The sequence below is a fragment of the Clostridium sp. ATCC BAA-442 genome, assembly GCF_964239415.1.
GTDB classification, from domain to species: Bacteria; Bacillota; Clostridia; order Oscillospirales; family Oscillospiraceae; genus Flavonifractor; species Flavonifractor plautii.
In genome coordinates this window covers 16,704-64,524 of the sequence record NZ_CAXSQB010000014.1, presented here as the reverse complement: position 1 = coordinate 64,524, position 47,821 = coordinate 16,704, and the positions used below count along the sequence as shown (strand labels likewise).

Here is a 47,821-nt window from a genome sequence, read left to right as displayed (position 1 = left end):
GGCTCCGGGTGATCTCCTCCTCCGGCGGGGCGGACGGGGCGCGCCGGGAGCTGGAGGGGCTGGCCCAGCGGTTCCGGCGGCTGGGCTATGCCCGCCGCAGCCACTTCCACCTGCCAGATGGGCAACGGCGGTTTTATTACCTGTTTGCACTGCTGTTTCAGCGCCTGAGCTACCTCCTGGCGGACGAGGATTGGGGGCGGCTCCAGGCTGGCCCCGCCTGCGGGAAGGTGCTGGTTACGCTGGCGGGGCTGGTGCGGCAGCTCCAGAACGCCGCTTCGCCGGAGGCACGGGGAGCGCTGACAGAACGGCTCCAGATCCTGCTGGCAGAGGACGCCCTGCCTCAGGGGCGGCTGCGTATCTTCTACCGTAGCTTTCTCCACCGCCTGCTCCTGCTGCTGGCGGAGGGAGAGCCCCGGACCCGGTGGCCCCGGGTACCCTGGCGGGAGGTATTTGCCAGCGGCCGCCGGCGGCTGAATCTCAACAATTTTGAGGTGCGCTTTGCCTTGCGCCTGGCCGTGGTCATGACCATCAGCACAACCGTCAGCCTTTTGTGGGAATTTGAGCACACCTACTGGTTCCCGCTCCACGCCTTTCTTTTGCTCCAGCCCAGCTATGAGGAGAGCGCCCACCGGATGATCACCCGGCCGGTGGGCACCGCCATCGGATGCCTGGTGGTACATCTGGTCTATCCATGGCTGCCCGGCCTGACCGGCGTCTTCGCCTTTGCCCTGGCCATGATCTCCCTGATGTATTGCTGTACTCCGGGCTCCTGGGTACACCCCATCTTTTCCACCTCCTTCGCCCTTGCCCTGGCCACCCTCACGGTAAAGGAGGGCCAGGCCATCCAATTGCGCCTATTCTACTTGCTGCTTGCAGTGGCGTTGGTGTTGGTGGTAAACCGTTTCCTGGTGCCCACCCGGAAGGCTACCCAGTTCCGGCACAACCTGCGTACCTTGTGCCGCCTCCAGGCCTCCTACTGGGAGATGGTGCAGCGCAGCCTCCACGCGCCCGGCTGGCCGGAGCGCTCCGGCGAGATTCTGGCCTGCTTTCATCTGGTGTACCACGAGGCGGCCCAGTATGCGGCGGCCCTGCCGGCGGGAGAGGCGGAGCGGTACCGGACGGTGCTGCTCACCCTGTGGAACCTGTTTGCCCATGTGGAGCAGGTGGAGTGCCTGGTACTGACCGGGGAGCTGGGGGAGGAGGAGTACCCTGTTCTGAGCCGCCTGGCCGGAGAAATTCAGGAGCTGCTGGACCCGCCCCGGCCCGCACTGGCGGAGTTGGGGCTGGAAGGTCTGCCGGCCTCCGGGGCGCTCTGCCGGGCCATGGAGCGCTACCGGCATAACGCCCGGCTACTGCTGGAGGCATGGGAGAAACAGCCGGTTTCGTGCTGAATCTTGCGGGAATCGGTGAAAAAAGCCAGTATTTGGGCAGGAAAGATTTTCCTCGACAGATTTCGACACGGAAACCGCAAGGATAACTCAAACTTTAGCATACAATGTCTGTATACCAAAGCCGATTCCCGATACACTAAGAAACGGGTGATCGGATGAACGTGGATTATGGTGCAATTGGACAGCGCATCAAGCAGGTGCGCAGGAGCCGCGACATGACGCAGGAGCGTCTGGCAGAGGCCCTCTCCGTGTCAGTGGGCTATATCAGCCAGATAGAGCGCGGCGTGACCAAAATCAATCTGGACACGCTGGCTGCGGTGGCGGCGCACCTCAACTGTGAACTTTCCGAGCTGGTAACCGGGGTGTCGGTGCTCCAGGGGCGCTACCTGGAGGGAGAGCTGGCACAACTGGTGGATCAGATGGACGGACGACAGAGGAAGATGCTTCTGGAAGTGGCCAAGCTGATCTTGGCCGAGTGAGAAAGCAAACAAAATACCGGGCCGCACGCCGTGCGGCCCGGTATTTATTGTTTTGCAGTGGGCAGACCGGTCAGCCCTTCTGCTCCAGAAGGGACTGCTTGATGTCCCAGAGCTTCTGAGACAGGTCCACGTAGTAGTTATGGGGGTTCTCAAAGCGCTTAACCTCGTCCCACAACAGGTCGATCTGTCCGGCGCAGTAGGCCCGCATCTCGGCGATGGGGGGGGAGTCGTATACCCGCCTGCCCCCCAGGAAGATGGGAGCGAGCAGCTCCTTGGCGGTGAAGTTGGTGACACGGCTGCGCTTCCAGGTGGCGTCGGGGTCAAAGAGCTCCAGGGGCTGGCTCTCGTCCACCGCCTCGTCGTGGAGGGTGATGAGGTCGGCGAAAGCCTTGCCGCTCTCCTTGTCGAACAGGCGGTACACCTTCTTGAAGTGGGGGTTGGTGATCTTGTCCGGGTTGGCGCTGATCTTGATCTTGGGAATGATATTGCCCTGCTTGTCCTCCACGGCGGCCAGCTTGTAAACGCCGCCGAACACCGGCTCACTCTTGGAGGTGATGAGCCGCTCACCCACGCCGAAGGAGTCGATCTTGGCCCCCTGAAGCAGCAGATCCCGGATGATGTACTCGTCCAGGGAGTTGGAAGCCACAATCTTGCACTCGGTAAGCCCCGCCGCATCCAGCATCTTGCGGGCCTTGCGGGACAGATAGGTGAGGTCGCCGCTGTCCAGCCGGATGGCGCAGTTGGTAATGCCCTGAGGGAGTAAAATATCCTTGAACGCTTTGATGGCGTTGGGCACGCCGGACTTGAGCACGTTGTAGGTGTCCACCAGCAGGGTGGCCGAGTGGGGATAGAGCTGGCAATAGGTCTTGAAGGCGGTGTACTCGTCGGGGAACATCTGCACCCAGGAGTGGGCCATGGTGCCCCCGGCGGGGGAGCCATACATCTCGTCGGCCAGGGTGCAGGCGGTGCCGGCGCAGCCGGCGATATAGGACGCCCTGGCACCCAGCACAGCGGCGTCGGGGCCCTGGGCCCGGCGGGACCCGAACTCGCTCACCGGGCGGCCGTCGGCGGCCCGGACGATGCGGTTGGTCTTGGTGGCGATGAGGGACTGGTGGTTGAGGGTGAGCAGCAGGAAGGTCTCGATGAACTGGGCCTCAATGGCGGGGGCGCGGACGGTGAGGAAGGGCTCCCGGGGGAAGATGGGAGTGCCCTCCGGCACAGCCCACAGGTCGCCCGTGAAGCGGAAGGTGCGCAGATAGTCCAGAAAGCCCTCGCAGAAGCAGCCCTTTCCCCGCAGGTAGGCGATGTCCTCCTCGGTGAAGCGGAGGTTTTCGATATAGTCGATGACCTGCTCCAGACCGGCCGCGATGGCGAAGCCGCCTCCGTCGGGCACATTGCGGAAGAACACGTCGAAGTAGCAGATCTGGTCGGCATACCCCTCCGTCTGAAAGTAGCCGTTGCCCATGGTCAATTCGTAAAAATCACACAGGAGTGTGTAGTTCATGTGTTCCTTCATCTGTTTCACAACCTTTATCGGTTCAGTACCGTGATCTGGAGGGCCTCCATCACGTCGAGGCCCTTGGCGTGGAGCGCCGGATCGGGTCCGGCGGTACAGGAGGCGTCCACCACGATCTCCGCCTCGGGCAGGGCGGCCTTGACCATGATGGCGTTGGAGAGTACGCAAAGGTAGGATACCAGTCCAGCCAGCTCCACCCGGTCATAGCCCTGCTCCTTCAGCCAGTTGGCCAGCCACAGGGAGGGGAAGGCGCCCTTGCCGATGACCATATCCCGGCTGCGCTCCATGGCCTGTCCCGTCTGGCCGTAGAGCTGCCAGCCCTCCGAGTTCAGCAGGCAGTGGGGCACCGGCAGCTTCCGCCCCTCCTGGGTGTCCAGGTAGTCCGGGCCATGGGTGTCCAGGGTGAAGGCCACGTCATCTCCGGCGGCGCGGCAGGCGGCGATTTTGGCCGCGATGGGCCCGTCCAGTGCCTCCGCACCGGGAAAGCCCAGTGCTCCGTCTACAAAGTCCTTTTGATAGTCCACTACGAGAAGCAACCGCTTCACCGCGTCCACCACCTTTCTGTCAAGACACCTGTATTATAAGCAGTTTTTTACCAAAATGCAAGAGCAGTCTTGCCGCGCCGGGATATCAGGCCGCCCGCCGGGGAACCGGCGGGCGGTGTGATTTACTCGGCCAGAGGGGTGGGCCCCATGGCCTCGTGAAGCTCCTTGGTGATGGCGCCCTGGAACAGGCAGACGGCGAACCGGTGCATCCGCTCCAGCTTTTCGGGCACCGCGTCGGGGTTATGCTTGCCCGCGGTGGAGAAGTCGCCGTCCAGAATGAACTTGACCTCCTTGTCGGTCTTGCCGCCGCCGATGAGGCCGGGACCGGCGTGGAGCTTCATCCGGTAGTCCCCCACCAGGGGAGTCTCCACGTCCAGGGAGCACTTGGCGATCTCGCTCTCCTCCACGTCAGGCTCGCCGAGTATGCCGATATACTGGCTGCGGATCAGATCGTCCCAGAGTTCCCCCTCCAGGCCCAAACGCTGGCGGGAGACGGCGTTGACATACCGCAGGCCGATGCGCTCGAAGAAGGCGGGCTGGTAGAGCTGGATAAACTGGGCCAGGGGGCGGTCCAGCCGGGTGGCGAAGTCCTCCCACCGGGTGTAGCTCAGGGTGGACAGGGCGATGAAGCCCTGGGTCAGGTTGAGCTTCCAGCGGCCGTCCTCCGAGATGAAGTTGTAGTTGGTAATGGGCTTCTGAGGCTCCAGCGCGGTGGCGTTCCCCTTCTTGACCACCTTGGGGGGGAGCTGCTCCTGACGGGCCGCATACTGGGGGAAGTCCTTGCGGATGGCCTCCTGAAACTCGGCGGGCTCCTTGGCGCCGATGGACAGGATGGTGGGGAAGCGGAGCTGGCAGATCACCTCCACCAGCGGGGCGCGGGCGTACTGATAGCGTTCGTATGGTGCAAACAGCATAGTGGGCTGCTCCTTCCTGTTTTTCGATCGGTTCTATTGTAGCCCGGAATGGGCGATCTGTCAAACCATTCCACCTTGCAAATGGAGAATTGGGGCGGTATAATGCAGACAATACACAAAGGAGGCGGAGACCATGGAACTGGAGCTGAAGCGGGGCGGCCGCACCGCCCGGGTGGAGACCCTGGGCGGCGAGCTGGTATCCTACCGGGACGAGAGGGGGCTGGAGTACATCTGGGGGGGCGATCCGGCCTACTGGCCGGGGCGCAATCCCCTGCTGTTTCCCATTGTGGGGACGCTGAAGGAGGGAAAGATCCGCTTTGACGGCAGGGAATACGCCATGGAGCGCCACGGCTTTGCCCGGCGGCGGGAGTTCACCCCGGCGGCGCGGGGGGAGGACTGGGTGCGCCTGGAGCTGCGGGAGAGCGCCGAGACCCTGGCGCTGTATCCCTATCCCTTCCGGCTGGCGGTGGAGCAGCGGCTGACCGACACGGGTTTTTCCACGGCGGTGACGGTGGCCAACCCGGGGGAGGGGCCGTTGCCCTTCTGCCTGGGGGCCCACACCGGCTTCCGCTGTCCCCTGGAGGCGGGGGAGCGGTTCGAGGACTACGAGCTGGTGTTCCCCGAGCGGGAGAGCTGTCCCACCCTGCTGCTGCGGGACGGACTGCTGGACCGGCCGGCGGCCCGGCCCTGCCTGGAGGACACCGACACCCTGCCCCTGGACTACCGCTGGTTTGACGCGCTGGACACCCTGATCTTCGAGGGCCTGCGCTCCCGCTCCGTCGCCCTGCGCAGCCGCAAAAGCGGCAGAGGGGTGCGGGTGTCCTTCGACGGCTTCCCCATGCTGGCCTTCTGGACCATGCCGGGGAAGAAGGCCCCCTACCTGTGCATTGAGCCGTGGCACGGCTGCTCCGCCGGGACGGGGGAGGGGGAGGAGTTCACCGATAAAGCCCACTGCATCGTCCTGGCCCCCGGCGAGAGCCGCACCCTGGCCTACCGGGCGGACACCCTGTGAGCTAGTATTCCCGCAAAAAAGCGCGGACCGTACAACGGTCCGCGCTTTTTTTGTCAGGAGAGGCCCTCGCCCATGCCGAGGGTGAAGTACAGGATGACCACGATGACCAGAGGGGCGAGAAAGCGCACCGCGAAGGCCCAGGGCTTCTGCATCCGCCGGAGGCCGTGCTCGCCGGCGATCTCCTGCCCGGCGGCTTTGGTGCCCCACACCCAGCCCACAAAGAGGCAGAAGCACAGCGCCCCCAGAGGGATCATCAGATTGTCGGTGAACTTCTCCATCACCGCGTTCATGGGGAGCATCTGCAGCCCGTTTTTGAAGTCGAACCAGGGCAGGTTGATGCCCCGCCCGGCGGACTGGGAGAGGGAGTAGCCCGCGCTGAGCAGCGCCATGGGCACCGACAGGCCGATGGCCGCCCTGGCCCGGGAGAGGTGGAATTCCTCGGTGAGAAAGGCCACCAGGCTCTCCAGGATGCTGATGGCGCTAGTGAGGGCGGCCAGGAAGAGCAGGGCGAAGAAGGCCGTGCCGAAAAAGCGGCCGCCGGGCAGCTCGGCAAACATGGCGGGCAGGCTGATGAAGGCGAAGCCGCCGCCCATGCCCAGTCCCTCCTCTCCCTGGGTGATCATCACCACCGGGACGATGGCCAGGGCGGCCATGACGGCTACCAGGGTGTCCAGCGCGCAGATCCAACCGGCGCTTTTGGCCAGGTTCTCCGACTTGGGCACGTAGGAGCCGTAGGTCACCATGATGCCCATGCCCACGGACAGGGAAAAAAAGGCCTGTCCCAATGCGCCCACCAGGGTGTCGCCGCTGAGCCTGGCGGGGTCGATTCCGAACAGGAAGCGCAGGCCCTCCCCCGCGCCGGGGCGGGTGACTGAGTAGACCACCAGGCCCGCCAGCAGCAGGAAAAGCAGGGGCATGAGCACCTTGCTCACCTTCTCAATGCCCTGGGACACGCCCCGCACCACCACCACGATGCACAGCACCAGAAAGCCCAGGCCCCACAGCAGGGGCTCCACCGGACGGGCACTGAAGGCGGAGAAGTAGTCGGCATAGGCGCCCGGCCCGGCGCCGAAGTGGGCGCCGGCGGCGTAGATCTGGACATACTTGAGCACCCAGCCCCCCACCACACAGTAGTAGGACAGGATGACAAACAGGGTGACGATGCCGATGTATCCCGCGAACCGCCACCGGGGGTTCAGAGTGCGGAAGGCCCCCACCACATTCTTCTGGGTGGCCCGGCCGATGGATAGCTCCGCCAGCATGACCGGAAAGCCCACCAGGAACACGATCAGCAGATAACACAGCAGGAAGGCGCCGCCGCCGTAGGCGCCCACCTTGCCGGGGAATTTCCAGATGTTGCCCAGGCCCACCGCAGAGCCGGCTGCGGCCAGGATGAAGCCCAGGTTGGAGGCCCACTGGTGCCTCTTTTCCGTCATAAATCCATTCCTCCTCATTCCAACAGAATCCGATCTACTATACCGCAGAATTCGTCTTTTTTCAAGGGAAATGTCCGCCCGGGGCGGACGCACCCTTTTCCGGCGCGGGAATACGATGGGAGTAGTCACGTTGAAGGGAGGCGCATTCCATGCGGAATGAACTGAATTTGTGGGTGGCGGGGGGCGATATGAGGCAGGCCAAGCTGGCCGAGCTGCTGGCCGCAGACGGGCACACGGTGCACGCCTATGCGCTGGAGCGGCTGGGCGCGCTGGACGGGGTGGAGATGGAGGAGAGCCTGGAGGGGGCCGCCCTGGCGGACTGTGTGGTGCTCCCCCTGCCGGCGGCGGGGGAGGGCAGCCTGCTCAACGCGCCCCTGTCCGGGCGGAAGCACCCCCTGGCCCTGGTGCTGGACGCTTTGCGGCCGGGGCAGGTGATCTGCGCCGGTATGGTGGGCCCCCAGACGGCGGCGCTGGCGGCGGACCGGGGACTCACACTCCACGACTACTTTGCCCGGGAGGAGCTGGCGGTGGCCAATGCGGTGCCCACCGCCTTGCCGGTAGGACACTATTCCGCCCGCCGGGAACACACAGCCCCGCCCCTGGCCATGCCGGGGGCGGGGCTGAACTGTTAGCCGGCGGAAGGCTCCTGGGCATCAGCGTAGCGGGTGTCGATGGAGGTGAAGTAGCTCTGGACAAAGGCGCGGAAGCACTGGCCCAGCTCCGTCAGGGGACGGCGCTTGTTATAGGCGATGCCCCAGTAGGCGGTGGGCGCGCCGTCGGCATACTCCCGGAACACCAGGTCGGGGTGTTTGCCCTGAAGAGAGAGCTCCTTGTACTTGACGGCGGGGACAATGGAGACACAGTTGTTGGACTCCACCAGGGAGGTGAGAAGGTCCAGGTGCCGTACGTCGTAGTCGATGATGGGAGTCAGGCCGAACTTGCTGTTCTCCGCGGCGCAGAAGGTCTCCTTGTTGACCCGGGAGCCGTCGATGGCCAGGTGTACCCCTGCCAGCTCCCGGTGGGCTACCGCAGGCAGGGCGGCCAGTGGATGCTCCCGGCGCATGAGCATGCCGAAGTTGCACGCATAGATGCGCTCATAGACCACCTCTTCCGACGGGGGCGGGAGCACCGTCATGGCCAGATCCACCTCGCACCGGTCCAGCAGACTGGTGACGTTGGGCAGGTCGGCCCGCTGGTGGATCAGGTTGACCTCGGGGTGCTCCAGCAGAAAATGCTCCAGGAGGGTGGTGTCGTCCGTCATGCAGACGATGGAGAGGGGCTCGGGCCGTCCGCTGTGTTGGTTCCGCACAGCCTGGACGCCGGCGTCCAGGAGTGAAACGGCCTGCTCCACGCTTTTCAGCAGCAGCTCGCCGTTCTGATTGAGGGCGATCTTGCCCCGCCGCCGCTCAAAGAGGGGGACGCCCACCTCCTCCTCCAACCGGGAGATGCTGGTGCTCAGATTGGGCTGGGAGACAAACAGGGTCTCGGCGGCCTTGGACATATTGCCCAGTTTGGCTACGGCGATGAAGTATCTCAACTGTGAAAGTTCCATGCCAACTTCCCTCCCGGTAAGTATATAAATTGCTTATACCGTTCTAAAGATTATATATTTTTCAAACGCGGCTGTAAAGGATATACTGGGCCTGCGTTAAAAAAATCACAAAAAGGAGAGAACGCGGAAAGGGGCGGTTCAGGACTATACGGCGCGGCGCACTCAATTCATGAAATGACGGGCGGGCATCCGCTCCCCACTCAGGAGGATTGCGTATTATGAGAGAAAAAAGAGGATTTGGACCCTGGGGCTGGTTATTGCTGATCTTTGGACTGCTGGTGTTTTTCAGCAATGGCGGCTTCTTTGCAGACGGAACCAACATCATTTCTCCCGCTGTGGCGGAACGGCTGAACGTGGATCAAAGCATCATCCTGACCATGAACTCCGTGGCCGGCATCGTCGGCGTGCTGATCGCCGTCGCAGCAGGGCAGGTGAACCAGCGCATCGGCCCCAGCAAAGTGGCCGCCGGCTGCCTCATTCTGGCGGGCTTGGGCCATATCGCGGCCTGCAACGCCGTCAATGTCCCCATGTACTTAATCGCCATGTGCTTTGTGGGCGGCGGCCTCAGCTCCGGCTCCTTTGTGGGCGTGGGTACTCTGGTGGCCATGTGGTTCCCCAAGAGACAGGGACAGGCCATGAGCATCGTGGCAATGGGCTCCAACTTTGGAACCATGCTCTTTGTCCCGCTGCTCAACGTCCTGGCGGGCTCGATCGGCATGCCCATGGGCTCTGTGATCTGCGGCGGCGTGGCCGCCGTGGTGGGTGTGATCGGCATGGCGCTTCTGCGCGATACCCCCAAGGAGCGGGGCCTCTATCCCGATAACGTCACCGAGGCCGAGTTCAAGGCCAACTACTCCTCCGCGCCCCCCGAGCTGGACAACTCCGGCTGGACCACCGGCAAGCTGCTGCGCACCAAGGAGACCTGGCTGTGCGCTCTGTCCACCGGCTTTCTGATGCTGGCCCAGATGGGCATCATGACCCAGCTGGTGGCCCGCAACATTGAGGTGGGCATTGCCCCCGATCTGGCGGTCAGTGTTATGAGCGCTATCGCCGTCATCGGAATTATTGGCGCCGTCATCTTCGGCCGCATCCTGTTCAGGCTGGGCATCAAGAAGGCCGGCGTGCTCACAGGCGTGCTGTATATTGTGGCCATGCTCTTCAACATCAGCGGCGTGATGCCTCTGGTGTGGGTGTCCCTGGTGGTTATCGGCTTCCTGGGCGCCGCAGCCCCCGCCCTGATGAACTCCGTCCCCGGCTCTGTGTTCGGTCGGGTGGGCTACGCCAAGGTCAACAGCGTGGTGTTCCCCCTGACCAACATCATCTTCATGTGCAACTTCGCCGTCAACGGCCTCATCAAGAAGCTGTTCAACAGCCTGAGCGTGGCTTACATCGTGTTTGCCGGGCTGGCGTTCCTTTCGATTCTGCTGATTCTCGCCCTGCAGGATCACAAGTATGACCAGGATTACATGGCCGCGCACAAGCAGTAAGCGGCCGGGCCCATAAATAGGCAATCTTTAGAAGGAGGTAAACGCAATGAGCAAGAAGTCCCTTGTGGCGCTGGCTCATGGCCTGGACGTGCAGGAGAATGTCACCCGCGTCTTTGACATGATGGGCGGCGCTGCCAAAATGATTGAGCCCAACTCCACCGTTGTGCTCAAGCCCAACGCGGGGCACGCGGCTCCCCCGGAGTTCGCCGTGTGCACCCACCCCGAGACCGTCCGCGCCGTCATCCGTGAGGTAAAAAAGGCCAACCCCAAGCGCATTGTCATCGCCGAGGCCGCCGCCGTGGGCTGCGACACCGACGAGTGCTATGAGGCCTGCGGCATCGCCGCCGTCGCCCGGGAGGAGGGCGTCGAGCTGGTGGACATCAAGAAGGACAAGGATCTCATCAATGTAGCCGTGCGGGGCTACCGCTCCAACATCAGCCACGTCAAGCTGCCCCGCCTGCTGCTGGAGGCCGAGCACATCATCAACCTGCCCATTCTCAAGGCCCACGCCAGCATGGTGTTCTCCGGCGCGCTGAAGAACATCAAGGGTGTGGTGCAGGATCAGGTCCATGTGCAGATGCACCAGCAGAACCTGACCATGGCCATGATGGACGTGTGGTGGGCCTGCCGCGCCGACATCAACATCATGGACGTGATGCACGCCGCCAGCGGCTACTCTCCCCACACCCCCGTGCCCATCGAGGTGGACTGCATCATGGGCTCCTATGACCCTGTGGCGCTGGACCGCATCGCCTGCGAGCTGGTGGGCATTGATCCCGACGGCGTGGACTACTTCCGCGTGGCCCAGGAGGCCGGCCTGGGCACCACCAACCGCGACGACATCGAGGTGGTGGGCGACAAGGTGGCCGACTGCTACAAGAAGATGTGGGTCCCCTACCTGGAGGACATCCGCAACCGCTGGCCCGAGTATGAGGTCCACTGTGAGGGCGCCTGCTCCAGCTGTCAGGCATTGCTGACCCTCAACATGGAGACGCTGAAGGCCATCGGCGTTTATGATGACAACACCGACATGGTGGTGGTGGCCGGCGGCCGGAACACCCTGTCCCCCGATACCCCGGATGAGAAGATCCTGCTCCACGGCAACTGCGCCCGCAAGCACCTGAAGGAGCATCCCAACGCCTTCTTCCTCCAGGGGTGCCCCCCTGGAGAGGGCTCCCTCTACATGTCCGTGCTGCGCAAGGAGGCCATGACCGGAAAGCCCGAGCAGATGCACTGGATCCGCGAGCGGATGGAGATCGACGCCCCCGCTTGGCGCTCCTACGTGGAAAAAGAGGCGGAGAAGTTCTATGGATCAGACGATAAGTAAGGGCTTTGTCTTTCTGGAAAACGCCCCGGAGCTGATGCGCCTGCTGGAGGACATCTTCACCGACGACTTCATGCAGGAGTATACCCGCTTCGAGAGCTTTGAGGGCTTCCGGTATTCCAGCGCCGTGATGGTCAACTGGAAGGCGGATACCCTGATCTACGCCCCGCCGCTGCTGGACGCCTTTGTGAAGGAGAGCACCGACTTCGCCACCTGGGACGAGATGGTGCGCTCCGCCACCGGCCTGCGCTACCACAGATAACGCCTGTCCGCGGCTTTTCAGCACAGCCTGCGAGACCCCTCCGGGCCTCTACCGGACGACCCTTCGGAATGCTGAACCAGAACGAGGCCGCCAGACGCTTGTCCCCACAACGCCTGGCGGCTCGCCATATCCCGGCTGGGGCGGAGCAACGCCCCCGCCGGGACACCTGCCACCCCGGCAATAAGGAGATATGTCATTATGAAGGTTGCAGATATCAAGCGCGCCGCCTGCGTGGGCGGCGGCGTGATTGGCTCCAGCTGGGCCATCCAGTTCGCCATGCGCGGGCTGGCCGTGACCCTGTACGACATCAACGACGAACAGCTCAAAAGGAGCGAGGCCCAGATGCACAAGAGCCTGGATGCTCTGGAGCAATTTAACGCCATTACCCCGGAGCGCCGGGGGGAGATCGTGGCGGCCATCCGCCTGACCACCTCCATGGAGGAGGCCGTGGCGGACGCCCAGTTCATCCAGGAGAGCGGCCCGGAGCGCCTGGAGATCAAGCAGTCCATTCTGGCCCAGGTGGAGGCCTGCGCCGCGGCGGACGCCCTCTATGCCAGCTCCACCTCCGGCCTGCTCATCTCCGACATTGCCGCCAAGGCGGCCCACCCGGAGCGCTGCGTGGGGGCCCACCCCTACAATCCGCCCCACCTCATTCCCCTGGTGGAGCTGACCTCCGGCGACAAGACCGACCCCGCCCTGCTCCAGCTGGCCTACGACTTCTACCAGTCCATCGGCAAGGAGGCCGTCCTCCTGCGCCGGGAGTGCCCCGGCTTCATCGCCAACCGGCTCCAGCTGGCCCTCTACCGGGAGGTGCAGGATCTGGTGATGCGGGGGGTGTGCTCCGTGGAGGACGCGGACAAGGCCCTGGTCTACGGCCCCGGCCTGCGCTGGGCCATCTTCGGCCACAACATGATCATGCAGCTGGGCAACCCCGGCGGCCTGACCGGCATGGTGAATATGCTGGGCAACTCCGGCGACCGCTGGCTGGCCGACATGGCCTCCTGGACCCACCAGCCCGACAACTGGGCCGAGGTGGCCCAGCCCGGCGTGGACGAGGAGATGAAGCACTTCCCCGACCACATCGGCCACACCAACGAGGCGTGCGCGGCCTACCGCGACCAGATGCTCATTGAGCTGCTCAAGCTCCACAAGAAGCTGTAAAGGAGGAAACCGGGTGACCGCCAATACGACCGCATCCGTCCGGGCCTTCGCCGGCCGCCGCTGGCTGTGCCTGATCTCCGCCATGGTGATCTGCGTGTGCGCCGGCTTCGGCTACGCCTGGAGCGTGCTCCAGACCCCCATTATCGCCCGGTTCGGCTGGGCCGACTCCGGGGTGGCCCTGGCCTACACCATCACGGTGGTGTGCTCCACCATGGCCCCCCTCCTCTTCGGCGGGCTGATCCGCCGCATGTCCAGCCGCCTTTGCGTGGCCGTGGGGGCCGTCCTCTTTGGCGCCGGCCTCTTCGCCGCCGGCCTGATGAGCCAGCTCTGGCAGCTCTACCTGTTCTACGGCGTGATTTCCGGCCTGGGGGTGGGCTTCATCTATCCCAGCATGATGGCCTATGTGGTGCGCCTCTTTCCCGACCGCTCCGGCATGGCCTCCGGCCTGGGCACCGCTGCCTACGGCTCCGGCGCCATCCTGTGGGCCCCCACCGCCGCCGCGCTGATGGAGAAGGTGGGCCTGGGCAGCGCCTTCCGGGTGCTGGGGGTGCTCTTCGCCGCGGTGATTCTGCTGGGCTCCCTGCTGCTGGCCGAGCCGCCGGAGGGATTCCACGCCGCCATGGCCCCCGCCGCCAGCGGTGGGCAGGGGAGCGGCGCCGACCTGAACCGGGGACAGATGGTGCGCACCGGGGCCTTCTACCGGATGGTGGCGGTATTTACCTGCGGCCTGGTGGCCGGGGTGATCGTCATCAGCCAGGCCTCCCCCATCCTCCAGCAGACCCTGGGCTACGCCCCCGCCCGGGCCGCCCTCTTCGTCAGCGTGTTCTCCGCCTGCAACATGGCCGGCCGCTTCGTGTGGGGCAGCCTCTCCGACCGGCTGGGCCTGGTCAACACCGCCGGGGCGGTGTTCCTGCTGTGCATCCTGTCCATGGCCGCCCTGGCCGTGACGGGGACGGAGGGGCTGGTGCTCCTCTTCATGGGGGTGGCCGCCTCCTGCTACGGCGGACTGGCCTCCCTCCTCACCCCCCTCACCGCCCGCATGTTCGGCCCCCGCTACATTACGGAGAACTACGGCGTCATGTACGTGGTGTTCGGCCTGGCCAGCCTCATCGGCCCCAGCCTGGCCACCACCTTCAAGACCGCGGGAGGCGGCAGCTACACCGGCGCCTATGTGACCGCCGCGGCGCTGGCCGTCATCGGCCTGGCGCTCTCCCGCTTCCTGAAAGCCCCGTCCTGCAAAGGAGAATGATATGAAACTGAGTAAAGTGAGAACGGCCGAGGAGATCATCGCCCGGTTCAAGGATGGGCAGATCATCGCCATCGGCGGACAGACCAACCAGTACATGCCCGACCGCCTGATCGACTGCGTGCTGGAGAGCGGCGCCATGCATCTGACCATCTACTCCATCGACTCCAGCGACCCGGGCCACGGCGTCAGCCTGCTGGTGGAGGCCGGCCGGGTGGACGCCATGATCACCACCCACGTGGGCACCAACCCCCTGACCAACGCCAAAATCCAGTCCGGGGCGCTGAAGGCGGAATTCAACCCCATGGGCACCTTCATCGAGCGCATCCGCTGCGGCGGCGCGGGGCTGGGCGGCGTGCTCACCAAAACCGGCCTGGGCACCGTGGTGGAGGAGGGCAAACAGATCATTGAGGTCAATGGCGAGAGCTATCTGCTGGAGACCGCCCTCCGCGCCGACATCGCCCTCACCCGCTGCCGCCGGGCCGACCCCCTGGGCAACCTGGCCTACAGCGGCAGCAGCGGCCACGCCTCCCACCCGGTGATCGCCACCTGCGGCGCGCTGTCCATCGTGGAGTGCGACCACTTCTGCGACCTGGGGGAGCTCGGCCCCGACGAGATCAAGGTGCCCGGCATGTTCGTGGACATGATTCTGGCGTAAGGAGGCGGGACAATGGACAACAGAAACTTTATCGCCAAGCGGGCGGCTGCCTACTTCCAGCCCGGCGACGTGGTCAACCTGGGCATCGGCATCCCAAGCCTCTGCGGCAGCTACGCCGTGGACGGCGTACTCTTCCAGAGCGAGAACGGCTTCATCGGCATCGGCCCCACGGTGCAGGAGGGACTGATGAAAAACGAGCGCTTCGTCAATGCGGGCGGAGTGCCCTTCGTCCCCGTGCCGGGGAGCAGCGCCTTCGATGTGGCCATGTCCTTCAACGTCATCCGCTGCGGACGTCTCGCCGCCACGGTGCTGGGCGGACTCCAGGTGTCGGCACAGGGGGATCTGGCTAACTGGGCCACCCCCGGCCGGGCCTTCGGCATGGGGGGCGCCATGGATCTGTGCAACGGCGCCCGGAAGGTCATTGTGGCCATGGAGCTGGTGGCCAAGGACGGCTCCCCTAAGGTGGTCAGCCGGTGCACCCTGCCCCTCACCGCTGTAAAGTGCGTCAACCACATCGTCACCGACCGCTGCGTCATCGACGTGACGGAGGAGGGGCTGGTCCTCTCCGAGATCCGGAAGGGCCACACCGTGGAGGAGATCCAGGCCGCGGTGGAGCCCGTGCTCCTGGTGTCCCCCGACTTGAAGGAAATGGAGGAAGATTGATATGGCAAAACCGCTGAGCAAGACGGTCGTGGTGGCCTATGGCCGCTCCGCCGTGGCCAAGTCTGGCAAGAAGGGCGCCCTGCGCAATCTGCACCCCATCGACATGGGCGGGCTGGTGCTCAAGGGCGTGATGGAGAAAATCCCCAAGTTGGACCCCGCCCTGGTGGAGGATGTGATTCTGGGCTGCGCCATCCCGGAGGCCAAGCAGGGCCTCAACCCCGCCCGGCTGGTGGCCGCCCGGGCCGGCCTGCCCTACACCGCCTGCGGCCTTACCGTGGACCGCTTCTGTTCATCCTCTCTCCAGGCCGTGGCCCTGGCCGCCTGGCAGATCGAGGCCGGACAGGCCGACTGCATCGTGGCCGGAGGTATCGAGTCCATGACCGCCCTGCCCATGACCCTGGACCGCAGCGGCGACATGGACCCCTGGCTGCTGGAGCACGACCCCGCCCAGTACATCTCCAATGGCGAGACCGCCGAGAACGTGGCGGAGAAGTACAACGTCACCCGGGAGGAGATGGACCGCCTGGCTCTGGAGAGCCACCGAAAGGCGGCCGCCGCCCAGGACGCGGGGTATTTTGACGAGCAGATCATCCCCCTGCCCGGCGCAGACGCCGAGGGCAACGAGATCGTCTTTCACAAGGACCAGGGTATCCGCCGTGACACCACCCTGGAAAAGATGGCGTCCATGAAGCCCTGCTTCCGGGAGAACGGCCGGGTCACCGCCGCCACCTCCTCCCAGACCAGCGACGGCGCGGCTTTCCTGGTGCTGATGAGCCGGGACAAGGCCGCCGAGATGGGCATCCGGCCCCTGGCCTCTTTCCTGGGCTTCTGTGTGGGCGGCCTGGACCCGGCCTACATGGGCCTGGGCCCCATCTACGCCGCGCCCAAGGTGCTGGAGTACACCGGCCTGACCATGGACGACATGGACGTGATTGAGCTCAACGAGGCCTTCGCCGCCCAGGTCAGCCCCTGCATCAAGGAGCTGGGCATGGATCCCGCCAGGGTCAACCCCAACGGCGGCGCCATGGCCCTGGGCCACCCCCTGGGTGCTACCGGCGCGGTGCTGAGCTGCAAGGCCATCTCGGAGCTGCGCCGCACCGGCGGCAAGTATGCTATGGTTACCATGTGTATCGCCGGCGGCATGGGCGCGGCAGGCATTTTCCAGACAGAGTAGACGGCCTTATTCTGCCCGTTTGTGAGGAGGTGAAAAAGAAGAGGGCACGGAAAAAGTAAATAAATAGAGAGGAGAAGATTTTAATGTCAGCTAGCGTACTAGTTTCCTTGATGGTGGTCATCATTGCTTTCGTGCTGTTTTTCTTTCTCAGTTTCCGTGGCGTCAACCTGTTTCTGACCGTCTTTGCCTGCACTGTGCTGGTGTGCCTGTGCACCCCGGACGGCCTGACCTCCATCTTCACCACGTTCCTGCCCTCCATGGGCAACATGTTTCAGCAGTTCTTCCTGCTCTACACCATCGGCGGCGCGTTCGGCTTCTGTCTGATGGAGAGTGGCCTGGGCGATGCCATGGCCACCCACATGATCAAAATCTTCGGTGAGAAGTGGATCGCCGTGGCCCTATTCGTCATCACCTGCCTGATGATGGCCGCCGGCGTGGCCTCCTACCAGTACGCTGTCCTGGCCATCTCCCTGCCCGTACTGAAAAAGCTGAATATGTCCCGGAAGGTGGCCCTGGCGGCCATGTCCGCCGGCGCCGGCTCTGTGGCCTACGGTACCCTCATTGGCATGCCAAACGCCCTGAACATCGCCCCAACCACCTACCTGGGCACCACCACCATGGCCGGTCCCGTCATCAGCCTGGTGTGTACCGCCTTTTCCGTGGCGTTCATCGTGGGCTACCTGATTCTCCTGAGCAAGCGCCTGAAGGCCAGGGGGGAGGGCTTTGTGACCTACGAGGACGACCCTAAAAACGATAAGGACGAGGCATCCCTGCCCCCCGCCTGGAAGGGATACCTCTGCGTGGCGGCCATCATCGGCCTGAGCCTGCTGTTCCAGTGGTTCGGCATCACCGCCATCCAGGCCACGACCTACGCTCAGGTGCTCTCCATCGCCCTGCTTTTCCTGCTGGTGGGCCGCAAGGGGCTGGCCCATCCCTTCCAGACCTGCGTGCGCGGCATTCAGGGCTCCCTGATCCCCGTCGTCTTTATTTCCATCGTGGTGGGCTACGGCACCGCCGTGCAGGCCACCCCGGTGTTCGGCTGGCTCGTGGAGCAGGTGCTCTCCTTGGATATGAACCCCTACCTGCTCACCTTTGTGGCGGTCAACCTGCTGGCCGGTATGACGGCCAACGGCACCGGCGGCGTGACCCTGTTTATGGAGAATTTCGGCGCCACGATTCTTGGCAACCCCGCCATCAATGTGGGAGCTCTGCACCGCATCGCCGCCATCTCCGGCGCGGGCTTCGACTCCCTGCCCCACAACGGGGCCATTGCCTTCCAGCTATCCGTGTTCAAGCTCTCCTATAAGGACGGCTACTTCCAGCAGTTCATGATGAGCGTGCTGGTCAACCTGCTGGCGGGGCTGCTGGCTGTGCTTATGGCAGTCGTGCTTTTCTGAAAGTGAAAAATCAATCCAATCCGTATATCAAATGAAATTTGGAGGTATGCCTTATGGGAAAACCTATGGCTGATTATGTCAAGCTCCCCGAGCTGGAGGAGTACAAGGAGTGGTTCAAGGACTTCGCGGATCTGTACCGGGAGGACGGCATCCTTCAGGTGACCTGGAAGACCCTGGACGGTCCCATGCACCACAGCGGCATGTCCCACCGTGCCATCAGCCAACTGGTCCGCGTGCTGAGCCTGGACTACAAGAACGAGATCATCATCTTCACCCACATCGGCGACCACTGGATGACCGAGTCCGACCCCAACGGCTGGGAGACTTACTCCGAGCTGCCCACCCAGCGGTTCCAGCACCAGTATTTTGACGACACCAACCTCATCAAGAACATGGTGTTCGACCTGGACGTGCCCACCATCGGCGCCATCCCCGGCTCCGGCTTCCACTGGGACTCCGCCATGCTCAGCGACATCACTATCTGCTCCGAGGATACCTGGATGGAGGTGCCCCACGCCCACGGCGGCCTGGTGCCCGGCGACGGCATGGGCCTGATGGCCCAGCACTACTTCGGCACCAAGCGGGGCAACTACTACATGATGACCGCCCGCCAGTGGACCGCCCAGCAGATGCTGGACTGGGGCATGGTCAGCGAGGTGTTACCCAAGGATCAGGTCATGGCCCGCGCCTGGGAGATCGCCCGCATGTGGAAGACGATGCCCTATGAGAACCGCACCATCATGTCCAACCTGGCCAAGCGGCCGCTGAAGAAGCTGCTGGTGGAGGATCTGAAGCTGCACACCGTCTCCGAGCAGTACGGCTCCCTGCTGCGCATCGCCGCCGGTGACATGGGCGACCGCAATGCCGCACAGCAGGATGAGAAGTACATCAGCCAGACCAACGACTGGCGCTACACCTTCCCCCACATGCAGCAGGCACCCACCCGTGAGAGCTGGGCCGCCTTCCGCACCGAGCCCATCGAGTGGTTCAAGAAGGTGGAGGCCGGCGAGGCGGTCAACCCCTGCGACCCCACCCGCCCCGTGAAGCCCTACCGCCCCGATGGCGAGTAAGGCACTGTATGGAATCAGGAGGTAGTTACCATGGGAAAACCAATGGCGGATTACGTCAAGCTGCCCGAGTTTGACGAGTACAAGGAGTGGTTCAGGGACTTCGCCGACCTCAAGCGGGAAGACGGCATCGTGCAGGTGACCTGGAAGACCCTGGACGGCCCCATGCACCACAGCGGCATGTCCCACCGGGCCATGAGCCAGCTCACCCGCTGGCTGAGCCTGGACTTTAAAAACGAGATCATCATCTACACCCACATCGGCGACAACTGGATGATCGAGTCCGACGCCAACGGCTGGGAGACCTACTCCGAGCTGCCCACCCAGCGGTTCCAGCACCAGTATTTCGATGACACCAACCTCATCAAGAACATGGTGTTTGACCTGGATGTGCCCACCATCGGCGCCATCCCCGGCCCCGGCTTCCACTGGGATTCCGCCATGCTGTGCGACATTACCCTGTGCTCCGAGGACACCAAGATGGAGGTGCCCCACGCTCAGGGGGGGCTGGTGCCCGGCGACGGTATGGGCCTGATGTGCCAGCACTACTTCGGCACCAAGCGGGGCAACTACTACATGATGACCTCCCGCCAGTTCACCGCCCGGCAGATGCTGGAGTGGGGCATGGTCAACGAGGTGCTGCCCAAGGGCAAGGTGCTGGAGCGGGCCTGGGAGATCGCCCGCATGTGGAAGACCATGCCCTACGAGAACCGCACCATCATGTCCAACCTGGCCAAGCGGCCGCTGAAGAAGCTGCTGGTGGAGGATCTGAAGCTGCACACCGTCAGCGAGCAGTACGGCTCCCTGCTGCGCATCGCCGCCGGGGATCTGGGCGACGAGCACTCCGCCCAGCAGGACGAGAAGTACATCAGCCGCGTCAACGACTGGCGCTACGCCACCCGCGACATGGAGGAGCCCCAGACCGCCGAATCCTGGCGCACCATGCCCCTCAAGGCCGCCGAGTGGTGGAAGAAGGTGGAGGCCGGGGAGATCGAGAACCCCTATGTCTTCGAGCACAGCAACGAGCCGGAGGACTACGAGTTTTAATTTTACAAGCGCGGAAGAAGGGGCGGCCGGTACGTCCCTTCTTCCTGTGCATTGCTTATAAAGGAGTGTCACAGCTATGGCAAAGACCATCATCACCGCCGCGCTGACCGGCGCGGTCACCCCCGCGGGCTACAAGATCCCCGAGACGCCCCAGCAGATCGCCGACGAGGCCTACGACGCCTGGAAGCTGGGCGCCGCCGTAGTGCACCTGCATATGCGGGCCGACGACGGCCTGGGCGCCATGGACAAGGAGAAGTTCCGCGAGACCATCCGCCTCATCCGCAGCCACAAGGACTGCGACGTGATCATCAACTGCACCTCCTCCGGCGCCTCCCCGGAGCACCCCGCCACCGACGACGAGCGCATGGCCCACCACAGGGAGCTGCCCGGCATCGAGATGGGCTCCTACGACGCGGGCTCCTTCAACTGGATGCCCGGCGGCGTGTTCGTCAACTCCCCCCAGTTCCTCGAGAAGCTGGGCGATCTTTACATGGAGAAGGGCATCAAGCCGGAGCTGGAGATCTTTGACGCTGGCATGCTGGGCGTGGCCAGCTACTTCGTGAAGAAGGGCCACCTGTCCACCCCCTGCCACTACCAGTTCTGCCTGGGCGTGCTGGGCGGCATGCCCGCCACGGTGGAGAACCTGCTCTACCTGGTGCAGCACATCCCCGCCGGTTCCACCTGGTCGGCCTTCGGCGTGGGCAAGGGCCACCTGCCCATCCTGTTCGCCTCCCTGGCCCTGGGCGGCCACATCCGCGTGGGCATGGAGGACAACGTGGTGTATGAGGTGAAGGAGAACGGCGAGAAGGTCATGGCCACCAACCACATGCTGGTGGAGCGGGCCGTCAACGCCGTCAAGGCCTTCGGCAATACCCCCGCCACCCCCCCCCCCCCCCCCCGCTTTGTTTTCCACACATTTCAGGCAGACGGGGGAAAACCCGCGCATAGAGTAGGTGGAAAGGGGGCATGGAAGGATGGAACATGCGCTGCGGGTGGCGGCCTACTGCCGGGTATCCACGGACAAGGAGGATCAGCTTCACTCCCTGGCCGCCCAGCAGGCCTACTTTGAGGGGTACATCGCCCGGCACGGCTGGCGCTGCGCGGGCATTTTCGCCGACGAGGGCCTGTCAGGCACCACCCTCCGCCGGCCCAGATTCGCCGAGCTGCTCCGGCTGGCCCGGTCGGGGGCGGTGGATCTGATTCTCACCAAGGAGGTGTCCCGCTTCGCCCGCAACACGGTGGACGCCCTCCAGGTGACCCGGCGGCTGAGGGAACAGGGGGTGGGGGTAATTTTCCTCAGCGACGGCATTGACACCCGGGACAACGACGGGGAGTTCCGCCTTACCATCATGGCCAGCGTGGCCCAGGAGGAGAGCCGTAAGATCTCCGAGCGCACCCGCTGGGGGCAGCTCCAGGCCATGCGGCGGGGGGTGGCCTTCGGCAACGACACGGTGTACGGCTATGCGCTGCGGGGCGGGGCGCTCACCATCCGGCCGGAACAGGCGGAGGTGGTGCGGGAGGTGTACCGCAAGTGTCTGGAGGAGGGTAAAGGGGCCCACACCATTGCCCGGGAGCTCACCGAGGCGGGGGTGGCCCCGCCCCTCCGGGCGGACGGGGCGTGGTCGGCCGCCATGATACTGCGGCTGCTCCACAACGAGAAGTATTGCGGCGACCTGCTCCAGAAAAAGTACCGCACCGTGGACCATCTGACCCACCGGAAGGTGGTCAACCGCGGGGCGGAGGAGCAGTTCCGCCTGGAAAACCACCACCCGGCCATTGTCAGCCGGGCCCAGTTTGCCGCCGTCCAGGCCGAGCTGGCCCGGCGCGCGGGGTTGGCGGGGGAGAGGAGCCGCTTTTCCGCCCGCTACTGGTATTCCGGCAAGCTGGTGTGTGGGGCGTGCGGCGGGCGCCTCACCGCCAAGCGCACCCGGCGTCCCGATGGGCGGGAGTACCTGCGCTTCGTTTGCCGGGGACGGGGAACGGGATGCGCCATGAGGGCGGTACCGGGAGACGTGCTGACCGCCTGTGTCCGCCACGTGCTGGGCGAGGTGGGACTGCCTCTGGGGGCGATGGCTGCGGAGGTACTGGCGTCGGCCCGGCCGGCGGGGGCGGAGTGCGGGGCGGCGGCTCTGCGGCAGGCCCTCCGCCGTCAGGAGGCCCGCCGGGCCAGGGCACTGGACGCCTTTCTGGACGGGACCCTCAGCCGGGAAGAGCTGGCGGCGCTCACTGCCCGGAGCGAGGCGGAGCGGTCCCGGCTGGCCCGGCGGCTGGCCGACCTGGAAATGGCGGGGGCGGAACGGCCGGAGCGCCGCGCCGCCCTGCTGGACTGGCTGGCGGGAGAGCTGGCCGGGGGCGAGGCGGTGTTGGACGCGGCGGTAAAGCGGGTCACGGTCCAGGCCGACGCCCTGCTGGTTGAGCTGGAGGAGCTGCCCCTGTGCTTCCGTGTCCGGGCGCAGGCCGGCGGGCGGGGGGCGGCGCGGCGGGTTGAGGTGACCGAGTGTACCCCCCTCCCGCGCTGAACAGCGGTGTCCTTTCGGAAAGGCGGTGCCCACCGCAGAGGGGGCCATCCAGCTGGCTATGGAGGAGCTGCCCATTACCCTCCACGGCGCCCGGGTTCTGGTGATCGGCTACGGCCGTCTGGGCCGGGTGCTGGCCGACCGGCTGGCGGGCCTGAAGGCCAGGGTCAGCGTGGCGGCCCGCCGGTATGCCGACCTGGCCTGGGCAGAGAACTGCGGCTACGGCGTGGAGCACACCGGGCAGTTGGAGGGCTGGCTTTGCGGCTATGATCTGGTGGTCAATACCGTCCCTGTCCGCGTTCTGCGGGAGGCGGAGCTGGCAGATCTGAAGCCGGGCTGCCTGGTCATTGACCTGGCCTCCAAGCCTGGAGGGGTAGACTTCGACGCGGCGGCCCGGCTGGGGGTCAAGGCCTTCTGGGCCCTGTCTCTGCCCGGCAAGGTGGCCCCGGTCACAGCGGGCAAGAGCATCAAGACAACCATCTATAACATCCTCACCGAATTAGGAGTGTGAACATGGAACATAGGAAGATTGGATTCGCCTTCTGCGGCTCCTTCTGTACGTACAGCCAGGCCATGGAGGTGCTGGAGCGGGTACAGTCCAGGTACGGCGACGTACTCCCCATCGTCTCGGAGGCCGGCGCCGCCACTGATACCCGCTTCGGGGCGGCCCACGACTTTATGCGGGAGATGGAGCGCATCTGCGGCCGGAGGGTGGTGGACAGCATCGCCAAGGCCGAGCCCATTGGGCCCAGGCATCTGCTGGATGTGCTGGTCATCTGTCCCTGCACGGGCAACACCCTGGCCAAGCTGGCAAACGGCGTCACGGACACCACGGTTACCATGGCGGCCAAGGCTCACCTGCGCAACGGGGGGCCGGTGGTGCTCTGCCCTGCCACCAACGACGGTCTGGCGGCCTCGGCCAGGAATATCGGCGTACTGCTGGACAAGAAAAACGTCTATTTCGTCCCCTTCCGGCAGGACGATCCCGCCAAGAAGCCCACCTCCCTGGTGGCCGACTTTTCCCTGGTCCCAGCCGCTATCGACGCGGCGCTGGAGGGCCGCCAGCTCCAGCCCGTGCTGCTTGGACCGCAGGAGGCGGATTAAAAAACACACCGCCCCCGGCGTAGCCGGGGGCGGTGTGTTTTTGTGATTGTTTACAGGGTTTTGGCAAAATCCATGGGGATATAGGTGAAGCCGTCCCGCACATAGCAGTAGTGGGTCAGCTCAATGGTTTCACCAGTGCCGGTGACACATTCATAGCTCTCAGGGGTAAAGGTATAGGTGACATCGCCCTTGGCGATGGTGGTGGAACCGTCGGCCTTGTTCCAGGTGACGGTGTAGCCGCGGCTCTCGGCCACCTGGCGCAGGGGAACGTCGGAGAGGAAGGTGGTGGGTGTCTTGCTGGAGGACAGACCTGTGTTGTGCATCATGGTGGTCAGCAGCTTGGCGTACAGGTTATCCGCCAGAAGCATCTCCCGCTCCGCCATATCAATGCCGAGCTGGGTTACATAGGCGTCGCCTGCGGCGCGGCTCTCGGAGTACTTGGCCAGCATGGCGGGGGCGGCATCCAGCATCTCCTGGTACATCAGCTCCTCCTGGAGCTTCCAGAAGTCCTTTACACCCTGGCTATACAGGGAGCGGTTCTGTTCAGCAATGGTGCAGATGCTCTTGAACTTCCAGAAGGCGCCGTCGGGGTTGTAGGTGTCGCCGTCCAGATGATAGGCCGGGGCGGTGTCGGTAATGCCGGAGAAGAAGGGAATGAACACGGAGTGCTCCGTGTTGCCCAGGGCCAGCCAGTCGATGGAGGAGCACTCCGCGGGCCAGTCGGGGAAGGTCTGGAGGATATGGATCTGGGAGGAACGCTCGGTGCCGATGACGCGGTTCTCCTCATTGCCGGGCAGGGTCACGTCCAGGGGAGTGCCCTCGTACCGGTTGCGGTAGATATCCATGACGGTCAGAACGCTGACCTTCTCGTCGGGGGAGTAGAACAGAGGATAGAATTCATCGGAGTCGTACTCGCCCGCCAGGGAGGGGGCCAGGATGGTCATGCCGGCCCAGTTGCGCATGTTGTTGTAGTCCTCGCGGGTGTTGTTGGTCACCGATTTGGCCAGGTGGTACAGCTCGCCCTCCTTGACGGCCAGGCCCAGCTTGTCGATGGTGTCGAACAGACCGTCAGAGTAGATGTAGCCGTCCTCGGGAGTGGCCTTGGGGTCCACCAGCCCGATCATGTTGTGGTTGCCGAACACGGCCACCTTGTCGTCGGGCATCTTCATGGCGCAGTACTGGTGCCCGCCGTAGATCTCCACGATCCAGGCCTCGTCCTGGTCGGTGATCATGACGGTGTTGCCCTCTTCGGAGCCGTACTCGTCCACATAGCCCAGCAGCACATCCACGGCCTCCCGGGCGGTGGTGGAGACGGCGGCTACCGAGGCGGCCAGAATGGCCTCACGCAGGCCGGGCTCCACAAAGGGATCCTCAGCCTCCCAGGCCTCGCAGGTGGAGGTGGAAACGGTGGCGGTGATGCTCACACCGTACTCATTGGTGCAGGAACCGGGGTACATGCCGTCGTCGCCCCGGGTGTAGTCGGGGACATAGGTGTACTTATAGGTGGTGGCGGGCAGGGGGATCTGGAACCCGGTGGCGGTATCGGTGATGAAGCGGCCGGGCACATTTTCCACCCGGGGCTGTACCTGAAACATTTTGTTGTAGTCGCCCTGGCCCTGGTCCTCGCTGCGTGCAATGAGATAGGTCCCCTGGTCGCTGACATCCTTGCCTACGTACACGCCGGTACACGCCAGAGCGCTGGTGCTGAGGAGCATCGCGCCCGCCAGTGTGACGGATAAGACGCGAAGGGATTTTTTCATGTTTGATTACCTCACCTTTTTTTGAATTCAGCCGGCCTCGGCTTGGGACAGGTCCATGAGCCCCCCTTCTGCAAGAAAGCGTGCAGATTTTAATATGGGAAATGCTGTATCTACATTTTTGCACAATATAGACAAAATGTCAAGGAGAATCATTGGGCGATTTTACGGCTGTATGTGTGGAAAAGGAGAAAGATCAACTGCAAATAGCCAGGAGGGACAGCGGATTTTAGCAGAAGTATAGAGAGCGTATGGTACGGTTTTTATGGGATCAACAAAAAAGCTGCGCCCCCATGGGGGCGCAGCTTTGGGACTCAGAAGCGGCTGATCTGCGCGGCGTCCATCCGCTCCAAAATGGCGGCGGCCAGCCGAGCGGCGTTCTCCACGTCGCTGTGGGCGGCGATGCCGTAGTGGGTATGGATGTAACGCACAGGGATGCCGATGACGATGACGGGCACGCCCTGGTTGGACAGATGGATGGGCGCGCCGTTGGTAGAGCCGCCGGTGCGCACGCTCTCCTGCACGGGGATGCCCAGCTCCTCCGCCAGATCCAGGGCATAGCGCTGGAAGCGGGGGTTGGTGATCATGCGGGCGTCGATGTGGCGCAGCATGGGCCCCTTGTGGATGGCGGTCTGTATCATATAGGGTTCGGCCACGGTGTCGTCGGCGGGGCAGCCTTCAAAGACGATGGCCAGGTCGGGTTTCACGGTGTTGGCGGTGACAGTGGCGCCGCGGGTCCCCATCTCCTCCTGGACGGCGAACGCGCCGGTCACGTCCACATTCAGCGTCTTGTCCCGCAGATTGTCCAGGGTGCGCAGAATGGAGGCGCAGCCCAGGCGGCAGTCAAAGGCCTTGCCAATCATCAGATCGTGTTTCTCCTGGTACTCGAAGGTCACGTCGGGCACCACCGGGGCGGCCATGCGCACGCGGAAGTCCCGCAGTACCTCCTCCCGGGAGGAGGCGCCGATGTCGATGCTCATGTCCTCTACGGCGGGCTGGGCCTTGCGCTCGGCCTCGCTCATAAAGTGGGGGGGCTTGCTGGCGGTGACGCCGGGGATATAGTCCCCGGCGGCCGTCTGAACCCAAACCCGGTGGGCGGGGATGTTGGAGGGAACCCAGCCGCCCAGGGTGGTGAAGCGCAGGGTGCCGTTGGGCTTGACGGCCTGCACCATGAAGGCCACCTCGTCGGTGTGGGCGTCCAGTTGAACCATGGGCCGTCCGCCCTGGTTCCCGCTGCGGGAGAGGTAGAGGTTGCGCAGGCTGTCCTCCCGGAAGGAGCCCAGCCCCTCGCCGTAGCGGCGCAGAACCGCGAGAACCTCGTCCTCAAAGCCGGGCGCGCCCTTGGCGTTGGAGAGGGCGGCGCACAGTTCCAGTGATTGCTTTTTATCCATTCGTGTCTATCCCCACATTCTAACCAATTAAAATTCGGTGCCGCAGGCCTTGGCGATGTCCACCTTCTTGAACTCCTCCATGAAGTCCACGATGTAGTCGGCGGTGGTCTGGAGCATCTTCCGGCCCCACTCCTCGGTGGCGGTCTCGGGGTGGTCGGGACCAATCCATCCGTTGTGGGTGACGGAGGGGGTCAGGCGGGGAATGTTGACGGTGACGCCCTTGTATTCAATGGAGGTGAAGCCGGTGGCCTTCAGGGTATCGGATACGTCGTGGAGCTTCATGGGGCCGGCCACCTCGCTCTGATCCACCAGGGAGGGGTCAATACCCAGGATGGCCGCCGTCTCTTCGCCGCCGCCGTGGCCGCCCTTCCAGGCCGGGTCCATGTCCCAGGCCATGAGCCACCAGTTCAGTTCAGCCAGGATACCGCCCTTGCGCTGGATGTCATAGCCCACCCGGTCGATGGACTTGATGTTGCCGCCGTGGCCATTGAGGATGACGAAGCGGCGGGCGCCGTGCTGGAACAGGCTGTCGCACACCCGGCCGAGCACCTGATAGAGCAGCTCGGTGCCCAGGTTGATGGTGCCGGGATAGTCGCACAGGCTCTCAGTGGCGCCGTAGGGGATGGTGGGGCAGATGAGCACGTCGCTCTTCTGCTCGATCTTGTCCAGCAGGAAGTCGGGGATGAGGGTGTCGGTGCCCAGGGGCATGTGGCGGCCGTGGCACTCGATGGAGCCGATGCCGATGAGGACGGTATCGTGAGCGCGGAAATATTCCTCTGCCTTGGGCCAGGTCAGGTTGGATAAACGCATGGTACTACCTCCTTGTATTTTGCGGAGCGCAGTCCGGTCGGGCTGGCTTCAGAGTGGATAGTGGCAGGCGCACAGGTGGCCGGGAGCGATCTCCTTTAACTCGGGGACTTCGCTGCGGCACTTGTCTGTGCAGTAGGGGCAGCGGGGGTGGAATTTGCAGCCGGTGGGGGTGTGGATGGGGCTGGGGGGTTCACCCTCGATGGCGTAGTCCCGCTGGCGGTTCAGGGGATCCAGCTTGGGGGCCGCCTTGGTCAGCACCTGGGTATAGGGGTGGGCGGGGTGCTGGAAGATGGCCTCGGTGGGACCCACCTCCACATTGCTGCCCAGGTACATCACCATCACCCGGTGGGTGATGTGGCGCACCACCCGCAGATCGTGGGAGATGAACAGCACCGTCAGCTCCAGCTCCCGCTGGAGCTGGGCAAGCAGATTGATGATCTGGGCCTGGATGGATACGTCCAGGGCGGACACGGGCTCGTCCGCCACAATAAAGGCGGGATTGAGGGAGAGGGCCCGGGCAATGCCGATGCGCTGGCGCTGGCCGCCGGAGAACTCGCCGGGAAAGCGCTCGGCGATGTCCATGGTCAGTCCGCTCATGGTGAGGAGCTGCTCCACCCGGGCGGGGAGCTCCTCGGCCGGCACCACCTTGTGTACCCGCAGCATCTCGGCGATGGTGTCATATACCGACATACGGGGGTTGAGGGAGGAGTAAGGGTCCTGGAAGATCATCTGCATCTGGGGGCGGAGCCTGCGGAGCGCATCGCCCTTCATGTGGGAGATGTCCGTGCCGTTGAGGAGGATGGTGCCGCTGGTGGGCTCATACAGCCGGAGAATGGTGCGGGCCAGGGTGGACTTGCCGCAGCCCGACTCGCCCACCAGACCCAGGTTTTCCCCCTTGAAGAGCTGGAAGGACACGTCGTTGACGGCCTTGAGGTAGCGTTTCTCCTTCCGCTGGAGCACGTCGCCGGCCGTCCGCTTCAGCGGAAACCATTTGCACAGGTGTTCCACCTCCAGCAGCAGGGGACGGGAATCAGCCATGGGGGGTGTCCTCCTTTCGTCCGGCGCCGTCCGGCACCTCGATCAGGCCCTGGAAGGACGCGGTCACGTCCAGGCGGTGACAGCGGGCCAGGTGGCCCGGCTCCACCTCGGTGAGCGCGGGCCGCTCCCTGCGGCAGAGGTCGCAGGCGTATTTGCACCGTGGGGAGAAGGGGCAGCCCTCCGGCAGGTGGGCCAGGTTGGGGGGCGAACCCTTGATGGCCTCCAGCGTGGTGCCGGCGGTCTCCTCGTTGGGCAGGGAGCCCATCAGGCCGTAGGTATAGGGGTGGCGGGGGCGGCTGAAGAGCGTAACCGTGTCAGTCATCTCCACGATCTGGCCGGCATACATGACGGCGACCCGGTCGCACATCTGGGCGATGACGCCCAGATCATGGGTCACCAGGATGATGCTCATACCCAGCTCCTGCTTGAGCTGGTTGAGCAGCTTCATGATCTGGTCCTGGATGGTTACATCCAGCGCGGTGGTGGGCTCGTCGGCCAGCAGCAGCTTGGGCCGGGCGCCCAGGGCGATGGCAATCATGGCGCGCTGGCGCATGCCGCCGGAGAACTGGTGGGGATACTCATCCAGACGGGTCTCGGGGGAGGGGATGCCCACCAGCTTGAGCAGTTCAATGGCCCGCCGGCGCTTCTCCTCCTTGGACAGCTTCTCCCCCTCAAAGGCCTCGTACATCTGGCTGCGGATGCGCAGCACCGGATTGAGGGCGGTCATGGGCTCCTGGAAGATCATGGAGATCTCCTTGCCCCGGATTTTTTGCAGCTCCCGCTGGCTCATTTTGGCGATGTCCGCCCCCTTGTAGCGGATTTCGCCGCCGGTGATCCGGCCGGGCTGCTTCAGCAGGCCCAGGATGGAGCGGAGGGTCTGGCTCTTGCCGCAGCCCGACTCGCCCACCAGGCCGAAGGTCTCCCCCTGGAAGACCTGGAAGGAGACGCCGTCCACGGCGCGGACAGTCTCCCGCTTGCTGGGGAAGGCTACGTGGAGATCACTGACTTCAAGTAGTTTTTCCATGCCGGGCTCACCGTCCTTTCGTGCGCAGGAAGTCGGTCAGGCCGTCCCCCAGCAGGGAGAAGCCGACGCCGCTGACGGCCAGGAACAGGCCGGGGAACAGGGTGGGCCACCAGGCGAAGGTGATGAAATTGCGGCCCTCGTTGAGAATGGAGCCCCACTCCGGTGTGGGGGGCGAGACACCCAGGCCCAGGAAGCTCATGGACGCGCCCGTGAGCATGCACATGACCACGTCGGAGGCGGCGAAGACCACCGCCGAGCTGATGACGTTGGGCAGCAGGTGGCGGAACAGAATCCGGGCGTCGGAGAAGCCGGCCACCCGCGCGGCCTGGATGAACTCAGAGTCCTTGAGCACCAGCACCTCGCTGCGCACCAGCTTGGCGTAGCTCATCCACCCCACCAGCCACAGGGCGATGAACAGGTTGATCAGTCCCTGGCCCAGGATGGCCATGATGGTGATGACCAGGATGGTGAAGGGGAAGGCCATCATGATATCGGTGATGCGCATGAGCAGGCTGTCCAGGAAGCCGCCGTAGTAGCCGGCCAGCAGTCCGATCATGCCGCCCACCAGAAAGGGAATCACCACGCCCAGCACGCCGATGAGCAGATCGATGCGGGTACCCCAGATGACGCGGGAGAAGATGTCGCGACCGTAGAAGTCCGTACCGAACCAGTGGGCCGCACTGGGGGCCTGGTTGGACACGGTGACGTCGGTGGCGATGGGATCGTAGGGGGCGATGAACTGGGGGAACAGGGCCATGAGGATGACCACCAGCACAATCAGCAGGCCGATCACGAAAGAGGGCTTGGCCAGCCACGCCGGCATGGAGCGCTTCTGCTCCAGCGGACTGACGCCGTGATAACGTTTCATTCGTACACCCCTTTCTATAGATTGACCCGGGGATCCAGGAAGGAATAGAGGATATCGGTGATCAGATTGATGACCAGCACCAGCACTGCAAAGAGCAGCACCACATACTGCACCACCGCATAGTCCCGGCCGAAGATGGCGTCGCTGGCCAGCTTGCCGATGCCGGGCACGGAGAACACCGTCTCGATGATGACCGAGCCGCCCAGCATGGCCGCCATGCGCATGCTCAGAAGGGTGACGGTGGAGATCATGGCGTTGCGCATCACATGACGGGTGCGCACCTCGCCGCTGGTGATGCCCTTGCTGCGGGCAAAGTCCACATAATCCATGCGGGTGATGTCCACCACCGAGTTGCGGGTGTTGCGCAGCAGCAGGGCGGAGGTCATGAGGGACTGGGTGACGGCGGGCAGGATCAGGCAGCGGAACTGTCCCAGAAGGGTGTCCGACCAGCCGCCGGCCGGCAGCCATTTCAGCTTCAGGGCAAAGACGATCATCAGCAGCAGGCCCACCCAGAAGGAGGGCATGGAGATGGCCACCAGGGAGGTGGTGCGCACCACCTGGTCGCCCAGACGGTCCTTGTGGACGCCGGCAAAATAGCCCAGGGGCAGGCTGATGACCAGAGAGATCACCGTGCTCATCAGGGTCAGCGCCAGGGTCACCGGAAAGCGGGAGGCCAGAAGCTCGGACACCGGCATCTGGTAGGTGAAGGAGTTGCCGAAGTCCAGAGTGAAAATCTGCTTCAAGAACAGGAGGTACTGGGTGAGCAGGGGCTCATTCAGGCCCAGCTTCTCCGTCAGGGCGGCCACAGCCTCCTCTGTGGCCTTCTCGCCCAGAATCAGGCGGGCTGGCTCACCGGGGATGAAGCGGATGATGGAAAACACCAGGATGGTGACCACAAACAGAACCGGAATCATCTGAAGGATCCGTTTGAGGATGTAGTTGAGTCGATTCAAGAAGTTACACCTGCCTCTGTCAGTTCGTGGGACCGCGCGTCCCGTTCCCGGGGAACTGCGGAACGCCTTGTCCACGGGGAAGCCGCGCCTTCCCCATGGACAGAGCGTCCCGCAAAAAGAGCCGGGGGATGGAGCCGTATGCTCCACCCCCCGCGGCTGGGGCCCCGCCGTCCGGGCGAACGGGAGGACGCGGCTCAGTTGGCCTTGGTCCAGTACATGGCCTGGTACACGTAGAAGGGGTTGACCTGCAGGCCGTCTACCTTGGCGGAGCGGGCGAAGGCGAAGTCATTCCGGTACAGGGGGATGACGTTGGCGTTGTCATACACCTGCTGCTGAATGTCGCGGTACATCTCCACGCGCTTGTCGTGGTCCATCTCCGTCTGGGCGGCCATGTAGAGGGCGTCCAGCTCCTCGTCGTTCAGGCCGGTGTAGAAGCACTGGGCCTGATCGTAGTCCACGGTCCAGCCCACCACGCCGGAGGGATCCTGGTAGTCGTCCACCCACTGGAGAATGGTGGCCTGGTGGCTCTGAGAGCTGTACTTGTCGGTCAGGGTGGCGGACTCCAGAAGCTCGATGTTGCAGGAGAAGCCGGCCTGGTCCACCTCGGACTTGATGAGGGTGGCAATCTGCTCATAGAAGGTGGAGCCGGTGCGGATGGACAGGGTAAACTCCACGGGCTCGGTGTAGCCGGCATCGGCCAGCATCTGCTTGGCGGTGTCGGGAGCGTACTCGGTCACCTGCAGATCGGTGTTGCACCAGTCGCCCTGGGTCTCGGAGACAATGGCGGCCACAGGGGTGCCGTACTCGCCGGCGATGGCGCTGGCCAGCTCGGACTTGTTCAGCGCGTAATACAGGGCCTGGCGCACCTTGACATCGTCAAAGGGAGGCTTCGTGGTGTTGACGGTCAGATAGTAGATCTGGGTGGAGGGGAAGATGTCCAGCGCCAGGGCCTCGTTGCTCTCCACGCCCTGGGCGAGAGAGAAGGGGAAGGTGGGGGCCACGTCGATCTGGCCGGACTGGAGCTGCATCAGGCGGGTGTTGTCGTCGGCGATCAGGACGTACTTGATCTCCTTGGTCTTGGGCATGCCCTCCACGCGGTAGTAGGGGTTGGCCTCCAGAGTCAGGCTGCTGCCCTGGGTCCAGTCCTTCAGCATGTAGGGGCCGGTGCCGACCGGGTTCTTCAGGTACTCCTCGTCGCTCATGCTCTCGGCATAGGACTGGTCGCCCAGCACCATGTTGAAGCAGCCCAGCTCGGCCAGAAAGGCGGCGTTGGGTTCGGTGAGGGTGATGACCACCTGCTCGTCGGTGGCCTCCACGGTGTCGATGGCCTCGGCGATATAGCGGTAGTTGGAGGTTTCGTAGTCGCGGGCGCGGTAGAAGGACCAGACCCAGTCGCTGGGCTCCACATCCTCGCCGTTGGAGAACTTGACGCCCTGCACCAGATTGAAGGTATAGGTCAGGCCGTCGTCGCTGATGGTCCAGTCGGTGGCCAGGACGGGCTCGATGGAGCCGTCGTCGCCGGTGCGGACCAGGCCCTCGAAAATCTGCTGGGACACCTGAACCTCGGCAGGGCCCATACCGGGGGCATTGGGCTCAATGTACTTGGGCTCGGCGGTAATGCCGACCACGATCTGGTCGGCGTAGGATGTCGGCTCTGCGGTGGTGCCGGGGGTAGGGGACGCGGTGCCGGTGGCGTCCCCATTTCCGCTGCCGCCAGAGCAGGCGGCCAGGCCCAGGCCCATCACCGCGGCAAGAGACAGGGCCGTCAGTTTCCGTGCGGTAGGATTCATGCATACTCCTCCTTACTAATGTTTTCTACTACAGCGTTTACTGTAGTAAGATAAACTAAATTATAGCAAATGCTTTTGTCAATTGCAACTGTTTTTCGCGACGGATCGCCAGGCAAATTGATAGAAAAATCCCCTCTTTCCATAAAAAGAGGGGATTTTGTGCAGGATTAAATTCATATTGAAGTGTTTGGGTCGGAAAAACAACTGTCAAACTTTCGGTGCAGTGTGTCACGGCAGGTCTTCTCCTCCTGGGTGGGAGCGCCGCTGGTAAAGGTATAGAGCATAGCCAGGGTGTCCACCAGGCCGACCATGGAGGTAAAGGAGTTGGTCATACCCATCAGCTCCACATGGCAGAGAAGGGTAGTCTGGGCGCAGCGGGCAACGGGGGAATCGGGCCGGTCCGTAAGGGCTGCCACGGGCATGCCGATGGAAGCGCAGTAGCGGGTCAGGGCGATGGTGTCGTTGCCGTACGGGGGCACGGTGATGGCAATCAGCAGCCCATCCTGGGGCGGCTGGGCGGAGAGCCGCCGGAACATATCCTGCCGGGCCTGCAGATCCAGGATGCAGCAGTCTAGCTCCAGTGAGAGCAGCCGGTGCTCCAGGTATCCGGCGGGAAAACGGCTGAAGTCATGGGCGGCGATGAAAATACGCCTGGCCCGGCGCAGGGCTTGGGTGAAGGCCAGCAGCAGCTCCACGGAGTTGCCGTCCAGGGTGCTCTGGAGGGCCTCCCGCTCGGCGCGGCAGACCCGCTGGTACAGATCCTGGGCACTGCCGCTGCCCGCCACCGCCAGCTTCAGCCGGTCTCCGGCGTTGACGCGCACGATCAGGTAGTCCTGAAGCGCCTTCTTGAGGTCCATATAGCTGCCCAGTCCCAGGCCGCGGCAGAAGTTCAGGACCGTGACCTCCGTGGTCCCGACCTGCTGGGCAAAGCTTCTGAGGGAGAGAAAGCAGCACTGCTCCGGGTAATTCAGGATAAAGTCGGAGATACGCTGTCTGGGGCGGCTGAAGGAGCCGTAATTGGCCCTGATTTGCTCCAAAATATCCATGGTGGTCCTTTCCATGTGCAAAGATTCGGTTCGCCTGCTAGTGTACCATAGCCGGAGGAGAGCGTGCAAGCACTTTTGCACCGCAGGCAGACGCGGGGCGGCCCACTCATAGGCCGCCCCGTGTTCCACTTTTACCAAAAGCCGGACGCGGCATTACAGCAGAATCACCCCGGCGTCGCGGCAGGCCTGGATGGTCTGTTCATCCCAGACACTGGCCTGCACCTCGCCAATGTGGGCCTTGCCCAGCAGGAGCATGCACAGGCGGGACTGGCCAATGCCGCCGCCGATGGTGAGGGGCAGCTTGCCCTCCAGCAGCAGCTTGTGGAAGGGAAGCTCCCGCCGTGCCTCGCACCCGGCGAGGGTGAGCTGATGGTCCAGGGCGGCGGCGTCCACCCGGATGCCCATGGAGGACAGCTCAAAAGCCCGCTCCAGCACTGGGTTCCACACCAGGATATCCCCGTTGAGGGTCCAGTCGTCGTAGTCGGGGGCCCGGCCGTCGTGTGGGCGGCCCGACTTGAGCGCGCCGCCGATGCCCATCAGGAAGGTGACGGGATGCTCTTTCACCCAGGCATCCTCCCGCTCCTTGGGGGAGCGGTCGGGCCAGAGCTCCTCCAGCTCCTGGGTGGTGACGAAGGAGACCTCCGTCCCCAGCGGAGGAAGAGCGGTGAGTTGGGGAAAGACCGAGCGCAGGGTGTGCTGGGTCTCTGCCATGGCAGAGACAATGGTGCGCACGGTTTGCCGGAGATAGTCGGCGTTCCGGTCCCGGGGGGCAATGATCTTCTCCCAGTCCCACTGATCCACATAGACGGAGTGCAGGTTGTCCAGCTCCTCGTCCCGGCGGATGGCGTTCATATCGGTGTAGAGGCCCTCGCCCACGGAGAACTGGTAGCGGTAGAGGGCCATCCGCTTCCACTTGGCCAGGGAGTGAACCACCTGTGCGTCCCGCCCGGCGTCGGGAATGTCGAAGGAGACGGCCCGCTCCACGCCGTTGAGATCGTCGTTCAGGCCGGTGGAGGCCTCCACAAACAGGGGGGCGGAGACCCGGCGCAGGTGCAGCGCGCCGCCCAGCGTATCCTCAAACAGGCGCTTGAGCAGGCCAATGGCCTTTTGAGTGTCATAGAGGTTCAGACAGGGGGCGTACCCCTGTGGAATGACCGTTTGCAGCATAAAAAGGCTCCCTTTCCACGCAGTTGCGCAATACTGTACCACATTATACAGGAAAAGCGCTCCGGGGGCAAGGGAGGAAACGGGGGAAAGAAGCAATAAATATTTCTTATAGAAAAATAAATAAGTATCATTTTACCTGATGGAAATTTTACGGTATGATAGGGGAACCCATCAGAAAGAGAGGAAGTATGACATGAAGCACTGGAACGAGAGAGGGACCGGGCTGCTGCTGTGCCTGTGCATCGCCATTCCCTGCTGGATGCTGGGCCGGGCGCTCCCGGTCATCGGCGGGCCGGTGTTCGCCATCCTGGCGGGCATGGCCATCGCCCTGCTTGTCCGGGATAAGGGCCGGGCTCAGGCGGGCATCGCCTACACATCAAAAACAATCCTGCAATATGCCGTGATCCTGCTTGGCTTCGGACTGAATCTGTCGGAGGTCGCCAAGGTGGGCGTTCAGTCCCTGCCCATCATCCTGTCCACCATCACCACCTCCCTGGTGGTGTCCTTCCTTCTGCACAGGCTGCTGCATATCCCCTCCAACATCTCCACCCTTGTGGGGGTGGGCTCATCCGTCTGCGGCGGCTCCGCCATCGCGGCCACCGCCCCGGTCATCGGCGCGGACGACGAGGAGATCGCCCAGTCCATCTCGGTCATCTTCCTGTTCAATGTGGCGGCCGCCCTCCTGTTCCCCACCCTGGGCGGCCTGCTGGGTCTAGGGAACGAGGGCTTCGGACTCTTTGCCGGCACGGCGGTGAATGATACCTCCTCCGTCACGGCCGCTGCCGCGGCCTGGGACGGAATGCACCCCGGGGCCAACACCCTGGACACCGCCACCATTGTCAAGCTCACCCGCACTCTGGCCATCATCCCCATCACCCTGGCGCTGGCTCTCCGGCGCACCGCCCGGGCCAGGCGGGCAGGCGGCACGGGGGAGGGAAGCTTCTCTCTCCGGCGGGTGTTCCCCTTCTTCCTCCTGTTCTTCATGCTGGCCTCCCTGATTACTACGGGGGCGTCCCTGGCAGGAGTGGACGCAGCGGCTTTTGCTCCTTTTAAGGAGTTGTCCAAGTTCTTCATCATCATGGCCATGGCGGCCATTGGGCTCAATACCGATCTGATCAAACTCGTCAGGACCGGCGGCAGACCCATTCTGATGGGCTTGTGCTGCTGGGCGGCCATCACGGCAGTGAGCCTGGGCATGCAGTACGCGCTGGACCTCTGGTAAAGAAAACGCGCACCCGAATGGCTTCGGGTGCGCGTATTCAGCGGTGCTCCAGCCACAGCTTTTTTCGGGCGCGGAGCACGAAGCAGATGAGCCGAACGACCCAGTCCCCCACCATGGCCAGCCACACGCCGATGGCGCCCAGGCCGAAGTGGAGGCCCAGCAGATAGCTGCCCCCCACACGCACCACAAGCATGGAGGTGATGGAAATGACCATGGGCACCCTCACGTCACCGGCGGCCCGCAGGGCGTTGGGCATGGTGAAGGCCAGGGGCCAAAACAGCATTGCGCAGCCGTTGTGGATGAAGATGAGCACCGCGGCGTACCACTGGGTTTCCGGCGTCAGGCTGTAGAGGCGCAGGATGAGGGGCAGACCCAGCAGCAGCGCAGCGTTGAGCCCCCAGGTACACAGGTAGGTGAGCTTGACCAGCCGCTTGGTGTAGGCGCGCACCTGATCCCAGTCTCCGGCCCCCACGCACTGGCCCACCACGGTGATGAGAGCAAGGCCCAGGGCCTGGCCGGGAATGACGCCGAAATTGTCGATGTTGTTAGCCACGGCGTTGGCGGCGGTCTGGGCCGTGCCGAAGGTGGAGATCAGGCTCACCAGCAGCACCCGGCCCAGTTGAAAGAAGCTGTTTTCCAGGCCGTTGGGCACGCCGATGCGGAGAATCTGGGCCATGACCGCCGGCTCGAATCGGAAGCGGAGCAGGCCGGACACCCGCACGGGGTTGCGCCGGCCGTGGAGCAGGGCCAGCATGAGTCCGGCGGCCGCGATGCGGGACAGCAGGGAGGAGAGGGCCACGCCCGCCACACCCTGGTGGAACACGAACACAAAGACAGCGTTGCCTGCAATGTTCTGCCCGTTCATGTAGGCGGAGACGCACATGGAGGCCTTGGAGTTGCCCATGGCCCGCAGCAGGGCGGCGCAGCCGTTGTAGACGGCGATGAAGGGGTAGGAGAGGGCGGAGATGACAAAGTAGGTGATGCCCCCCTCCATCACCTCCGGCTCCACTTGGCCGAACAGCAGGCCCAGCAGCCCTGCCTTGCAGAAAAGCACCAGAACCATGATCCCCAGGGCAGCGGCGGTGACGATATACAGAAGTTGGTTGGCTGCCCGGTTGGCCCGCTCCAGGTTTTGGGCGCCGATGGACTGGGCGCACACCACCGCGCCCCCGGTGGCCAGGGCGGCAAAGATGTTGATGATCAGGACGTTGATGAGATCCACCAGCGCCACGCTGGAGACTGCGGCCTCTCCGGCGGAGGAGACCATCATGATGTCCGCCATGCCCACCATGACGGCCAGAAACTGTTCGATAATTAAGGGCAGAATAAGCCTGCGCAGGGCCTGCTTGCTGAACACGGGACAATCCTCTTTTCTCTTTGTGGCTGTGTTCCAGTATAGCCGATCCAACCCGGGCGGGACAAGAGGCAAAACACACGGAATCCCTTGCCATTTTTGACGGATGGGGGTATAATTTGGCCCAGGAAATGCGATAAAACCAACCGAGGAGGAGACCATGGAAAAGATTCAGATGACTACCCCGCTGGTGGAGATGGACGGGGACGAGATGACCCGCGTGCTGTGGCAGCAGATCAAGGACGAGCTGCTCCTGCCCTACATCGACCTGAAAACCGAGTATTACGACCTGGGCCTGCCCGAGCGGGAGCGGACGAAGGACCAGGTGACTGTGGACTCCGCCGAGGCCACCAAGAAGTACGGCGTGGCGGTCAAGTGCGCCACCATCACCCCCAACGCCCAGCGGGTGGAGGAGTACCGGCTCTCCCAGATGTGGAAGTCTCCCAACGGCACCATCCGCGCCATCCTGGACGGCACCGTGTTCCGCGCCCCTATCATGGTCAGGGGCATCTCCCCGGTGGTCAAGACCTGGAAGCATCCCATCACCATCGCACGCCACGCCTACGGCGACGTTTATAGGTGCACCGAGTACCGGGTGCCCGGCCCCGGCAGGGCCGAGCTGGTGTTCACCGGCGCGGACGGGAAGGAGGAATTCCGCCAGACCGTCTACGACTTTGAGTGCTCCGGCGTGCTCCAGGGGCAGTACAACAAGGACAGCTCCATCGCCTCCTTCGCCCGTTCCTGCTTCCAGTACGCCATTGACACCAAACAGGACCTGTGGTTCGCCACCAAGGACACCATCTCCAAGCAGTACGACCACACCTTCAAGGACATCTTCCAGGCCATCTTCGACGCCGAGTATAAGGCCGCCTTCGACGCCTTGGGCATCGAGTACTTTTATACGCTCATCGACGACGCGGTGGCGCGGGTGATCCGCTCCCAGGGCGGCTTCATCTGGGCCTGCAAGAACTACGACGGCGACGTGATGAGCGACATGGTTTCCACCGCCTTCGGCTCCCTGGCCATGATGACCTCTGTGCTGGTGAGCCCCGACGGCAAATATGAGTATGAGGCCGCCCACGGCACCGTCACCCGCCACTACTACAAGTATTTGAAGGGGGAGGAGACCTCCACCAACCCGGTGGCCACCCTCTTTGCCTGGACCGGCGCCCTGCGCAAGCGGGGAGAGCTGGACGGCATTGACGCTCTGGGGCAGTTTGCCGACAAGCTGGAGGCGGCTGCCATCGCCACCATCGAGGGGGGCACCATGACAAAGGATCTGGTGGGCCTGTGGGATGGGGAGATCCCCGCCAGGGGTGTCACCTCCCTGGAGTTCATCCGGGCCATCCGGACCGAGCTGGAGAAAATGCTGTAATTCAAATCGCGGGAGCGTTCCCGAAACCGTCTTCCCTCGTACGAGGGAGGACGGTTTTTTTGAAATAAAGAAAAATGCATTGACTAAAATAAATTTCAGTGATATAATCTGCACAGAATCAAAAATAGAGGAGGACGATTTCTTATGAACATTATCCAGACAAAAGGGGCGCCCGCCGCCATTGGACCCTATTCCCAGGGGATTTCCACCGGAAAGCTTCTGTTTACCTCCGGCCAGCTTCCGGTGAATCCCGCCGACGGGGCCATGCCCGAAGGCATCGCCGCCCAGGCAGAGTGGAGCTGCAAAAATGTGGGCGCTATTCTGGAGGCTGCTGGCTCCGGTTTTGAAAAGGTGGTCAAGACCACCTGCTTTCTGGCCGACATTGCCGACTTTGCCGCTTTCAACGAGGTATATGCCAGGTATTTTACCTCCAAGCCTGCCCGCTCCTGTGTGGCGGTGAAGGATCTGCCCAAGGGAGCCCTGTGTGAGATTGAGGCGGTTGCCGAACTGGACTGACAGCCGCTTATATATGATTGGGGACCGGAATTTGCCGTAAAGCAGAAGAGAAAGGAGTATGGAATATGAGCGTCCAGGATAAGATCAGCAAAAAGTTCCGGGGAATTCAGGGGGGACTGTTTGAAAAAGTCTCCAAAGCCGATGTGGGAACGGCATTGAACGACCTCATTGCCAACGGCGCGGCTCTGATGTGCTGGGCCGACCCCTTCTATCCCGACCCGGCGATCCCGGAGCACGTGAAAAGGGCTACTCTGGCGGGGCTGGAGGACGGGACATCCGCCCATTACACCATGCCCATCGGCAATATGGAGCTGAAAATGGAACTGGCGAAAAAGCTCAAGGCATTCAACCACCTGGATGTGGACCCGGAGCGCAACATAATTATTACGCCCGGCTCAGATGCCGGCCTGATGTTTGCAATGATGCCCTTCATTGACCCAGGCGATGAGGTCGTGGTGCCCGACCCCAGCTATCCAAACAACTTCCTGAACGCCAGAATCCTCGGCGGTGTAACGGTGCCGGTCCCCCTGCGGGAGGAGAACGGATACCAACTGGAGATCGAGGAGTTCGAAAAACGCCTGACGCCAAACACCAAAATGATTGTCCTTACCAACCCCAACAACCCCACCACTACCGTTATGCGCAGAGAGAGTCTGGAGAAGCTGGCCCAATTTGCAGTTAAGAACGACCTGATTGTGGTGTGCGACCAAGCGTTTGAGGACTCGGTGTACGACGGGGTGGAGTTTGTCACCCTTGCGTCCCTGCCGGGCATGTGGGAACGCACCGTCACGGTATGCTCCATCTCCAAGGGAATGGCGCTCAGCGGCTACCGGGTGGCTTACATCGTGGCGGACGACCACATCATGGATGTGTACTATGGCAGCGCCGTAAGCGTGATCGGAGCCACCAACACCGCCTCTCAACTGGGAGCCATTGCTGCGTTGAAGGATGCCTCTTTCCTGGAGGAGTACAACCGCATCTTTGACCGCCGCCGCAAAATCGTTTATGAGATCTTCAACTCCATTCCCGGTGTGTCCATGGCCATGCCGGAGAGCACCTTCCTCTGCTGGGTGAATGTGTCCCGGCTCGGCACCGCCGATGAGGTCAACGCCTACATCATCAAGGAGGCCAACGTGGTGGTGAACGCCGGCACCCCGTACGGCGCACAAGGGGAGGGACACCTGCGGATTGTATTCGGAGCCTTCCGGGAGGACGCGCAGATGGTGGCGGCGCTGGAGCGTGTCAAAGCCGCACTCATGAAGCTGGGAAAGGAGAAGGGGGTTTCCTGAGCAATGGAAGAGAGAAAGAGATATCCGGTTGAGTTCCGGGGCGGACAGTGGTGGTCCGTTGTACCCATGCTTATTTTCCTGGTATTCTGTGTGGTCTATTTTGTGGGCTACAAGGTCTTTGATATGAACGCCCTGGCGGTGGGCGGCTTCCTGGGGCTGCTGATAGGCGCGCTGTTTTGCAAAACCTATGGTGCCTACTGGGATGCGGTGCTGCGTGGAATCGGAAGCTCCACCTCCGTAAGTATTGTGGTGATCCTGCTGGTCATTGGTATGTTTACCAAGCTGATGGCCATCAGCGGGGTATCCCAGGGCTTTGTCTGGATGGCACACATGGTCGGTATGCCGGGCAGCATCTTTACGGCCTTTACATTCCTGGCCGCCTGTCTGATTACCACGGCTACCGGCTCCTCCATCGGGACCCTGACCACGGTGTTTCCCATCCTGTATCCGGCGGGAATCCTGCTGGGCAGCCACCCCGCAATCCTGGCGGGCGCGATCCTCTCCGGTGCAATTTTCGGCGATAACCTGGCCCCCATCTCTGATGTGACCATTGCATCCACAACCAACCAACGGTTCCGAACCAAGGAGGGTTATGCCGATATCGCCGGCACGGTGGGTTACCGACTGAAATATGCCCTGATCGCCGGCGGCATCGCGTTGGTACTCTTCGCCGTATTTGGCGGCGGCAGCGGCGCAGTCATGGAAGGGGCGGATGAGATCCTTCAGGCCAACATGGACCCCAAGGGCCTCATCATGCTCATCCCAGTGGCCGTCCTCCTGTTTGTGTCGATCCGCACCCGCGATATCTTCAAGGCCGTCACGGCGGGCCTCGTCTCGGGCATTGCCGTGGGCCTGCTCTCCGGCACCTTCGGCCCCTCTGACATCCTGGGGGTGGAGAACGGCGCGGCCACCGGCTTTATCTATAACGGCTTTACCGGCATGATCGGTATCTGCCTGTTCTGCATGGCCCTGTTCGGCGCCATGGGCGTACTCAACGAGAGCGGCACGATGGAGCGCATGATTCAAGGCATCTGCAACAGCCGGTTTGCACGCACGGCCCGCGGGGCTGAGCTGCTCATTGGGCTGGGCTCCATGCTTACCACCCTGTTGGTGGGAGGTGTGACCAGCGCCTCGGTACTTACCTTCGGCTCCGTGGCTGATGAGCTGGGCGCCAGACACCAGATTCACCCCTACCGGCGCGCCAATTTCCTGACAGGCTACGCCAACACCTTCCCCGCAATCCTCCCTTTTATCAGCGCCTTCATCTTCATCTCGGCCTCGTCCATTGAGCCGCTGCTGGAGGAGTACTCCTATCTGCCTGCGGTGACCCCGCTGCAGATTTTCAGTGGGGCGTTCTATCCCATGGTCCTCTTTGTTGTGCTGACCGTATCGATCCTGACCGGGTGGGACCGGATTTATGAGGGCCCGGACGGCGCGATTCTCCACAAAAAGCCCTGATTATAAAAAAGGCTGGAACCAAACCGGTTCCAGCCTTTTTCAGCCGTGATTGAGATTGCGTACATGCATATAAACCGTGTTCTTGGAGATACCCATGAGGCCAGCGACCTTGACGACCGCATCTTTCAGGTTGAAGATTCCCCTCTGGTAAAGGATACTGACAATCTCTTTGTTTTTGTTGGCGTTTGAAATGGCGCTGTCGTTCTGAACCTTTTGGCTGGCTTCGGTCACCGCCTGGACAATCAGTTCATCCACATTCTCTACATAGCTCTCCTCCACGGGAGAATCCGGAGTCTGTGCGGCGGGCGGAGTCATACTCTGCAGAAATTGAAACACCGAGGTGTTCATGTAAAAGTTGATGCACAGCAGGCCGATAGCCATGCGGCTATGATTGCGAATTACAATGGTGGCCGATTTAAGGGGTTCGCCTTTCTGGTTTCGGTTAAAGTAAGTGATGCAGTTTGTGTCGGGCCGTTCCTCGATTTTTGCCAGCATGGACAGAGCCAGGTCTGTGATGGGGAAGCCCTCGCGTCGGCCAGTATAGTGACCATTTATAATTTTGATTACGGAATGGTCCAAATCGTGAAGGCTGTGCAATACGATCTCGTATCCATCCCCAAGGTAAGCAGCCAGACCATCCAGCACCGATTTATAAGAGTCCAGAATTCTAAAATCAGTCTCGGTAAACATTACATTGCGCTCTTTCACCGTGTATCCCTACCTGTTTCGTGGATTAAATCAGTTTTCAGTATACCATAGGAATGGAAAAATTTCCACAGGGAATCCGATGAATCAGAAGACCTGCCGAAACAGAACACGGTTTGAGAGCAAAGAAACATCCCGCTCAGGGGTTTCGAGTCCGCATGCTCTGTGCTGTGCTAACCGCCGGAGAACTTTGCTGTACTTTTTTGTATGGTTTTTTCTGGTTGTGGATATGCTTACGGTATCCATAAAACAGGAGGGATTTTTATGTCCGCTGATTTTGCACAAAGTGAAACCAGACTCAATCTCATGCGGGCCTTTGCCGGCGAGAGTCAGGCCCGCAACCGCTACACCTTCGCAGCCGGACTGGCCCGGAGGAAGAACCTGTATGTACTGGAGAGCGTGTTCACCTTCACCGCGGACCAGGAACGGGCCCACGCCAAGGTGTTCTACAACCTGCTGGAGCAGGTGTCCGGTCAGAACCTTCAGGTGGACGGCACCTACCCCGTAGAGCTGTTTCCCGACATTCTGGACCACCTTCGCTCGGCCCAGCACAATGAGTACCAGGAGTGGGACCACGACTACGCGGGCTTTTCCAGAACCGCCCAGGAGGAGGGGTTCCCGGAGATTGCCCACATTTTTTCCATGATTGCCGGAATTGAAAAGACCCATGGCGACCGCTTCGGCAAGTTTGCTGAGCTGCTGGAGCAGGACAAGCTGTTTGTGTCCGATGTTCAGGTCAAGTGGATGTGCCTCAACTGCGGCCAAATCATTGACGCCACCATGGCTCCCGCCGTGTGCCCCGTCTGCAAGCATCCACAGGGCTACTTTATCCGCTGGGAGATGGCGCCCTTTGAATAACTGCAAACCCCATACCCAGGCCCTCACCGCCCGTAGAAGACGGTGGGGGCCTGGGTATGTCCATGAAGAAATGAGGATGGTAGGAGAAGGAAACCTGCCGGTTCTCAATATGGCTTTGTAGAATTTATACTAGACTTATAGGTTTTTATTGACACGAGAGAAGTAGGTTGCTATGATTTAGACAGTTCCTGCCATGGAGTGTGTGTGGCGGAGAGAGATACAGAGGAGGTTGTTTCATGTTCAAACGCTTTACCAATGGCTGCGTACAGGTTGTGAACCGGTGGCTTCCGGATCCATTCCTGTTCGCCATCATCCTGACCATCGTGGTCTTTATCGCTGCCATGATCGGTACGCAGCAGGGTCCCCTGGAATTGGTGTGGTCCTGGGGGGGCCAGGGCGAAGTCAAGGATGGCTTCTGGAGCCTGCTGTCCTTCGCCATGCAGATGGCCCTGGTGCTGGTGCTGGGCTCCGCCATGGCCTCCGCCAAGGCGTGCAAGAAGGCGCTGGCAGCGATTGCCACCTTGGCTCACGACAAAAAGAGCGCAATCCTGGTTACCACCTTCGTGTCCACCATCTGCTGCTGGCTCAACTGGGGCTTTGGCCTGATTGCCGGCGCCCTGCTGGCCAAGGCTGTGGCCCGCCGGGTACGGGATGTGGATTATCCCCTGCTGATTGCCTCCGCCTATTCCGGCTTTGTGATCTGGCACGCCGGCCTGTCGGGGTCCATCCCTCTGCAAATTGGCGGCACGGGCTCCGAGGTGCTTGGAGTTGTATACCAGGCCCCGGTTACTGCCACTATATTTCACCCGATGAACCTGGTCATGGTACTTGTCATCCTGGTGCTCATGCCCTTCGTCAACTATGCCATGCATCCGGATACCGACCATACCATTGCGGTGGATCCAGCCTTACTGGTGGACGAGGCGGAGAAGACTTATACCATGAATACCCCGGCGGAGAAAATTGAGCACAATAAGGTCCTGTGGTTTATCACTCTTGTGCTGGGCTTTGCGTACATCGTGTATTACTTTGTGCAGAAGGGGTTCAACCTGGATCTGAACATCGTCAATATGATTTTTCTGTTCCTGGGTATTTTGCTCCACGGTGATCTGCGCAGGTATGTGGATGCCATCGCCGATGCCGCCTCCGGAGCGGCGGGCATTCTGCTCCAGTTCCCCTTCTATGCCGGCATCATGGGACTGATGGTGGCGCAGAACGATGCAGGGGTGTCCCTGGCCGGAATTATCGCCAACTTCTTCACCCAAATCTCCGATAATGTCACCTTCCCGGTGCTGACATTCCTTTCCGCCGGCATCATCAATTTCTTTGTCCCCTCCGGCGGCGGGCAGTGGGCGGTGCAGGCCCCCATTGTTATGCCTGCGGCTACTGAGATGGGCATCGAGTACGGCCGGGCCGCCATGGCCATTGCCTGGGGCGACCAGTGGACCAACATGATCCAGCCATTCTGGGCCTTGCCCGCTCTGGGGATTGCCGGATTGTCTGCCCGCAATATCATGGGCTATCTGGTCATCATTACGATCTTTACTGGCCTGGTCGCCTGCGGCGGATTCCTGCTCTGGGGACTCCTGTTTTAGGTATTAAACTTCATGTGAACAGGGGGCACCACGAAACTGTGCAAAGGTTTAGGCGCATGAAGTTTTTGCGCAAATAGAAACGCGGGGGGGCCCCATCTGGGGCGCCCGCGTCTGCGCTTACGGTTAGAACATGCTGATCCCTCTGGCCAGCACGGCGAAGAGGGGCAGGGTGAGGATGGAGAGCAGGGTTGACAGGGTGATGGACTCCGCCGCAGGGGCGGTATCCCGGCCGAACTGCTGAGCAAAGAGGCTGGTCGTACCGGCCACAGGCGTGGCGGACAATAGCACCAGGGCGCAGTAGAGGCCGGAGGAGGAGCGGAGGGGGAGCAGCAGCAGGGCAGTCAGGGTGGGGAACAGGGCCAGGCGCAGGAAGGAAACCAGGTAGTTCCTGGGTTGGCGGAAGGTGCTGGGCAGGTCGGCTTCGGCGAGCTGGGTACCGATGACCACCATGGCCAGGGGGGTGTTCAGGTCGCTCAGGAAGGAGAGGGCCGCTCCCACGGGGGAAGGAAAGCGCAGGCCGCTGAGAAAGCAAAGCAGCCCGAGCCCGATGCCGATAACACCTGGGTTGAGCACCGCCCTGCGCAGGGAGAAGGCCGCCCGGCCTCCCATGATCAGCACGCCCAGCGTCCAACTGGTCAGGTTGAAGGCCAGCAGGGCCAGCGCGCCGTAGACCAGCGCCTCCTCCCCGAGGATGGACTGGACCAGGGGGAGCCCCATGAAGCCGATGTTGCCGTAGACGGCGGCAAAACGCAGGGTGTCCCGGGCATCCGCCGGCTGCCGCCGGAAGAACAGCAGGGAGACGGCGAAAAAGAGCAGATAGCAGGCCAGCGCCGCCGCAGAGCCGACCGCAACCTCCTGCGTCAAGGCGGGGGTCCGCTTCACCAGAAAGCAGTCCACCATCACACAGGGACAGACGATGTAGAGCAGCAGGTACGACATCTGGCTGCGGCCCGCCTCAGTTATCTTTCCCGCCCGGCCCAGCACAAAACCCACCGCCATCATCAAAAACAAAGTGGCCACCTGTCCGGTGACCGTCAGCAGATTGGACAGCATCTCCATTCCCCCCGGATGAAAGTTCCTGTTCTTATTAAACCACAGCCTGGGGAAAAAGGGAATGCACTTTTCTCATCCCGGCGCTTGCGGCCTGCCCCAGGGTAGATTATAATAAGGCCAATGGAAACAGAGAGAAGGGGTCAAACGATGGAGATTTTAGTGATTGACGGCCAGGGCGGCCGGATCGGGCAGCAGCTCATCAAGGCGATTCTAACCCGTTATCCCCAGGTGGAGGTGACCGCCATCGGAACCAACAGCCTGGCCACCTCCGCCATGCTCAAGGGCGGCGCGTCTCAGGGGGCCACGGGAGAGAACGCCCTGCTGGTGGCCTGCCGCCGGGCGGATGTGATTTTGGGCCCCCTGGGCATCGTCATCGCCGACGCCCTGATGGGGGAGATCTCCCCGGCCATGGCGGTAGCGGTGGGGCAGGCCCGGGCCCGGCGGATCCTCATCCCCCTGAACCAGTGTGACAATCTGGTGGCCGGCGTGGCGGAGCTGCCCGTGGCCCGGCTGCTGGAGAGCGCGGTGGGGGAACTGGGCAAGCTGCTGCCGCCCGCCGGCGGAGCGGAATAGCGCGAAACCCGGCGGATGCGTCAGCATC

45 protein-coding genes are annotated in these 47,821 nt (G+C 62.8%); 27 read left to right on the top strand and 18 right to left on the bottom strand.

Annotated elements, in window-relative coordinates; translation table 11 throughout:
* Positions 1-1,391: FUSC family protein (locus tag ACESY8_RS08250; RefSeq protein ID WP_498794697.1), on the top strand; the 1,391-nt coding region annotated here is incomplete at its 5' end.
* 155 nt (positions 1,392-1,546) lie between these two features.
* Positions 1,547-1,870, top strand: coding sequence for a helix-turn-helix domain-containing protein (locus ACESY8_RS08245; protein WP_021630125.1), 324 nt, complete (start codon positions 1,547-1,549; stop codon positions 1,868-1,870).
* 70 nt (positions 1,871-1,940) lie between these two features.
* Here ACESY8_RS08245 and ACESY8_RS08240 read toward each other — a convergent pair whose 3' ends face one another.
* The 3 genes from ACESY8_RS08240 to ACESY8_RS08230 all read right to left on the bottom strand — a co-directional run bounded on the left by ACESY8_RS08240 (position 1,941) and on the right by ACESY8_RS08230 (position 4,845).
* On the bottom strand, positions 1,941-3,386 hold the full coding sequence (locus ACESY8_RS08240) for a nicotinate phosphoribosyltransferase (RefSeq protein WP_140402426.1): 1,446 nt from the start codon (positions 3,384-3,386) through the stop codon (positions 1,941-1,943).
* A gap of 14 nt (positions 3,387-3,400) precedes the next feature.
* The gene (locus ACESY8_RS08235) at positions 3,401-3,931 is read right to left on the bottom strand and encodes a cysteine hydrolase family protein (RefSeq protein ID WP_009258366.1); all 531 of its coding nucleotides are present in this window, start codon (positions 3,929-3,931) and stop codon (positions 3,401-3,403) included.
* A gap of 122 nt (positions 3,932-4,053) precedes the next feature.
* A complete protein-coding gene (locus ACESY8_RS08230) occupies positions 4,054-4,845 on the bottom strand; it encodes a TIGR04255 family protein (RefSeq protein WP_007494028.1) in 792 nt (263 codons plus the stop codon).
* 133 nt (positions 4,846-4,978) lie between these two features.
* Here ACESY8_RS08230 and ACESY8_RS08225 point away from each other — a divergent pair, with 133 nt between their 5' ends.
* Complete coding sequence (locus ACESY8_RS08225; protein ID WP_204681522.1) at positions 4,979-5,857, top strand: aldose 1-epimerase family protein; 879 nt, start codon at positions 4,979-4,981, stop codon at positions 5,855-5,857.
* Between the two features lie 53 nt (positions 5,858-5,910).
* On the opposite strand, the gene ACESY8_RS08220 is transcribed toward ACESY8_RS08225, so the two are convergent.
* Positions 5,911-7,293, bottom strand: a complete 1,383-nt coding sequence (locus tag ACESY8_RS08220; RefSeq protein ID WP_055270071.1) for a sodium-dependent transporter — start codon at positions 7,291-7,293, stop codon at positions 5,911-5,913.
* Between the two features lie 149 nt (positions 7,294-7,442).
* Between ACESY8_RS08220 and ACESY8_RS08215 the strand changes: the two genes are divergently transcribed.
* Positions 7,443-7,925 (top strand): dipicolinate synthase subunit A N-terminal domain-containing protein, encoded by a 483-nt coding sequence (locus ACESY8_RS08215; RefSeq protein WP_007494025.1) that lies wholly within the window; start codon positions 7,443-7,445, stop codon positions 7,923-7,925.
* Here ACESY8_RS08215 and ACESY8_RS08210 read toward each other — a convergent pair.
* Positions 7,922-8,845: a LysR family transcriptional regulator gene (locus ACESY8_RS08210; RefSeq protein ID WP_009258369.1), complete on the bottom strand. Its 924-nt coding sequence runs from the start codon at positions 8,843-8,845 to the stop codon at positions 7,922-7,924. The genes ACESY8_RS08215 and ACESY8_RS08210 overlap by 4 nt on opposite strands.
* A gap of 218 nt (positions 8,846-9,063) precedes the next feature.
* Between ACESY8_RS08210 and ACESY8_RS08205 the strand changes: the two genes are divergently transcribed.
* From ACESY8_RS08205 to ACESY8_RS08135, 15 genes are all read left to right on the top strand, one after another.
* Entirely contained in the window at positions 9,064-10,332 is a 1,269-nt protein-coding gene (locus tag ACESY8_RS08205; RefSeq protein ID WP_007494023.1) for an MFS transporter, read from the top strand.
* A gap of 46 nt (positions 10,333-10,378) precedes the next feature.
* Complete coding sequence (locus ACESY8_RS08200; protein WP_007494022.1) at positions 10,379-11,659, top strand: DUF362 domain-containing protein; 1,281 nt, start codon at positions 10,379-10,381, stop codon at positions 11,657-11,659.
* A complete protein-coding gene (locus tag ACESY8_RS08195; protein ID WP_054338671.1) occupies positions 11,640-11,918 on the top strand; it encodes a hypothetical protein in 279 nt (92 codons plus the stop codon). The genes ACESY8_RS08200 and ACESY8_RS08195 overlap by 20 nt, the downstream gene beginning before the upstream one ends.
* Positions 11,919-12,116: 198 nt before the next feature.
* Positions 12,117-13,079 carry a 3-hydroxyacyl-CoA dehydrogenase family protein gene (locus ACESY8_RS08190; RefSeq protein ID WP_148342069.1) on the top strand — a complete coding sequence of 321 codons (963 nt, stop codon included), beginning with the start codon at positions 12,117-12,119 and terminating at the stop codon, positions 13,077-13,079.
* A 13-nt stretch (positions 13,080-13,092) separates the two neighbouring features.
* Positions 13,093-14,328, top strand: coding sequence for an L-lactate MFS transporter (locus ACESY8_RS08185; protein WP_054338646.1), 1,236 nt, complete (start codon positions 13,093-13,095; stop codon positions 14,326-14,328).
* 1 nt (position 14,329) lies between these two features.
* Positions 14,330-14,983, top strand: a complete 654-nt coding sequence (locus tag ACESY8_RS08180; RefSeq protein ID WP_498794696.1) for a CoA transferase subunit A — start codon at positions 14,330-14,332, stop codon at positions 14,981-14,983.
* Positions 14,984-14,995: 12 nt separating this feature from the next.
* Positions 14,996-15,646 (top strand): CoA-transferase, encoded by a 651-nt coding sequence (locus ACESY8_RS08175; protein ID WP_055179278.1) that lies wholly within the window; start codon positions 14,996-14,998, stop codon positions 15,644-15,646.
* A 1-nt stretch (position 15,647) separates the two neighbouring features.
* Complete coding sequence (locus ACESY8_RS08170; protein ID WP_081032354.1) at positions 15,648-16,820, top strand: thiolase family protein; 1,173 nt, start codon at positions 15,648-15,650, stop codon at positions 16,818-16,820.
* A gap of 83 nt (positions 16,821-16,903) precedes the next feature.
* Positions 16,904-18,217: a GntP family permease gene (locus ACESY8_RS08165; protein ID WP_131970451.1), complete on the top strand. Its 1,314-nt coding sequence runs from the start codon at positions 16,904-16,906 to the stop codon at positions 18,215-18,217.
* Between the two features lie 53 nt (positions 18,218-18,270).
* Entirely contained in the window at positions 18,271-19,287 is a 1,017-nt protein-coding gene (locus ACESY8_RS08160) for an enoyl-CoA hydratase/isomerase family protein (protein WP_054338649.1), read from the top strand.
* A gap of 30 nt (positions 19,288-19,317) precedes the next feature.
* Positions 19,318-20,331, top strand: coding sequence for an enoyl-CoA hydratase/isomerase family protein (locus ACESY8_RS08155; RefSeq protein ID WP_009258377.1), 1,014 nt, complete (start codon positions 19,318-19,320; stop codon positions 20,329-20,331).
* 76 nt (positions 20,332-20,407) lie between these two features.
* Positions 20,408-21,400 carry a beta-keto acid cleavage family enzyme gene (locus ACESY8_RS08150; RefSeq protein ID WP_498794695.1) on the top strand — a complete coding sequence of 331 codons (993 nt, stop codon included), beginning with the start codon at positions 20,408-20,410 and terminating at the stop codon, positions 21,398-21,400.
* Positions 21,306-22,850, top strand: coding sequence for a recombinase family protein (locus tag ACESY8_RS08145; RefSeq protein WP_007494006.1), 1,545 nt, complete (start codon positions 21,306-21,308; stop codon positions 22,848-22,850). The genes ACESY8_RS08150 and ACESY8_RS08145 overlap by 95 nt, the downstream gene beginning before the upstream one ends.
* A gap of 25 nt (positions 22,851-22,875) precedes the next feature.
* Positions 22,876-23,358, top strand: coding sequence for an NAD(P)-dependent oxidoreductase (locus tag ACESY8_RS08140; RefSeq protein WP_007494005.1), 483 nt, complete (start codon positions 22,876-22,878; stop codon positions 23,356-23,358).
* A 2-nt stretch (positions 23,359-23,360) separates the two neighbouring features.
* Entirely contained in the window at positions 23,361-23,951 is a 591-nt protein-coding gene (locus ACESY8_RS08135) for a dipicolinate synthase subunit B (protein ID WP_024724941.1), read from the top strand.
* Positions 23,952-24,001: 50 nt separating this feature from the next.
* On the opposite strand, the gene ACESY8_RS08130 is transcribed toward ACESY8_RS08135, so the two are convergent.
* From ACESY8_RS08130 to asnA, 10 genes are all read right to left on the bottom strand, one after another.
* The gene (locus tag ACESY8_RS08130) at positions 24,002-25,711 is read right to left on the bottom strand and encodes a C69 family dipeptidase (RefSeq protein WP_009258610.1); all 1,710 of its coding nucleotides are present in this window, start codon (positions 25,709-25,711) and stop codon (positions 24,002-24,004) included.
* A gap of 311 nt (positions 25,712-26,022) precedes the next feature.
* Positions 26,023-27,099, bottom strand: a complete 1,077-nt coding sequence (locus ACESY8_RS08125) for a M42 family metallopeptidase (RefSeq protein WP_024724939.1) — start codon at positions 27,097-27,099, stop codon at positions 26,023-26,025.
* A 27-nt stretch (positions 27,100-27,126) separates the two neighbouring features.
* The gene (locus ACESY8_RS08120; protein ID WP_054338651.1) at positions 27,127-27,909 is read right to left on the bottom strand and encodes a creatininase family protein; all 783 of its coding nucleotides are present in this window, start codon (positions 27,907-27,909) and stop codon (positions 27,127-27,129) included.
* 48 nt (positions 27,910-27,957) lie between these two features.
* Positions 27,958-28,947, bottom strand: coding sequence for an ABC transporter ATP-binding protein (locus tag ACESY8_RS08115; RefSeq protein ID WP_009258613.1), 990 nt, complete (start codon positions 28,945-28,947; stop codon positions 27,958-27,960).
* Positions 28,940-29,971 (bottom strand): ABC transporter ATP-binding protein, encoded by a 1,032-nt coding sequence (locus tag ACESY8_RS08110; RefSeq protein ID WP_007493980.1) that lies wholly within the window; start codon positions 29,969-29,971, stop codon positions 28,940-28,942. Before ACESY8_RS08110 ends, ACESY8_RS08115 begins: the two co-directional genes overlap by 8 nt.
* Before the next feature lie 7 nt (positions 29,972-29,978).
* Complete coding sequence (locus tag ACESY8_RS08105; RefSeq protein ID WP_007493978.1) at positions 29,979-30,839, bottom strand: ABC transporter permease; 861 nt, start codon at positions 30,837-30,839, stop codon at positions 29,979-29,981.
* Between the two features lie 14 nt (positions 30,840-30,853).
* The gene (locus ACESY8_RS08100; protein ID WP_007493976.1) at positions 30,854-31,792 is read right to left on the bottom strand and encodes an ABC transporter permease; all 939 of its coding nucleotides are present in this window, start codon (positions 31,790-31,792) and stop codon (positions 30,854-30,856) included.
* A 194-nt stretch (positions 31,793-31,986) separates the two neighbouring features.
* Positions 31,987-33,582 (bottom strand): ABC transporter substrate-binding protein, encoded by a 1,596-nt coding sequence (locus ACESY8_RS08095; protein ID WP_007493973.1) that lies wholly within the window; start codon positions 33,580-33,582, stop codon positions 31,987-31,989.
* A gap of 173 nt (positions 33,583-33,755) precedes the next feature.
* Positions 33,756-34,628, bottom strand: coding sequence for a MurR/RpiR family transcriptional regulator (locus ACESY8_RS08090; RefSeq protein ID WP_009258615.1), 873 nt, complete (start codon positions 34,626-34,628; stop codon positions 33,756-33,758).
* Positions 34,629-34,781: 153 nt separating this feature from the next.
* A complete protein-coding gene (gene asnA / locus ACESY8_RS08085) occupies positions 34,782-35,795 on the bottom strand; it encodes an aspartate--ammonia ligase (protein WP_154024221.1) in 1,014 nt (337 codons plus the stop codon).
* A 193-nt stretch (positions 35,796-35,988) separates the two neighbouring features.
* Here asnA and ACESY8_RS08080 point away from each other — a divergent pair, with 193 nt between their 5' ends.
* Complete coding sequence (locus ACESY8_RS08080) at positions 35,989-37,017, top strand: YeiH family protein (RefSeq protein WP_054338653.1); 1,029 nt, start codon at positions 35,989-35,991, stop codon at positions 37,015-37,017.
* Positions 37,018-37,054: 37 nt separating this feature from the next.
* Here the strand turns inward: ACESY8_RS08080 and ACESY8_RS08075 are convergent, their stop codons facing one another.
* On the bottom strand, positions 37,055-38,374 hold the full coding sequence (locus ACESY8_RS08075) for an MATE family efflux transporter (protein ID WP_204681519.1): 1,320 nt from the start codon (positions 38,372-38,374) through the stop codon (positions 37,055-37,057).
* 157 nt (positions 38,375-38,531) lie between these two features.
* On the opposite strand from ACESY8_RS08075, the gene ACESY8_RS08070 reads away from it, so the two are divergent.
* The 4 genes from ACESY8_RS08070 to ACESY8_RS08055 all read left to right on the top strand — a co-directional run bounded on the left by ACESY8_RS08070 (position 38,532) and on the right by ACESY8_RS08055 (position 43,009).
* Positions 38,532-39,746, top strand: a complete 1,215-nt coding sequence (locus ACESY8_RS08070) for an NADP-dependent isocitrate dehydrogenase (RefSeq protein ID WP_007491140.1) — start codon at positions 38,532-38,534, stop codon at positions 39,744-39,746.
* A gap of 144 nt (positions 39,747-39,890) precedes the next feature.
* The gene (locus ACESY8_RS08065) at positions 39,891-40,262 is read left to right on the top strand and encodes a RidA family protein (RefSeq protein ID WP_007491142.1); all 372 of its coding nucleotides are present in this window, start codon (positions 39,891-39,893) and stop codon (positions 40,260-40,262) included.
* A gap of 65 nt (positions 40,263-40,327) precedes the next feature.
* Positions 40,328-41,551, top strand: coding sequence for a pyridoxal phosphate-dependent aminotransferase (locus ACESY8_RS08060; RefSeq protein WP_054338656.1), 1,224 nt, complete (start codon positions 40,328-40,330; stop codon positions 41,549-41,551).
* Between the two features lie 3 nt (positions 41,552-41,554).
* Positions 41,555-43,009 (top strand): Na+/H+ antiporter NhaC family protein, encoded by a 1,455-nt coding sequence (locus ACESY8_RS08055; protein WP_007491145.1) that lies wholly within the window; start codon positions 41,555-41,557, stop codon positions 43,007-43,009.
* Between the two features lie 39 nt (positions 43,010-43,048).
* Here the strand turns inward: ACESY8_RS08055 and ACESY8_RS08050 are convergent, their stop codons facing one another.
* Entirely contained in the window at positions 43,049-43,717 is a 669-nt protein-coding gene (locus tag ACESY8_RS08050) for a PAS domain-containing protein (RefSeq protein ID WP_024724933.1), read from the bottom strand.
* A gap of 261 nt (positions 43,718-43,978) precedes the next feature.
* Between ACESY8_RS08050 and rbr the strand changes: the two genes are divergently transcribed.
* The gene (gene rbr, locus ACESY8_RS08045) at positions 43,979-44,572 is read left to right on the top strand and encodes a rubrerythrin (RefSeq protein ID WP_007491149.1); all 594 of its coding nucleotides are present in this window, start codon (positions 43,979-43,981) and stop codon (positions 44,570-44,572) included.
* A 236-nt stretch (positions 44,573-44,808) separates the two neighbouring features.
* Positions 44,809-46,167 (top strand): short-chain fatty acid transporter, encoded by a 1,359-nt coding sequence (locus ACESY8_RS08040; protein ID WP_007491151.1) that lies wholly within the window; start codon positions 44,809-44,811, stop codon positions 46,165-46,167.
* Positions 46,168-46,290: 123 nt separating this feature from the next.
* Here ACESY8_RS08040 and ACESY8_RS08035 read toward each other — a convergent pair whose 3' ends face one another.
* Entirely contained in the window at positions 46,291-47,220 is a 930-nt protein-coding gene (locus ACESY8_RS08035; protein WP_257592947.1) for an AEC family transporter, read from the bottom strand.
* Positions 47,221-47,340: 120 nt separating this feature from the next.
* Here ACESY8_RS08035 and ACESY8_RS08030 point away from each other — a divergent pair, with 120 nt between their 5' ends.
* Positions 47,341-47,793 carry a DUF3842 family protein gene (locus tag ACESY8_RS08030; protein ID WP_021630578.1) on the top strand — a complete coding sequence of 151 codons (453 nt, stop codon included), beginning with the start codon at positions 47,341-47,343 and terminating at the stop codon, positions 47,791-47,793.
* Positions 47,794-47,821 lie beyond the last annotated feature (28 nt).

Excerpts from the sequence above, each read along its gene's own strand:
- ACESY8_RS08135 (WP_024724941.1), top strand. The coding sequence starts at position 23,361 with ATGGAACATAGGAAGATTGGATTCGCCTTCTGCGGCTCCTTCTGTACG.
- ACESY8_RS08210 (WP_009258369.1), bottom strand. The coding sequence starts at position 8,845 with ATGGAACTTTCACAGTTGAGATACTTCATCGCCGTAGCCAAACTGGGC.
- ACESY8_RS08145 (WP_007494006.1), top strand. The coding sequence starts at position 21,306 with ATGGAACATGCGCTGCGGGTGGCGGCCTACTGCCGGGTATCCACGGAC.
- asnA (WP_154024221.1), bottom strand. The coding sequence starts at position 35,795 with ATGCTGCAAACGGTCATTCCACAGGGGTACGCCCCCTGTCTGAACCTC.
- ACESY8_RS08105 (WP_007493978.1), bottom strand. The coding sequence starts at position 30,839 with ATGAAACGTTATCACGGCGTCAGTCCGCTGGAGCAGAAGCGCTCCATG.
- ACESY8_RS08060 (WP_054338656.1), top strand. The coding sequence starts at position 40,328 with ATGAGCGTCCAGGATAAGATCAGCAAAAAGTTCCGGGGAATTCAGGGG.
- ACESY8_RS08065 (WP_007491142.1), top strand. The coding sequence starts at position 39,891 with ATGAACATTATCCAGACAAAAGGGGCGCCCGCCGCCATTGGACCCTAT.
- ACESY8_RS08035 (WP_257592947.1), bottom strand. The coding sequence starts at position 47,220 with ATGCTGTCCAATCTGCTGACGGTCACCGGACAGGTGGCCACTTTGTTT.
- ACESY8_RS08175 (WP_055179278.1), top strand. The coding sequence starts at position 14,996 with ATGGACAACAGAAACTTTATCGCCAAGCGGGCGGCTGCCTACTTCCAG.
- ACESY8_RS08130 (WP_009258610.1), bottom strand. The coding sequence starts at position 25,711 with ATGAAAAAATCCCTTCGCGTCTTATCCGTCACACTGGCGGGCGCGATG.
- ACESY8_RS08230 (WP_007494028.1), bottom strand. The coding sequence starts at position 4,845 with ATGCTGTTTGCACCATACGAACGCTATCAGTACGCCCGCGCCCCGCTG.
- ACESY8_RS08030 (WP_021630578.1), top strand. The coding sequence starts at position 47,341 with ATGGAAACAGAGAGAAGGGGTCAAACGATGGAGATTTTAGTGATTGAC.
- ACESY8_RS08245 (WP_021630125.1), top strand. The coding sequence starts at position 1,547 with ATGAACGTGGATTATGGTGCAATTGGACAGCGCATCAAGCAGGTGCGC.
- ACESY8_RS08150 (WP_498794695.1), top strand. The coding sequence starts at position 20,408 with ATGGCAAAGACCATCATCACCGCCGCGCTGACCGGCGCGGTCACCCCC.
- ACESY8_RS08220 (WP_055270071.1), bottom strand. The coding sequence starts at position 7,293 with ATGACGGAAAAGAGGCACCAGTGGGCCTCCAACCTGGGCTTCATCCTG.
- ACESY8_RS08155 (WP_009258377.1), top strand. The coding sequence starts at position 19,318 with ATGGGAAAACCAATGGCGGATTACGTCAAGCTGCCCGAGTTTGACGAG.
- ACESY8_RS08095 (WP_007493973.1), bottom strand. The coding sequence starts at position 33,582 with ATGAATCCTACCGCACGGAAACTGACGGCCCTGTCTCTTGCCGCGGTG.
- ACESY8_RS08055 (WP_007491145.1), top strand. The coding sequence starts at position 41,555 with ATGGAAGAGAGAAAGAGATATCCGGTTGAGTTCCGGGGCGGACAGTGG.
- ACESY8_RS08170 (WP_081032354.1), top strand. The coding sequence starts at position 15,648 with ATGGCAAAACCGCTGAGCAAGACGGTCGTGGTGGCCTATGGCCGCTCC.
- ACESY8_RS08080 (WP_054338653.1), top strand. The coding sequence starts at position 35,989 with ATGAAGCACTGGAACGAGAGAGGGACCGGGCTGCTGCTGTGCCTGTGC.
- ACESY8_RS08225 (WP_204681522.1), top strand. The coding sequence starts at position 4,979 with ATGGAACTGGAGCTGAAGCGGGGCGGCCGCACCGCCCGGGTGGAGACC.
- rbr (WP_007491149.1), top strand. The coding sequence starts at position 43,979 with ATGTCCGCTGATTTTGCACAAAGTGAAACCAGACTCAATCTCATGCGG.
- ACESY8_RS08115 (WP_009258613.1), bottom strand. The coding sequence starts at position 28,947 with ATGGCTGATTCCCGTCCCCTGCTGCTGGAGGTGGAACACCTGTGCAAA.
- ACESY8_RS08215 (WP_007494025.1), top strand. The coding sequence starts at position 7,443 with ATGCGGAATGAACTGAATTTGTGGGTGGCGGGGGGCGATATGAGGCAG.
- ACESY8_RS08195 (WP_054338671.1), top strand. The coding sequence starts at position 11,640 with ATGGATCAGACGATAAGTAAGGGCTTTGTCTTTCTGGAAAACGCCCCG.
- ACESY8_RS08240 (WP_140402426.1), bottom strand. The coding sequence starts at position 3,386 with ATGAAGGAACACATGAACTACACACTCCTGTGTGATTTTTACGAATTG.
- ACESY8_RS08090 (WP_009258615.1), bottom strand. The coding sequence starts at position 34,628 with ATGGATATTTTGGAGCAAATCAGGGCCAATTACGGCTCCTTCAGCCGC.
- ACESY8_RS08200 (WP_007494022.1), top strand. The coding sequence starts at position 10,379 with ATGAGCAAGAAGTCCCTTGTGGCGCTGGCTCATGGCCTGGACGTGCAG.
- ACESY8_RS08040 (WP_007491151.1), top strand. The coding sequence starts at position 44,809 with ATGTTCAAACGCTTTACCAATGGCTGCGTACAGGTTGTGAACCGGTGG.
- ACESY8_RS08180 (WP_498794696.1), top strand. The coding sequence starts at position 14,330 with ATGAAACTGAGTAAAGTGAGAACGGCCGAGGAGATCATCGCCCGGTTC.
- ACESY8_RS08125 (WP_024724939.1), bottom strand. The coding sequence starts at position 27,099 with ATGGATAAAAAGCAATCACTGGAACTGTGCGCCGCCCTCTCCAACGCC.
- ACESY8_RS08070 (WP_007491140.1), top strand. The coding sequence starts at position 38,532 with ATGGAAAAGATTCAGATGACTACCCCGCTGGTGGAGATGGACGGGGAC.
- ACESY8_RS08110 (WP_007493980.1), bottom strand. The coding sequence starts at position 29,971 with ATGGAAAAACTACTTGAAGTCAGTGATCTCCACGTAGCCTTCCCCAGC.
- ACESY8_RS08120 (WP_054338651.1), bottom strand. The coding sequence starts at position 27,909 with ATGCGTTTATCCAACCTGACCTGGCCCAAGGCAGAGGAATATTTCCGC.
- ACESY8_RS08165 (WP_131970451.1), top strand. The coding sequence starts at position 16,904 with ATGTCAGCTAGCGTACTAGTTTCCTTGATGGTGGTCATCATTGCTTTC.
- ACESY8_RS08190 (WP_148342069.1), top strand. The coding sequence starts at position 12,117 with ATGAAGGTTGCAGATATCAAGCGCGCCGCCTGCGTGGGCGGCGGCGTG.
- ACESY8_RS08160 (WP_054338649.1), top strand. The coding sequence starts at position 18,271 with ATGGGAAAACCTATGGCTGATTATGTCAAGCTCCCCGAGCTGGAGGAG.
- ACESY8_RS08205 (WP_007494023.1), top strand. The coding sequence starts at position 9,064 with ATGAGAGAAAAAAGAGGATTTGGACCCTGGGGCTGGTTATTGCTGATC.